Annotated in this window: 54 protein-coding genes (1 of these 54 running past the window's edge); 26 read left to right on the top strand and 28 right to left on the bottom strand. The window is 67.2% G+C overall.

What is annotated here, in order from left to right; translation table 11 throughout:
* Positions 1 to 394: 394 nt before the first annotated feature.
* Entirely contained in the window at positions 395 to 772 is a 378-nt protein-coding gene (locus FSV73_RS10045; RefSeq protein WP_145007278.1) for a hypothetical protein, read from the bottom strand.
* Positions 773 to 1,038: 266 nt separating this feature from the next.
* Here FSV73_RS10045 and FSV73_RS10040 point away from each other — a divergent pair, with 266 nt between their 5' ends.
* From FSV73_RS10040 to copD, 8 genes are all read left to right on the top strand, one after another.
* Positions 1,039 to 1,836, top strand: coding sequence for a DUF5020 family protein (locus FSV73_RS10040; RefSeq protein WP_145007277.1), 798 nt, complete (start codon positions 1,039 to 1,041; stop codon positions 1,834 to 1,836).
* Positions 1,837 to 1,906: 70 nt separating this feature from the next.
* Positions 1,907 to 3,283 (top strand): nucleobase:cation symporter-2 family protein, encoded by a 1,377-nt coding sequence (locus FSV73_RS10035; RefSeq protein WP_145007275.1) that lies wholly within the window; start codon positions 1,907 to 1,909, stop codon positions 3,281 to 3,283.
* 70 nt (positions 3,284 to 3,353) lie between these two features.
* A complete protein-coding gene (locus FSV73_RS10030; protein ID WP_145007274.1) occupies positions 3,354 to 4,010 on the top strand; it encodes a TetR/AcrR family transcriptional regulator in 657 nt (218 codons plus the stop codon).
* Positions 4,007 to 4,591 carry an IMPACT family protein gene (locus FSV73_RS10025; protein ID WP_145007273.1) on the top strand — a complete coding sequence of 195 codons (585 nt, stop codon included), beginning with the start codon at positions 4,007 to 4,009 and terminating at the stop codon, positions 4,589 to 4,591. Before FSV73_RS10030 ends, FSV73_RS10025 begins: the two co-directional genes overlap by 4 nt.
* A gap of 197 nt (positions 4,592 to 4,788) precedes the next feature.
* Positions 4,789 to 6,000 carry an ammonium transporter gene (locus FSV73_RS10020; RefSeq protein WP_145007272.1) on the top strand — a complete coding sequence of 404 codons (1,212 nt, stop codon included), beginning with the start codon at positions 4,789 to 4,791 and terminating at the stop codon, positions 5,998 to 6,000.
* 208 nt (positions 6,001 to 6,208) lie between these two features.
* The gene (locus tag FSV73_RS10015; protein ID WP_145007270.1) at positions 6,209 to 7,993 is read left to right on the top strand and encodes a SulP family inorganic anion transporter; all 1,785 of its coding nucleotides are present in this window, start codon (positions 6,209 to 6,211) and stop codon (positions 7,991 to 7,993) included.
* A 33-nt stretch (positions 7,994 to 8,026) separates the two neighbouring features.
* Positions 8,027 to 8,401, top strand: coding sequence for a copper homeostasis periplasmic binding protein CopC (copC, locus tag FSV73_RS10010; RefSeq protein ID WP_145007269.1), 375 nt, complete (start codon positions 8,027 to 8,029; stop codon positions 8,399 to 8,401).
* 8 nt (positions 8,402 to 8,409) lie between these two features.
* On the top strand, positions 8,410 to 9,309 hold the full coding sequence (gene copD, locus FSV73_RS10005) for a copper homeostasis membrane protein CopD (protein ID WP_260856056.1): 900 nt from the start codon (positions 8,410 to 8,412) through the stop codon (positions 9,307 to 9,309).
* A gap of 33 nt (positions 9,310 to 9,342) precedes the next feature.
* Here the strand turns inward: copD and FSV73_RS10000 are convergent, their stop codons facing one another.
* The 4 genes from FSV73_RS10000 to FSV73_RS09985 form a co-directional block, all read right to left on the bottom strand.
* Positions 9,343 to 9,948 carry an outer membrane beta-barrel protein gene (locus FSV73_RS10000; protein WP_145007267.1) on the bottom strand — a complete coding sequence of 202 codons (606 nt, stop codon included), beginning with the start codon at positions 9,946 to 9,948 and terminating at the stop codon, positions 9,343 to 9,345.
* A gap of 158 nt (positions 9,949 to 10,106) precedes the next feature.
* Positions 10,107 to 11,117: a class 1 fructose-bisphosphatase gene (locus tag FSV73_RS09995; RefSeq protein WP_145007265.1), complete on the bottom strand. Its 1,011-nt coding sequence runs from the start codon at positions 11,115 to 11,117 to the stop codon at positions 10,107 to 10,109.
* A 163-nt stretch (positions 11,118 to 11,280) separates the two neighbouring features.
* A complete protein-coding gene (gene glgX, locus FSV73_RS09990; protein WP_145007264.1) occupies positions 11,281 to 13,377 on the bottom strand; it encodes a glycogen debranching protein GlgX in 2,097 nt (698 codons plus the stop codon).
* 327 nt (positions 13,378 to 13,704) lie between these two features.
* Positions 13,705 to 16,146 carry a glycogen/starch/alpha-glucan phosphorylase gene (locus FSV73_RS09985; protein ID WP_145007263.1) on the bottom strand — a complete coding sequence of 814 codons (2,442 nt, stop codon included), beginning with the start codon at positions 16,144 to 16,146 and terminating at the stop codon, positions 13,705 to 13,707.
* 170 nt (positions 16,147 to 16,316) lie between these two features.
* Here FSV73_RS09985 and FSV73_RS09980 point away from each other — a divergent pair, with 170 nt between their 5' ends.
* Positions 16,317 to 17,063 (top strand): SDR family oxidoreductase, encoded by a 747-nt coding sequence (locus tag FSV73_RS09980; RefSeq protein WP_145007262.1) that lies wholly within the window; start codon positions 16,317 to 16,319, stop codon positions 17,061 to 17,063.
* Positions 17,064 to 17,066: 3 nt separating this feature from the next.
* Here FSV73_RS09980 and FSV73_RS09975 read toward each other — a convergent pair whose 3' ends face one another.
* The 4 genes from FSV73_RS09975 to ptsP form a co-directional block, all read right to left on the bottom strand.
* Complete coding sequence (locus FSV73_RS09975) at positions 17,067 to 18,422, bottom strand: chloride channel protein (protein ID WP_145007260.1); 1,356 nt, start codon at positions 18,420 to 18,422, stop codon at positions 17,067 to 17,069.
* A gap of 73 nt (positions 18,423 to 18,495) precedes the next feature.
* Positions 18,496 to 20,253 (bottom strand): PTS fructose-like transporter subunit IIB, encoded by a 1,758-nt coding sequence (locus FSV73_RS09970; RefSeq protein WP_145007259.1) that lies wholly within the window; start codon positions 20,251 to 20,253, stop codon positions 18,496 to 18,498.
* The gene (gene pfkB / locus FSV73_RS09965) at positions 20,250 to 21,218 is read right to left on the bottom strand and encodes a 1-phosphofructokinase (protein ID WP_145007258.1); all 969 of its coding nucleotides are present in this window, start codon (positions 21,216 to 21,218) and stop codon (positions 20,250 to 20,252) included. The genes FSV73_RS09970 and pfkB overlap by 4 nt, the downstream gene beginning before the upstream one ends.
* Positions 21,215 to 24,097 (bottom strand): phosphoenolpyruvate--protein phosphotransferase, encoded by a 2,883-nt coding sequence (gene ptsP / locus FSV73_RS09960; RefSeq protein ID WP_145007257.1) that lies wholly within the window; start codon positions 24,095 to 24,097, stop codon positions 21,215 to 21,217. The genes pfkB and ptsP overlap by 4 nt, the downstream gene beginning before the upstream one ends.
* Before the next feature lie 281 nt (positions 24,098 to 24,378).
* Between ptsP and cra the strand changes: the two genes are divergently transcribed.
* Both cra and FSV73_RS09950 read left to right on the top strand, forming a co-directional pair.
* Positions 24,379 to 25,371, top strand: a complete 993-nt coding sequence (cra, locus tag FSV73_RS09955; RefSeq protein ID WP_145007255.1) for a catabolite repressor/activator — start codon at positions 24,379 to 24,381, stop codon at positions 25,369 to 25,371.
* Positions 25,368 to 26,165 (top strand): TatD family hydrolase, encoded by a 798-nt coding sequence (locus FSV73_RS09950; protein WP_145007254.1) that lies wholly within the window; start codon positions 25,368 to 25,370, stop codon positions 26,163 to 26,165. The genes cra and FSV73_RS09950 overlap by 4 nt, the downstream gene beginning before the upstream one ends.
* Here the strand turns inward: FSV73_RS09950 and ampD are convergent.
* Positions 26,162 to 26,713 carry a 1,6-anhydro-N-acetylmuramyl-L-alanine amidase AmpD gene (ampD, locus tag FSV73_RS09945; RefSeq protein ID WP_145007253.1) on the bottom strand — a complete coding sequence of 184 codons (552 nt, stop codon included), beginning with the start codon at positions 26,711 to 26,713 and terminating at the stop codon, positions 26,162 to 26,164. The two genes, FSV73_RS09950 and ampD, sit on opposite strands and share 4 nt — an antisense overlap.
* Positions 26,713 to 27,189, bottom strand: a complete 477-nt coding sequence (locus tag FSV73_RS09940; RefSeq protein ID WP_186309202.1) for an FAD/FMN-containing dehydrogenase — start codon at positions 27,187 to 27,189, stop codon at positions 26,713 to 26,715. Before FSV73_RS09940 ends, ampD begins: the two co-directional genes overlap by 1 nt.
* Positions 27,190 to 27,272: 83 nt before the next feature.
* Here FSV73_RS09940 and FSV73_RS09935 point away from each other — a divergent pair, with 83 nt between their 5' ends.
* The gene (locus tag FSV73_RS09935; RefSeq protein WP_145007252.1) at positions 27,273 to 27,752 is read left to right on the top strand and encodes an MOSC domain-containing protein; all 480 of its coding nucleotides are present in this window, start codon (positions 27,273 to 27,275) and stop codon (positions 27,750 to 27,752) included.
* Positions 27,753 to 28,009: 257 nt separating this feature from the next.
* On the top strand, positions 28,010 to 29,302 hold the full coding sequence (locus FSV73_RS09930; RefSeq protein ID WP_145007251.1) for an NAD(P)/FAD-dependent oxidoreductase: 1,293 nt from the start codon (positions 28,010 to 28,012) through the stop codon (positions 29,300 to 29,302).
* Between the two features lie 64 nt (positions 29,303 to 29,366).
* Here the strand turns inward: FSV73_RS09930 and FSV73_RS09925 are convergent, their stop codons facing one another.
* A complete protein-coding gene (locus FSV73_RS09925; RefSeq protein ID WP_145007250.1) occupies positions 29,367 to 31,547 on the bottom strand; it encodes a DUF1631 domain-containing protein in 2,181 nt (726 codons plus the stop codon).
* Positions 31,548 to 31,833: 286 nt separating this feature from the next.
* Here FSV73_RS09925 and nadC point away from each other — a divergent pair, with 286 nt between their 5' ends.
* Together nadC and FSV73_RS09915 are read left to right on the top strand one after the other, a co-directional pair.
* The gene (nadC, locus tag FSV73_RS09920; protein WP_145007248.1) at positions 31,834 to 32,682 is read left to right on the top strand and encodes a carboxylating nicotinate-nucleotide diphosphorylase; all 849 of its coding nucleotides are present in this window, start codon (positions 31,834 to 31,836) and stop codon (positions 32,680 to 32,682) included.
* A gap of 119 nt (positions 32,683 to 32,801) precedes the next feature.
* Positions 32,802 to 33,023 (top strand): hypothetical protein, encoded by a 222-nt coding sequence (locus tag FSV73_RS09915; RefSeq protein ID WP_145007247.1) that lies wholly within the window; start codon positions 32,802 to 32,804, stop codon positions 33,021 to 33,023.
* On the opposite strand, the gene FSV73_RS09910 is transcribed toward FSV73_RS09915, so the two are convergent.
* Together FSV73_RS09910 and purU are read right to left on the bottom strand one after the other, a co-directional pair.
* Positions 33,011 to 33,247, bottom strand: a complete 237-nt coding sequence (locus FSV73_RS09910) for a hypothetical protein (protein WP_145007246.1) — start codon at positions 33,245 to 33,247, stop codon at positions 33,011 to 33,013. The genes FSV73_RS09915 and FSV73_RS09910 overlap by 13 nt on opposite strands.
* On the bottom strand, positions 33,219 to 34,070 hold the full coding sequence (gene purU / locus FSV73_RS09905; protein WP_145007245.1) for a formyltetrahydrofolate deformylase: 852 nt from the start codon (positions 34,068 to 34,070) through the stop codon (positions 33,219 to 33,221). Before purU ends, FSV73_RS09910 begins: the two co-directional genes overlap by 29 nt.
* Positions 34,071 to 34,365: 295 nt before the next feature.
* Between purU and mvaT the strand changes: the two genes are divergently transcribed.
* Complete coding sequence (gene mvaT, locus FSV73_RS09900) at positions 34,366 to 34,749, top strand: histone-like nucleoid-structuring protein MvaT (protein ID WP_145007244.1); 384 nt, start codon at positions 34,366 to 34,368, stop codon at positions 34,747 to 34,749.
* Positions 34,750 to 35,029: 280 nt separating this feature from the next.
* On the opposite strand, the gene sbcB is transcribed toward mvaT, so the two are convergent.
* Complete coding sequence (gene sbcB / locus FSV73_RS09895; RefSeq protein WP_145007242.1) at positions 35,030 to 36,490, bottom strand: exodeoxyribonuclease I; 1,461 nt, start codon at positions 36,488 to 36,490, stop codon at positions 35,030 to 35,032.
* A gap of 109 nt (positions 36,491 to 36,599) precedes the next feature.
* Between sbcB and FSV73_RS09890 the strand changes: the two genes are divergently transcribed.
* The 3 genes from FSV73_RS09890 to FSV73_RS09880 are packed head-to-tail and all read left to right on the top strand — an operon-like array spanning position 36,600 to position 39,623.
* The gene (locus FSV73_RS09890) at positions 36,600 to 37,820 is read left to right on the top strand and encodes a DUF4350 domain-containing protein (RefSeq protein ID WP_145007241.1); all 1,221 of its coding nucleotides are present in this window, start codon (positions 36,600 to 36,602) and stop codon (positions 37,818 to 37,820) included.
* Complete coding sequence (locus FSV73_RS09885; protein ID WP_145007240.1) at positions 37,798 to 38,793, top strand: AAA family ATPase; 996 nt, start codon at positions 37,798 to 37,800, stop codon at positions 38,791 to 38,793. Before FSV73_RS09890 ends, FSV73_RS09885 begins: the two co-directional genes overlap by 23 nt.
* Positions 38,790 to 39,623 carry a hypothetical protein gene (locus FSV73_RS09880; protein ID WP_260856055.1) on the top strand — a complete coding sequence of 278 codons (834 nt, stop codon included), beginning with the start codon at positions 38,790 to 38,792 and terminating at the stop codon, positions 39,621 to 39,623. Before FSV73_RS09885 ends, FSV73_RS09880 begins: the two co-directional genes overlap by 4 nt.
* On the opposite strand, the gene FSV73_RS09875 is transcribed toward FSV73_RS09880, so the two are convergent.
* Both FSV73_RS09875 and FSV73_RS09870 read right to left on the bottom strand, forming a co-directional pair.
* Positions 39,584 to 39,946, bottom strand: coding sequence for a PilZ domain-containing protein (locus FSV73_RS09875; protein WP_145007238.1), 363 nt, complete (start codon positions 39,944 to 39,946; stop codon positions 39,584 to 39,586). The two genes, FSV73_RS09880 and FSV73_RS09875, sit on opposite strands and share 40 nt — an antisense overlap.
* 56 nt (positions 39,947 to 40,002) lie before the next feature.
* On the bottom strand, positions 40,003 to 40,389 hold the full coding sequence (locus FSV73_RS09870) for a tetratricopeptide repeat protein (protein ID WP_145007236.1): 387 nt from the start codon (positions 40,387 to 40,389) through the stop codon (positions 40,003 to 40,005).
* 196 nt (positions 40,390 to 40,585) lie between these two features.
* Between FSV73_RS09870 and pyk the strand changes: the two genes are divergently transcribed.
* Complete coding sequence (pyk, locus tag FSV73_RS09865) at positions 40,586 to 42,037, top strand: pyruvate kinase (protein WP_145007235.1); 1,452 nt, start codon at positions 40,586 to 40,588, stop codon at positions 42,035 to 42,037.
* A 109-nt stretch (positions 42,038 to 42,146) separates the two neighbouring features.
* Here the strand turns inward: pyk and FSV73_RS25565 are convergent, their stop codons facing one another.
* A complete protein-coding gene (locus tag FSV73_RS25565) occupies positions 42,147 to 42,317 on the bottom strand; it encodes a hypothetical protein (RefSeq protein WP_186309201.1) in 171 nt (56 codons plus the stop codon).
* Between the two features lie 123 nt (positions 42,318 to 42,440).
* Here FSV73_RS25565 and FSV73_RS09860 point away from each other — a divergent pair, with 123 nt between their 5' ends.
* Positions 42,441 to 45,056: a DEAD/DEAH box helicase gene (locus tag FSV73_RS09860; RefSeq protein ID WP_145007233.1), complete on the top strand. Its 2,616-nt coding sequence runs from the start codon at positions 42,441 to 42,443 to the stop codon at positions 45,054 to 45,056.
* Positions 45,057 to 45,227: 171 nt separating this feature from the next.
* Here the strand turns inward: FSV73_RS09860 and FSV73_RS09855 are convergent, their stop codons facing one another.
* Positions 45,228 to 45,701, bottom strand: coding sequence for a phosphate-starvation-inducible protein PsiE (locus FSV73_RS09855; RefSeq protein WP_145007231.1), 474 nt, complete (start codon positions 45,699 to 45,701; stop codon positions 45,228 to 45,230).
* Positions 45,698 to 45,820 carry a hypothetical protein gene (locus FSV73_RS25780; RefSeq protein ID WP_260856054.1) on the bottom strand — a complete coding sequence of 41 codons (123 nt, stop codon included), beginning with the start codon at positions 45,818 to 45,820 and terminating at the stop codon, positions 45,698 to 45,700. The genes FSV73_RS09855 and FSV73_RS25780 overlap by 4 nt, the downstream gene beginning before the upstream one ends.
* Before the next feature lie 162 nt (positions 45,821 to 45,982).
* On the opposite strand from FSV73_RS25780, the gene FSV73_RS09850 reads away from it, so the two are divergent.
* Positions 45,983 to 46,789, top strand: coding sequence for a SirB1 family protein (locus FSV73_RS09850; RefSeq protein ID WP_145007229.1), 807 nt, complete (start codon positions 45,983 to 45,985; stop codon positions 46,787 to 46,789).
* On the opposite strand, the gene FSV73_RS09845 is transcribed toward FSV73_RS09850, so the two are convergent.
* The 3 genes from FSV73_RS09845 to FSV73_RS09835 form a co-directional block, all read right to left on the bottom strand.
* Positions 46,786 to 47,475, bottom strand: a complete 690-nt coding sequence (locus tag FSV73_RS09845; RefSeq protein WP_145007227.1) for an LrgB family protein — start codon at positions 47,473 to 47,475, stop codon at positions 46,786 to 46,788. The genes FSV73_RS09850 and FSV73_RS09845 overlap by 4 nt on opposite strands.
* Complete coding sequence (locus FSV73_RS09840) at positions 47,468 to 47,851, bottom strand: CidA/LrgA family protein (protein ID WP_186309200.1); 384 nt, start codon at positions 47,849 to 47,851, stop codon at positions 47,468 to 47,470. The genes FSV73_RS09845 and FSV73_RS09840 overlap by 8 nt, the downstream gene beginning before the upstream one ends.
* Positions 47,852 to 47,962: 111 nt before the next feature.
* Positions 47,963 to 48,412 (bottom strand): flavodoxin, encoded by a 450-nt coding sequence (locus tag FSV73_RS09835; RefSeq protein WP_145007223.1) that lies wholly within the window; start codon positions 48,410 to 48,412, stop codon positions 47,963 to 47,965.
* Positions 48,413 to 48,623: 211 nt separating this feature from the next.
* On the opposite strand from FSV73_RS09835, the gene FSV73_RS09830 reads away from it, so the two are divergent.
* The 4 genes from FSV73_RS09830 to FSV73_RS09815 all read left to right on the top strand — a co-directional run bounded on the left by FSV73_RS09830 (position 48,624) and on the right by FSV73_RS09815 (position 50,786).
* A complete protein-coding gene (locus FSV73_RS09830) occupies positions 48,624 to 49,184 on the top strand; it encodes an antibiotic biosynthesis monooxygenase (RefSeq protein WP_145007221.1) in 561 nt (186 codons plus the stop codon).
* Positions 49,185 to 49,280: 96 nt separating this feature from the next.
* Entirely contained in the window at positions 49,281 to 49,979 is a 699-nt protein-coding gene (gene folM / locus FSV73_RS09825) for a dihydromonapterin reductase (protein ID WP_145007219.1), read from the top strand.
* Between the two features lie 178 nt (positions 49,980 to 50,157).
* On the top strand, positions 50,158 to 50,451 hold the full coding sequence (locus FSV73_RS09820) for a DUF1244 domain-containing protein (RefSeq protein WP_145007217.1): 294 nt from the start codon (positions 50,158 to 50,160) through the stop codon (positions 50,449 to 50,451).
* Positions 50,448 to 50,786 carry a HopJ type III effector protein gene (locus tag FSV73_RS09815; RefSeq protein ID WP_145007215.1) on the top strand — a complete coding sequence of 113 codons (339 nt, stop codon included), beginning with the start codon at positions 50,448 to 50,450 and terminating at the stop codon, positions 50,784 to 50,786. The genes FSV73_RS09820 and FSV73_RS09815 overlap by 4 nt, the downstream gene beginning before the upstream one ends.
* A gap of 58 nt (positions 50,787 to 50,844) precedes the next feature.
* On the opposite strand, the gene lpxC is transcribed toward FSV73_RS09815, so the two are convergent.
* The 5 genes from lpxC to murC form a co-directional block, all read right to left on the bottom strand.
* Entirely contained in the window at positions 50,845 to 51,759 is a 915-nt protein-coding gene (gene lpxC / locus FSV73_RS09810; RefSeq protein WP_145007213.1) for a UDP-3-O-acyl-N-acetylglucosamine deacetylase, read from the bottom strand.
* A 109-nt stretch (positions 51,760 to 51,868) separates the two neighbouring features.
* Positions 51,869 to 53,050: a cell division protein FtsZ gene (gene ftsZ, locus FSV73_RS09805; RefSeq protein ID WP_145007211.1), complete on the bottom strand. Its 1,182-nt coding sequence runs from the start codon at positions 53,048 to 53,050 to the stop codon at positions 51,869 to 51,871.
* 53 nt (positions 53,051 to 53,103) lie between these two features.
* Positions 53,104 to 54,348: a cell division protein FtsA gene (ftsA, locus tag FSV73_RS09800; RefSeq protein ID WP_145007209.1), complete on the bottom strand. Its 1,245-nt coding sequence runs from the start codon at positions 54,346 to 54,348 to the stop codon at positions 53,104 to 53,106.
* A 16-nt stretch (positions 54,349 to 54,364) separates the two neighbouring features.
* Positions 54,365 to 55,219 carry a cell division protein FtsQ/DivIB gene (locus FSV73_RS09795; protein WP_145007207.1) on the bottom strand — a complete coding sequence of 285 codons (855 nt, stop codon included), beginning with the start codon at positions 55,217 to 55,219 and terminating at the stop codon, positions 54,365 to 54,367.
* A 65-nt stretch (positions 55,220 to 55,284) separates the two neighbouring features.
* Positions 55,285 to 55,337, bottom strand: partial view of a UDP-N-acetylmuramate--L-alanine ligase gene (gene murC / locus FSV73_RS09790; RefSeq protein WP_222119447.1) — the 3' end only. It continues 1,363 nt past the right edge of the window; only the last 53 of its 1,416 coding nucleotides appear in the window; its start codon lies beyond the right edge, outside the window; it ends in the stop codon at positions 55,285 to 55,287.

The raw sequence follows: 55,337 nt of genomic DNA, 5'->3' as shown, positions 1-55,337 counted from the left end.
ACAAGCACCCACACGAATTGCTTGATTCAACTTGTTAAAGAGCAGTTGGTTGCGACCGTGTCGCTAACCGAGGCGCGCATTCTACGCCGTCCTCACATCCTGTCAAGCGTTGATTTGAACTTTTTCGTTTCAACTCAACCACTTGCACTTGCCTGACCGGTTGAACCGATCGCGGCAGCGGGAGGCGAATCCTACAGCATCCTGGGACGCTGTCAACCCCTCCGCTTCATTTCGCTGCCACCCGGAGGTGAGAGCCAACTGGCGAGGAATCCGTGGACCCCTCGCCCGGCTCAGATCTAAGTGCTTGATTTTCAAGCCCTTCAGCGTCTGCGCCGGAAGTGGGGCGCATTATAGGGGAGTTTCATAGGGCGTCAACAGGTTATTTCAAGATTCTTCAATAAAGGGGTGTCGGGGCCAAGCGATAGCCCGCTTCCGTCCCTATGATCCGGTACTGCTTGATCTCGCCGGGCGCCAGCAGGATGGACTGGGACACGCTGCTGGCCATGGGGGCGGCGCAGGCACCGGGGCCGGACGAGGTGAGGCTGACGGCGACTTCGCCCGGGGGCAGATTGAAGGAAGCGCTCTGCCCGGCCATCAGGGTGCCGGCGAGGCGCCCCTGGATTACCAGGCCGATATCGCACCCCGATCCGGAGTAGGCGTCGCCGCGAGTGATCATGAGGATGCCCGGCTGACCCGTCCCACCCTGGGGCACCTGGGCCAAGACGGAAGAGCTACCGAGCAGCCCCAGCAGAAAACCGATAAGCAACTTCATGGCTGTGTCCTCCAGATCGTAAGCACCTTAGCACTGCCCGGCCGTGCGCGCTCCGTTTCGAAGCACGGCCCCGTGGCAGGCCTCCCTGACGCCCAAAAACTGAGCGAGTGGTCAGGTTCTGCGCCGGACAAAAATCCGGAAAAGCGCTGAAGCCTTATACAAACCATTGAAAAATAACTATTTTTCTCACCCACCCGTGGTTGGCGCCAATTTTGCTGAGCACCGCGGGGATCTGACCATAACGAGAAAGCACCTTAGGAGCCGACATGCGTAAAACCTTCACCACCGCGCTGCTGACGAGCAGTCTGCTGGCCACCGGCGCGGCCCAGGCCGCAGAAAGCCCCTTGCTGTGGCACGGCGAAAGCCTCACCTATCTATATGGCAAGGATTTCCGGGTCGATCCGCGTATCCAGCAGACCGTCACCTTCGAACATGCCAGTTCCTGGACCTGGGGTGATCTGTTCCTGTTCGTCGACAGCATCTGGTTCAACGGCGCGACCAATGCCAGCGATGGCCATCAGGGCTTCTATGGCGAGGTCAGTCCGCGACTGTCGTTCGGCAAGCTGTCGGGCAAGGACCTGTCCTTCGGACCGGTCAGCGATGTGCTGCTGGCGACGACCCTGGAATACGACCAGAACGATGGCCGTGGCGCCGGTCGTGACCAGCGCAACTACCTGGTCGGCCCCGGCTTCGATCTCAAGGTGCCGGGCTTCGACTACTTCCAGCTCAACCTCTATTACCGCAAGCCGGATGGCGGCAGCGCGCCCTCGGGTGCCTGGCAGCTGACGCCGGTATGGGCCTATACCCTGCCCCTGGGCAATTCGGACCTGCTCATCGACGGCTACATGGATTGGGTAATGAACAACAAGGGCAGCTACCACGCCAACCTGCACTTAAATCCGCAGGTCAAGTACGACCTGGGCAAGGCGATGGGCTACGAGGCCAAGCATCTTTATGTGGGTACCGAGTACGACTACTGGTCGGACAAGTACGGCATCAAGGACAGCGAAGGCTTCCGTACCGACCAGAGCGTCTTCAGCTTCCTGGTGAAGTATCAGTTCTAAAGCGCCCAGGATCCCCTGCGGTCCTGCACCTGCCGTCCATACCGGCAGAGCCGATGTGAGGTAACCATCCATGACCACCCCCCTCCGGGACGATCTTCTCTATGGCCTGGAAGAGCGCCCAGCGCCCCTCGCCGCCTTCTGTGCCGCACTGCAGCATGTGCTGGCGAGCTTCGTGGGGATCATCACGCCACCGCTGATCATCGCCGGCGCGCTGGGCTTGCAGGAGCACCTGCCCTATCTGATCAGCATGGGACTGATGGTGTCGGGTGTCGGTACCTTCCTGCAGGCCCGGGGTGCGGGCGGCCTGGGGGCGGGCATGATCTGCCTGCAGGGCACCAGCTTCGCCTTCCTGTCGGCGGTGCTGGCGGCGGGGATGCTGGTCAAGCAGCGCGGGGGCTCGCCGGAGGACATTCTGGCGATGATCTTTGGCGTGTGCTTCTTTGGTGCCTTCGTGCAGATCGGCCTGAGTCGCTGCCTGGGATTGTTGCGCCGGGTGATCACGCCCCTGGTGACCGGCATCGTGATCACCCTGATCGGCATCAGCCTGATCCGGGTAGGCATCACCGACCTGGGGGGCGGTGCCAAGGCGGCCAATTTCGGCGCACCGGCCAACCTGGCGCTGGGTAGCCTGGTGCTGATCATCATCATTGCCCTGAATCTGTCGCGACGCCCCTGGCTCCGGCTGTCGGCGGTGGTGATCGGCCTGCTGGTGGGCTCACTGGCGGCCTGGGCCTGCGGACTGCTGAAACCGCAGCCGCTGCCGTCCCTGCCCTTGGTCAGCGTGCCCCTCCCCTTCCATTTCGGCTTCCATTTCGATTGGTCGGCCTTTCTGCCGGTCGCGCTGATCTATGTGATCAGCACCATAGAGACCACCGGCGACCTGACCGCCAACTGCCTGATCTCGCGGCAACCCATCGAAGGGCCGGCCTATATAAGGCGGCTCCGCGGCGGGGTCCTGGGCGATGGGGTCGCCTGCCTGCTGGCGGCCACCTTCAATACCTTTCCCAGCACCACCTTCGCGCAGAACAACGGGGTGATCCAGCTGACCGGCGTGGCCAGCCGCTACGTCGGCTACTGGATCGGCGGCATCCTGCTGTTGCTGGGGCTGTTCCCGGTGCTGGGCGCCATCCTGCAGCAGATCCCCAAGCCGGTGCTGGGCGGCGCGACCCTGGTGCTGTTCGGCAGCGTCGCCGCGGCCGGGATCCGTCTGCTGGCGCACTGCAGCCTGGATCGCCGCAGCCTGCTGATCATCGCCACCTCGCTGGGCGTGGGCCTGGGCATCGCCAGCCAGCCGACGCTGCTGGATCAGTTGCCGCCCCTGGTGAAGAATCTCTTCGATACGGCGATCACCAGCGGCGGTCTCACCGCCATCCTGCTCAACCTGCTGCTGCCCGAGGAGCGCGCCGTGCCGGCGGCCGAAAGCCCTTCGCCAGCCTCCCACCCTTGAAAGAGGTCTTGTGTCCGAGGCCGGGGGTGCGTTATTGATGCCTGCCGCGCCTTCGGATCCTGCAGTCGACATGACCCTTCTCGTACCCGCCCATTACGCCGGCCAGGACAAGCCGGCCGGTCGCATCCGGCAGCAGAACGAGGAGTCGATCCTGAAGGCGGCGGAGGAGGAATTCGCCCGCCACGGCTTCAAGGGCACCAGCATGAACACCATCGCGCAACGCGTCGGGCTGCCCAAGGCCAATCTCCACTATTACTTCAATAACAAGCTCGGTCTCTACATGGCCGTGCTGGGCAATATCCTCGACCTGTGGGACAGCACCTTCAACCACCTGACCGTGGATGACGATCCCGCCGAGGCCCTCGGCCGTTATATCCGTGCCAAGCTGGAATTCTCGCGGCGCCAGCCGCTGGCCTCGCGGATCTTCGCCATGGAGATCATCGGCGGCGGCAACTGCCTGTACGAGTATTTCAACCAGGACTACCAGACCTGGTTCCGCAGCCGGGCCGCGGTCTTCGAAGCCTGGATCGCCGCCGGCAAGATGGATCCGGTGGATCCGGTCCATCTAATCTTCCTGCTGTGGAGCAGCACCCAGCACTACGCCGACTTCGCCAGCCAGATCTGCCAGGTGACGGGACGCAAGCGCCTGACCCGGCAGGATTTCGAGGAAGCGTCCCAGACCCTCACCCACATCGTCCTCAAGGGATTGGGTCTGCAGGTACCATGACGTTCACCCTGATCCAGGAGGCCTCCTGGGAAGAAGAGGTGCGCAAGAGTCGTTTTCTCGCACTGGCCGCGCCGGTGGCCAGCGTGGAGGCCGCCCAGGCCTTCATCGAGCGGGTGAGCGTGCCCACCGCGACCCACAACTGCTGGGCCTGGAGACTCGGCAACCAGTACCGCTTCAATGATGACGGCGAACCCGGGGGCACGGCCGGCCGGCCCATCCTGGCCGCCATCGAAGGGCAGGACTGCGACCAGGTGGTGGTGGTGGTGATCCGCTGGTACGGCGGCATCAAGCTGGGCACCGGTGGCCTGGTCCGCGCCTATGGCGGTTGCGCCGCCCGCTGCCTGCAGCAGGCGGACAGGCAGCCGCTGGTGCTGCGCCAGGACTACGGCTTCGCCTGCACCTATGCCGAATGGCCGCTGATCAAGGCACGGCTGGCGGCCCTGGCGGTGGTGGTGCTCGAGGAGGACTATCAAGCCCTGGAAATCGCCCTGCGCATCGCGCTGGAGCCGCAGCGGCGCGACGAGGTCGCCACGCTGCTGACGAACCTGAGCAGCGGCCGGATCGTCCTGCACGAGTACTAGCGGCACGACCTTTGCTTTTTGGCGGTGCACGCCCGCACGACCTGCACCGCCTTGGCGCACTTTAGCGTCCTTGACGAGCTGCACGTTCGGCTGGCGACCCGACTGGACCTGCCGAAGAGCTGCTGATCGCCCTAAAAGCGAGCAACAAGCAGCCGCATGGCATGTTTTTGGTGCAACCCTTTCAGACGACTGCCTTGATGAACGAACTGCCCTCCGCCGTGGCCACCCTGGTCCACAGTGCCAATACCCTGTTCCTGCTGCTGGGCGCCGTGATGGTGCTGGCCATGCATGCCGGCTTCGCCTTTCTCGAGGCCGGCACGGTCAGGCACAAGAACCAGGTGAATGCCCTTTCCAAGATCCTCGCCGATTTTGCCATCTCCACCCTGGTGTATTTCTTCGTCGGTTACTGGATCGCCTATGGCGTGACCTTCCTCGCGCCCGCCCAGGTGCTGATTGCCGACAGCGGCTATGCCCTGGTGAAGTTCTTCTTCCTGGCGACCTTCGCCGCGGCCATTCCAGCGATCATCTCCGGGGGGATCGCCGAGCGTGCCCGCTTCGTCCCGCAGCTGTGCGCCACCGCCCTGATCGTGGCCTTCGTCTATCCCTGCTTCGAAGGCTTGATGTGGAACAACAACCTCGGCCTGCAGGACGGCTTCGAAGGCCTGTTCGGGGCGCGCTTCCATGACTTCGCCGGCTCCGTGGTGGTGCACGCGGTAGGCGGCTGGCTGGCGCTGGCCGCGGTGCTGCTCCTGGGTCCGCGCCAGGGACGGTATCGCGACGGCCGGCTGGTGGCCTTTCCGCCGTCGAACATTCCCTTCCTGGCGCTGGGCTCCTGGATCCTGATCGTCGGCTGGTTCGGCTTCAACGTGATGAGCGCCCAGAGCCTGGTGGGTGTCAGCGGCCTGGTGGCGCTGAATTCCCTGATGGCCATGGTCGGCGGGACGCTCGCGGCCCTGCTGCTGGGGCGCAACGACCCGGGCTTCCTGCACAACGGCCCGCTGGCCGGGCTGGTGGCCATCTGCGCCGGCTCCGACCTCATGCACCCTATCGCCGCGCTGCTCACCGGGCTGGTGGCGGGCGCCCTGTTCGTGCGGGCCTTCACCGCGGTACAGACGCGCTGGAAGCTGGACGACGTCCTGGGCGTCTGGCCCTTGCACGGACTGTGCGGAGCCTGGGGCGGCATCGCCTGCGGGCTGTTCGGCCAGACCGCCCTGGGTGGGCTGGGGGGCGTGAGCCTGCTGGCGCAGCTCGCCGGCACGGCGCTGGGCATTGCCATCGCGCTGCTCGGCGGGTTAGCGGTCTATGGTCTGCTCAAGACGCTGCTGGGGCTGCGCCTGAGCCAGGAAGAGGAATACCAGGGCGCCGACCTGGCGATCCATCGCATCGCCGCCAACAGCCACGACGGCTAGCGCCAGGTTACCCACAGCGGCCGTGCACAGTGGTGTGGATAACCCGTGCATGAAGTCACCAGAGCGCCACGGGGACCGGGCTGGCAGCGACTGGTGAAGAAATGAGCATACGCCGACGTCGCGACGGAGACCGTGAACGCCGGGCCCCCGGTAGCCGGCCGGCGCGCGGAATGGGTAGAGTGGGCGACCTTTCCTGCTGGAGCGCCCCATGCCCGCCCTTGCCACCCTGCTGCCCTGGCTCCGCGAGGTGGACCGTACCACCCTGAAGGCGGACCTGGGTGCGGGCCTGCTGGGGGCGGTACTGGCGCTGCCCCAGGGCGTGGCCTTCGCCACCCTGGCCGGCTTGCCGCCGCAGTATGGGGTGTATGGCGCCGTGGTGCCCTGCATCGTCGCCGCCCTGGCCGGCTCCAGTCGCCATGTGGTGACCGGGCCGACCAATGCCAACTCCCTGGCCCTGCTGGCGGCGCTATCGCCGCTGGCGCTGGCGGGCTCCGGTCCCTACATCGATCTGGCGCTGGCGGTGACCCTGCTGGTCGGCCTGCTGCAACTGACGGTGGGCGCCCTGCGCCTCGGCGCGGTGGCCAACTTCATCTCGCCCTCGGTGCTGCTCGGCTTCATGAGCGGCGCTGCCGTGCTCATCGGCCTCTATTCGCTCAAGGACTTGCTCGGCCTGTCGCCACCCCTGGGTACCTCGGCCTTCGGTGTGCTGGGCTATGGGCTCGCCCACCCCCTGGCGATCCACTGGCCGTCGCTGGTCATCGGCCTGGTGACCCTGGTCGCCACCCTGCTGCTGCGCCGCCTGCGACCGCGCTGGCCGACCATGCTGCTGGGTCTGTTGGCCGGTTGCCTCTGCGCCTGGGTACTGGAGCGCAGCCTGCCGGGTGCGGCCCAGGGTATCGCCACGGTCGGCCGCATCCCTTCGGCCCTGCCGCCCTTCCACCTGCCGGACGTCACCCTGCAGGACCTGGGCAATCTCTCGGGGATCGCCGTGGCCCTCACCCTGGTGGCCCTCGGGCAGTCGCTGTCGATCGCCAAGGCGGTGGCCCAGCGCTCCGGGCAACGGCTGGACGTCAATCGTGAATTCCGCGGTCAAGGGCTGGCCAACCTGGTCGGTGGCTGCTTTTCGGCCTATGTGTCCTGCGGTTCGCTGAACCGCTCCATGCCCAATTTCGAAGCCGGTGCCCGGACCCCGCTGGCGGCGGTGTTCGCCGCCCTGCTGGTGGTGGCCCTGGTCGCCTTCGGCGGCGGGGTGATCGCGACCATCCCGCTGGCGGCCATCGCCGCGACCCTGCTGCTGGTGGCGCGCGGCCTGCTGGACCTGGGCCGCTGGCGCGAGGTGCTGCGGGTCAGCCGCACCGAGGCGCTGGTGGCCGGGGTGACCTTCCTGGCGACCCTGACCATTCCGCTGGACCGGGCCGTGCTGCTGGGCACCCTGGTGTCCCTGGTGGCCTACCTCTATCGCACCTCCCACCCGGCGATTCGCCCGCTGGTGCCGGATCCGAGCACCCCCGAGCGTCGCTTCACCCCGCTGGACGAACTGGGCCAGCCGGCGCAGGAGTGTCCGCAGCTCAAGCTGGTGCGGGTGGAGGGGTCGGTGTTCTTCGGCGCGGTGCCCCATGTCGGCGATCAACTGGACGGCTTTCGGGGCGCCCAGCCGGGCCAGAAGCATGCGCTGTTCATGACCAAGAGCATGAATTTCATCGACCTGGCGGGCAACGACCTCTGGCGCCGGGAAGGGCGCGAGCGACGCGCACTGGGCGGCGATCTCTATTTCCACCGGCCGCGTACCCCGGTGCTGCAGCTGTTCGCCAAGACCGGCTTCCTCCAGGAGCTGGGCGAAGGCCATGTGTTCTCGTCCAAGGACCAGGCCTTGCGCAGCATCTATCCGCGCCTGGACCCGGACGTCTGCCGCACCTGCACCGCGCGCACCTTCGTGGAGTGCGCGGCGCGGGCGGCGGAGCCGGCCAAGGACGAGTCCCGCAGGGACTGCTAAGCTGGCGGTTTTACCCTGCCGCTGGAGAAGCTCATGCCTGCCGTCCTGTCTCGCGCCCGTTCGCTCGCCCTGGCCTGTCTGCTGTTGCCGGGCCTGGCGCTGGCCCATGGTCATCTGAAGAGCGCCGAGCCGGCGCCCGACAGCACCAGCAGTCAGGCACCCAAGCGGCTGAGCCTGACCTTTTCCGAGGGCATCGAGGCGTCGCTCAGCCAGGTGCAGTTGCAACGCCTGGAGGGTCAGGCGAGCACGGCGATCACCACCGGCAAGGTGATTTCCGGTAGCGACGCCAGCACCCTGGAGGTGCCGCTGGAGGCGCCGCTGCAACCCGGGCGCTACCAGGTAAAATGGCGCGTGCTGGCCAAGGACGGACACAAGACCCAGGGCGATTATCGCTTCAGCGTCCAGTAAGTCTTCCGGTGTTTGACGGCGGACTGGCGACGCCCGAGGCCTGGCGTCCGCTCACCCGCGCCCTGCTCCTGCTGCCGCTGCTGCTGACCTGGGGTTACCTGGCCCTGGCGCTCTGGCTCGCGCGCCCAGGGCTGCGCGGCTGGCTGCTGGAGCGGGCGAACGGAAGCGCGCGGGCGTTGGGCGCGCTACTGCTGCTCGGCGTGGTCGCGCAGCTGCCCGTGCAGGCTGCGCTGGTGGGCGATGGCTGGACGGATGCCTTCAACCTGGCCGTCTGGCGACTCTTCCTGTCCACCGACGCGGGACGGGCCTGGTGCTGGCAACTGCCACTGGGGTTGCTGGTGGCACTGTGGCTACTGGGCGGCCCGCTGAAAAAAGCTACGGCCGTGCTCTGGGGCCTGACTGGCGTGCTGCTGGCCAGCCTGGCGCAGGGCGGCCATGCGGCGGCAACGGGCGGCGCCCTGGGTATCGCGCACCAGTTGAATCAGGGACTGCACCTGTTGAGCAGCGGGCTGTGGCTGGGCAGCCTGCCCGGCGTGCTGCTCTGCCTGTATCGACCACCCGCGCCGCTGAAACTCGAGGTCCGCGACCTGCTGCGCGGGTATTCGCTGCCGGGTCAGGTAGGCGTGGCGCTCGCGTTGCTGAGTGGCTCGCTCAATAGCCTGTTGATCCTCGGGCCGGAGCGGCTCTTCCAGCTGACGCCCTACTCGGGGCTGCTGCTGGCCAAGGTGCTGGTGGTGGCAGGGATGGTCGGGCTGGCGCTGCTCAATCGCTATGGGCTGGTGCCGCGACTCGCTCATGGACCCCGTGCCCTGCCGTGGCTACGGCGGGCCACCGTCGTGGAGATCGCCCTGGGTATCGTCGCCGTGGCCCTGGTGGCGGTCTTTTCCGGTCTCGATCCCTACGTCTAGCAAGAGGGGCGGCATGCGCCGCCCCGGTACGTCTTAGAAATAGACGTTCATGCCCAGGTAGATTTCCTTGGTGCTGTCGAGCTGCGTCGAGCCGAGCTTGGTGCCGTCTTCGTCGATATCGGGCTTGGCGTTGCTGCGCAGGTAGCGATAGCCGGCTTCCAGCGAGGTGCGGTCGTTGACCTGCTGCAGGATGCCCGCCTGGACGCCGGCCAGGTAGCCGGTATCGCCGTTGTGGCTGTAGTCGGAGCCATCCTGGGTAACCCGCGTCAGGCCCAGGGTGCCGCCGCCGAACAGCTTGGTGCTGTTGCTCAGCGGATAGAAGGCGTCGTAGCTGCCGGTGAGATCCTGCTGCCGGAGTTTGATGCCATCGCTGCTGCCGCTGACCTGGTCGAGGGTCGCATAGTAGCGCCCGGCGTCGTTCTGCTGACCGAGACGCAGGCCCCAGGTGGTGTTGCCGTCGATGGCACCGTCGGTATCGGGGCTGTTCAGGTTGCCATTGAGCGCGTGACTGTTGTCGAAGTTGTCGTAGCTCTTGCCGTAGGTGAGGCCGGCGAAGTTCTGGGGGTCGGCGGCGAAGACCGAGTGGCTGGCCAGGGCCAGCAGGCCGAAGAGGACGACACGGGATTTCAGGGCGTTCATGGTGGAAGATCCTCACGCGATTCGAATACAGCCCGACCGGCTGCCTGGCCATCTTCCGGGGCGGCAGGTTAGCAGGGGATTAAGGGGACTGAATCGAAGCTGAACGGAGCGAGAGGCAGCACCGGACCGCCCGTTGCAGGCGGCCCGGCAGGCAGGAATCAACGCTGACGGTGGTACTCGGTCACGCGCAGCACTTCCTCCTTGGAACCCAGGAATACCGCTACCCGCTGGTGCAGGCCGTCGGGCTGGACGTCGAGGATGCGCTGGTGGCCGTTGGTGGCCGCGCCCCCGGCCTGCTCGACCAGCATGGCCATGGGGTTGGCCTCGTACATCAGGCGCAGCTTGCCGGGCTTCTCCGGCTCGCGGGCATCGCGGGGGTACATGAACAGGCCGCCACGGGTGAGGATGCGATGGACGTCGGCCACCATGGAGGCGATCCAACGCATGTTGTAGTTCTTGCCCAGGGGGCCTTCCTTGCCCGCCAGCAGCTCGTCCACGTAGCGCTTGACCGGGGCTTCCCAGTGACGCTGGTTGGACATGTTGATGGCGAATTCGGCAGTGCTCTCGGGGATGGTGATGTCTTCGTGGGTCAGTACGAAGCTGCCCAGCTCGCGATCCAGGGTGAAGCCCTTGACGCCGTCGCCCAGGGTCAGCACCAGCATGGTCTGGGGACCGTAGATGGCGTAGCCGGCGGCGACCTGCTCGGTGCCCTTCTGCATGAAGGCTTCTTCGGTCACGTCACCGGTGGTGCTGCTGACGAAGTCCTTACGCAGGATGGAGAAGATGGTACCGACGGAGACGTTGACGTCGATGTTGGACGAGCCGTCCAGGGGATCGAACATCAGCAGGTAGGCGCCCTTGGGGTAGTGACCGGGAATCTGGTGGACCTGGTCCATCTCCTCGGAGGCCATGCCGGCCAGGGTGCCGCCCCATTCGTTGGCTTCCAGCAGGATCTCGTTGGACAGTACGTCCAGCTTCTTCTGCACCTCGCCCTGGACGTTCTCGGTGCCCATGCTGCCGAGCACGCCACCCAGCGCCCCCTTGGACACCTCGTAGCTGATGCGCTTGCATGCCCGTGCCACGACTTCGATGAGGAAGCGCAGGTCGGCCGGGGTCTTGTGGCTGCGGGTCTGCTCGATGAGGTAACGACTGAGGGATATCCGGGACATCGCGGTGCTCCTTGTAATGATGGGCGCGAGTGTAGCGCCAAAGCTCAAGCTCCGTCTCAAGCAGAGCGGACCGTCAGGCCGGGACTGCCAGCCAGTGCCGATTCCAGGCTTCGTCCAGACAGCGACGAGAGGCTGAGACCGGCGGCCGACAGGGAACGGACGCCTAGGGCGCGTTCGGGGTCTCCACGGCGAGCAGTACGCCTCGGCCCACACGGAGATTATCGGCGCTGGGGTAGACTGCCGAGTCCGGTTCCAGTTCAGGCTGGCGGCTGTCCAGCTGTATCACCCAGTGATGTCCGTCACGTGACGGCGGCAGGCGCAGCTCGATTTCCTCCCGGCGCGGCTGGAAGGCCAGCCAGAGGCGCGGGCCCTGGGCCCGGTCATCTTCGTCGAGAGCTTCGAGGGTGAGACTCAGCGGCAGGCTGCCCGGTGCCTGCCAGCGCCCGTCGTCCATCGGCGCGCCATCGGCGTCGAGCCAGTCGATCCTGACCCAGCCATCGGCCGCGGGCCGGCCCAGCAGCCGCCGTGCCTGCAAGGCCGGAAGCGCTCGACGCAGCGCCATGAGCCGGCCGACGAAGGCGCTCTGGCGTTGCCCGGCGGGGCTGACAGCCTGCTGCCAGTCGAGCCAGGAGAGTTCGTTGTCCTGCACATAGGCATTGTTGTTGCCCTGTTGCGTACGACCGAATTCGTCCCCCGCGGTGAGCATGGGCTCGCCACCGGCGAGGATCAGGGTGGCCAGCAGGGCGCGCTGGTCGGCGGCGCGGGCTGCCTGCACCGCGGGGTCGTCACTCGGGCCTTCCACGCCGTTGTTCCAGCTCTTGTTGTCGGTGGTGCCGTCGCGATTCTCCTCGCCGTTGGCCTCGTTGTGCTTCTCGGCGTAGCTGACCAGGTCGGCCAGGGTGAAGCCATCGTGGGCGGTGATGAAGTTGACGCTGGTGCGCAGCAGGCGATCACCCGCGCCGAACAGGTCGGCGCTACCGGCCAGGCGCGTGGCCAGGGCACCACGCAAGCCTTCGTCGCCGCGCCAGAAGCGGCGGACGTCGTCGCGGAAGGCATCGTTCCACTCCTGCCAGGGCGCGCGGAAGGCGCCGACCTGGTGACCGCCGGGGCCGATGTCCCAGGGTTCCGCCACCAGCCGCACCTGGCGCAGCACCGGGTCCTGGGCCAGGGCCTGGAGCAGCGGTGCATCGCGGTCGAAGCCGCTCTCCAGGCGGCCCAAGGCCGGCGCCAGGTCGAAGCGGAAGCCGTCGACGCCGGCCGCGGTGACCCAGTGGCGCAGGCTGTCCAGGGTCAGGCGCAGCGCCGGCGGACTGTAGAGCGCCAGGCAGTTGCCGCAGCCCATGTCGTTGATGTAGCGCGCCGGATCGTCCGGCTGCAGCCGGTAATAGCCGGCGTTATCCAGGCCGCGCAGGTTAAAGGTGGGACCGAGTTCGTCGCCTTCGCCGGTGTGATTGAAGACCACATCGAGCAAGACCTCGAAACCGGCCCCCTGCAGGGTGGCGACCGTCTCGCGCAACTCGCCCAGGGCATCGGCCCCCGCCAGGCGCGGATCGACGGCAGCCATGAGCACCGGGTTGTAGCCCCAGTAGTTGGCCAGCCCGAGGGCCGGCAGGTGGCGGTCGTCGGCCCAGGCGGCGATGGGCAGGAGTTCCAGGGTGGTGACGCCGAGGCGCTGCCAGTGCTCGATCAATGACGGATGCCGCAGGGCGGCCAGGGTCCCGCGTTGGCGGGCCGGGACCTCGGGGTGCAACTTGCTCTGGCCACGCACATGCAGTTCATAGATCAGCCCGGCGTCGCGACGCTTGGGGCTTGGCGCGAGACTGTCCAGCGGTGGCAGGACGATGGCCTTGGGCACCTGGGCGCCGCTGTCACGCTCATCGGGACGATTGGGGTCGTCGGGATGGAAGCCGTAGGTGCTGGGGTGCAATTGGAAGGGCCGGTCCACCGCCAGGGCCCAGGGGTCCACCAGCAATTTGTGGGCGTTGAATCTCAGGCCGTCCTGGGGCCGATAGGCGCCCTGGGCGCGTAGGCCATACCTCAGGCCCGGCTTGGCGCCGGGGAGGAAGCCATGCCAGACGCCACCTTCATGCTCGCGAAAGGCCAGCCGCTGGGTCTCGGCTGCGCCCTTGGCATCGTAGAGGCAGAGGTCGACCGCTTCGGCGGCGGGCGACCAGATGGCGAAGTTGATCCCGTCGTCGACGACGGTGGCACCGTAGTGAACAGGACTGCCCGCTTCGAGGCGGGTGAAGGTACGGGGCATGGGGGCTCCAGATCAGGGCTTGTAGGGCGGATGCTGCAAGGATGTAGACGGCGTGGAAGGCGTGGGTTCTCAATCGCGGGGTAGTTGATCGCGGCAATGGCCGGCGTAGGTTGGGTTGAGCGTAGCGAAGCCCAACATCACCTTGGGACTGGCAATGTTGGGCTTCGACGATAGAGCCGTCTCAACCCAACCTACCGGCAACCGCAGGTTGGCTGAGTACAGCGCAGCCCACCATCGCTTCGGGGCCGGCAATGTTGGGCTGCGACGATGGAGCCGTCTCAACCCAACCCGGGGTCTATCGCCGCAATGGCCGCACAGCGCATTCAACTACAACGCCTTCCAGATCTCCGTGGCGTATTCGCGGATGGTGCGGTCAGAGGAGAACCAGCCCATGCTGGCGGTGTTGATCACCGCCGATTGCCACCATTTGTCCGGCTGCTGCCAGCGGGTCTCGACCTGGCGCTGAGCGTCCCAGTAGGCGTCGAAGTCGGCGCAGACCAGGAAGCGGTCGTGCCAGGTCAGCACGTCCAGCAGGCTGTTGTAGCGCGCCGGATCCTCGGGCGAGAACTGCCCTCCCCGCAGCCCGGCCAGCACCTGGGACAGCCGCGGCGAATTCTCGATGATGTCCGAGGAGATGCCGCCGCTGCGCTGGCGCTCTTCCACCTCGGCCGCCTTGAGGCCGAAGATGAACATGTGCTCGGCACCGATCAGCTCGCACATCTCCACGTTGGCACCATCCAGGGTACCAATGGTGAGGGCGCCATTGAGGCCGAACTTCATGTTGCTGGTGCCCGACGCTTCCATACCGGCGGTGGAGATCTGCTCGGACAGGTCCGCCGCCGGGATCATCACCTCGGCCAGGCTGACGTTGTAGTTGGGCAGGAAGACCACCTTGAGCAGGTCACGGGTCAGGGGGTCGCTGTTGACCACCTTGGCCACGTCGTTGGCCAGCTTGATGATCAGCTTGGCCTGGTAGTAGCTGGCCGCGGCCTTGCCGGCGAAGATCTTGACCCGCGGCGTCCAGTCGCCATTGGGGTTGTCGCGGATGGCTTGGTACAGCGCGATGGTCTGCAGCAGGTTCATCAGTTGCCGCTTGTACTCGTGGATCCGCTTGATCTGGACGTCGAACAGCGCACTGGGGTCGAGGTCGATCTCCATCCGCTGTTTCACCAAGCTGGTGAAGGTGTCCTTGTTGCGCTGGCGCTGCAGGGCGAAGCGCTCGCGGAAGGTGCTGTCGTTGGCATAGGGCTTGAGCTGCGGCAGGGTGCGCTCGGGATCGTCCAGCACGCCCTGGCCGAGGGTATCCACCAGCAGGTCGGTGAGCGCCGGGTTGGCCTGGTGCAGCCAGCGGCGGAAGGTGATGCCATTGGTCTTGTTGTTGATCCGCTCCGGGTAGAGCCGGTGCAGCGAGCGGAAGACCGTCTTGCGCATCAGGTCGGTGTGCAGCCCGGACACCCCGTTGATGCTGTGGGAGCCGAGGAAGGCCAGGTTGCCCATGCGTACCCGGCGGCCCTGGCTTTCGTCGATCAGGGAGACGTAGGAAATCATTCCGCCGTCGGTCTCGCCGCGGGCGCGCAGGGAGTCGAGGAACTGGGCATTGATCAGGTAGATGATCTGCATGTGCCGCGGCAGCAGGCGCTCCATCAACTGCACCGGCCAGGTCTCCAGGGCCTCCGGCAACAGGGTGTGGTTGGTGTAGCTGAGGGTACCGACGGTGGTGTTCCAGGCGGCGTCCCAGGGAATGCCGTGGACGTCCACCAGCAGGCGCATCAGCTCGGCCACGGCGATGGCCGGGTGGGTATCGTTGAGCTGGATGGCGACGTGCTCGGGCAGGCTGAGCAGGTCGCTGTGCTGCTTGAGGTGGCGACGGGTCAGGTCGGCCAGGGAGGCGGCGACGAAGAAGTACTCCTGGCGCAGGCGCAATTCCTGGCCGGCCTCGCTGCTGTCGGCCGGATAGAGCACCCGCGAGATGCTCTCGGCGCGCGCCTCGTTGGCCACGGCGCCGACGTGGTCGCCGGCGTTGAAGGTTTCCAGGTGGAGGATCTCCAGCGGTCGGGCACGCCAGAGTCTCAGGGTGTTGGCGCCCTCCCCGCCCCAGCCGATCACCGGGGTGTCGTAGGCCACCGCGCGGATGCGCTCGCCCGGGGTCCAGGTCTGTCGCCGGGGGTCGCCCTCGCCATAGGGCGCCACGTGACCACCGAAGCCGATCTCGTACACCACCTCGGCGCGTTCGAATTCCCAGGGGTTGCCGAAGTCCAGCCAGTTCTCCGGCTGCTCCAGCTGGAAGCCATCGGCGATCACCTGGCGGAACAGGCCGTGTTCGTAGCGGATGCCATAGCCATGGCTGGCGATGCCCAGGGTGGCCATGCTTTCCATGAAGCAGGCGGCCAGGCGGCCGAGCCCGCCGTTGCCCAGGGCGGCGTCCGGCTCCAGGCCGCGGATGCGTTCCAGGTCGACGCCGAGATCGGCCAGGGCGCGGCGGGTCTCCTCGAGGATGCCCAGGTTGGACAGGCTGTCGATCAGCAGGCGGCCGATGAGGAATTCCAGGGAGAGGTAGTAGACCCGCTTCTGCCCGGTGCGATAGGCCTCGCGGGTACGACTCATCCAGCGATCGACGATGTAGTCCCGGGCGGCCAGCGCGGTGGCCTGAAACCAGTCGTGGTCGAGGGCGTTGTCGGGATCCTTGCCGACGGCGTAGGTGAGCTTGGAGAGAATGTTGGTGCGGAGCGCGGAAACTTCGTTGGGCGAGATGAAGCGGGGTCTCGTCATCAGGATTGACCTCTGCAAGCGCTTAGGAATCAGATCGCGAAGTGGCCGCGGAAAATGCGCTGCGTGCCGTTGCCTTACTTTTAGGCGAAACGGCCGGGACGTCCAAGCTTTTTTCGATACATCAGACGGTTAGCCGTTACCCCTACCCTCTCTAGTGCGAGGTTTCCGACATGCGCAAGACCCTGCTCATCACCGGCGCGAGCCGCGGCATCGGCCGCGCCACGGCGCTCGGCGCCGCCCGCCGTGGCTGGAACGTCGCCTTCAACTACCGCCAGGACGAGGCCGCGGCCCAGGCCACCCTGGCCGAGCTCGAGGGCCTGGGTGCACAAGGCCTGGCCATGCGCGGCGACGTGGCCGACGAGGCTCAGGTCAAGGCGCTGTTCGCGCGTACCGTGGAGCGTTTCGGTGGGCTGGACGGCTTCGTCAACAATTCCGGGATCGTCGATCACGCGCAGCCGCTGGTGGCGATGAGCGCCGAGCGGCTGCGGCGGATGTTCGAGGTCAACGTCTATGGCGCCTTCCTCTGCGCCCGCGAGGCCGCCCGCCACCTGTCCCGCGAGCAGGGCGGCCGGGGTGGCGCCATCGTCAATGTCTCCTCCATCGCCGCGCGGCTGGGCTCGCCCAACGAATACGTCGACTACGCCGCGAGCAAGGCGGCGCTGGACACCCTGACCCTCGGCCTGGCCAAGGAACTGGGTCCGCACGGGGTGCGGGTCAATGCGGTGCGACCGGGCGTGACCCTCACCGACATCCATGCCAGCGGCGGCCAGCCGGGTCGCGCCGAGCGCCTGGGCGTGACCACGCCACTGGGTCGCGCGGGCGACGCCGAGGAGATCGCCGCCGGCATCCTCTGGCTGCTGTCGGACGAGGCCTCCTACACCACCGGTGCGCTCCTGGATATCGGCGGCGGCCGCTAGGTTTCAGTCGCGCCGGGGCGTCAGGGCATCGAGCACCTGCTTGGACAGCGCGTGATAGAGCGGTACCGGCATCAGCCAGCCGGACACGGCAGCGGCCAGCAGGCAGACCGCCAGCACCGGCAGGGCCATGTCCGGGCTGTGGGCCAGCTCCAGGGTGATCACGGTAGCGGTCAGCGGCGTGCGGGTGACCCCGGCGAGATAGGCGGCCAGCCCCAGCAGGGCGCACTGCGGCAGGCTGAGGGCGGGTAGCCAGTCGACCAGCCAGGGGCCCAGGGCGGCGCCCACCGCCAGCGAGGGGGAGAACAGGCCGCCCGGCACCCCGGCCAGGTAGGAGACGACGTTGGCGAGGAACTTCCACAGCAGGAAGTCGCCGCCGGTCAGGGGCTCGCCGGCCAGAATGGCATGGGTCTCGGCGTAGCCGGTACCGAACACGTGCTGGCCGGAGAACAGTCCCAGCGCGGCTAGCAGCAGTCCACAACCCGCGGCGAAGGCCACCGGCCGCTGCCGGCGCAGGGCGTTGAGGCGGCCCAGCCAACCCTGGTCGGTGGGCAGCACCAGGCGCCCATAGCAGCCGCCCAGCAGTCCGCCGACCACACCGATCACCGCGACCCCGAGCCAGCCGAGGCCCCAGGTGAGGTGCAGGTCCAGGGCGCCGAGGTAGCTGTAGGGTCCAACGATCCCCAGGGTGACGATGCCGCCGAGCAGCACCGCGGTCAGCACCAGGCCGCTGAAGCGCTGCTCGAAGGTGTGGGTCAGTTCCTCGATGGCGAAGACTACCCCGCCCAGAGGGGTGTTGAAGGCCGCGGCGATACCCGCGGCGCCGCCGGCGAGGATGAGTCCGGACAGGGTGCGGCGGCCATGCAGGCCGAGGCGCTTACCGAAGCCATAGAGCAGCGCCGCGCCGACGTGCACGGTCGGTCCTTCCCGCCCCACCGAGCCCCCTACCAGCAGGGCGCCGGCGGTGAGCAGCAGCTTGGTCAGGGCGATGGGCGGCGCCAGCAGCCGGGCGCGCAGGTCCGCTTCGGGGCGTTCGAGGGTGGCGATGACCTGGGGAATGCCGCTGCCGCGGGCATCGCGCAACACGCCTTGCGTCAGCCAGACCAGTCCGGCGAAGCCCAGGGGCGTGACCAGCCAGGGCCAGAGGGCACTGTGCTGCAGCAGCTGCTGAAAGAGGCCGAAGGAGGCATCGGCGAGCCAGGCGAAGGTCAGGCCGGCCAGGCCCACCAGTACCGCCCCGACCCAGAAGGCGATCCGCTGGCGCCATTCGCGCAGTCGTCGACGGCGACGATGCCGCAGCAGGTGCAGGCGGCGCCGGGCGGCGACCTCGGGATCGGTATCGGGAAAGACGGGATCGGACATGGTGGCGAGGGCACCGGGAGGTGGGAGCCTCCCAGTGTAACCTCTTGTTACAGCAGTGTTGCCAGCGTCTGGATCAGGCCGCCGGGACCAGCTCGGTGGCGGCTTCGTTGCGCTTGAGCACCGCGTAGATGACCCCGGTCACCAGGCTGCCGGCCGCGATGGCCGCCAGGTACAGCCAGGCATGGCTGATGGCGTTGGGGATCAGCAGCACGAAGAGGCCGCCGTGAGGCGCCATCAGCTTGCAGTTGAACAGCATGACCAGGGCGCCGGTCAGGGCGCCGCCGATGACGCTGGCCGGGATCACCCGCAGCGGGTCCTTGGCGGCGAAGGGAATGGCGCCCTCGGAGATGAAGCACAGGCCCAGTACCGAGGCCGCCTTGCCCGCCTCGCGCTCGCTCTGGGCGAACTTGCCCCGCGCCAGCAGGGTGGCGATGCCCATGCCGATCGGTGGCACCATGCCGGCGGCCATGGTCGCGGCCATGGGCCCGTAGGTCTTGGACGCCAGCAGGCCGACGGTGAAGGCATAGGCGGCCTTGTTGATCGGGCCGCCGAAATCGATGCACATCATGGCGCCGAGGATCAGGCCGAGCAGCACGGCGTTGCTGGTGCCCAGGTTATTGAGGAAGTCGGTGAGCCGACTCAGGGCGCCGGCGACCGGGGTGCCGACCAGGTAGATCATCACCAGGCCGACGATGAGGCTGGCGAACAGCGGGATGATCAGGATCGGCTTGAGCGCCTCGACGCTGGCCGGCAACTTCACGTGCTGGGCGATGGCCTTGGCCACGTAGCCGGCCAGGAAACCGGCGATGATGCCGCCGATGAAGCCGCTGCCCAGGCTGGCCGCCAGCCAGCCACCGATCATGCCGGGCGCCAGGCCCGGGCGGTCGGCGATGGAATAGGCGATGTACCCGGCCAGCACCGGGACCATCAGCTTGAAGGCCGATTCGCCGCCGATCTGCATCAGCGCCGCGGCCAGGGTGCCGGGTTCCTTGAACGCCTCGATGCCGAAGACGAAGGACAGCGCGATCAGCAGACCGCCCGCCACCACCATCGGCAGCATGTAGGACACCCCGGTGAGCAGGTGCTTGTAGACGCCCGCGCCTTCCTTCTTGGCGGGCTTGGCGCCCTCCCCGGCGGCCGGCACGGCGCTGCCGGCCAGGGTCTCGCCCTCGGCCAGGGCTTTCTGGATCGTCGCCTCGGGTTGCTTGAGGGCGACCCCGGTGCCACAGCGATAGACGCGCTTGCCGGCGAAACGCTCGACGTTGACCTCGATGTCGGTGGCCAGGAGCACCACGTCGGCCTCGCGGATGGCCTCGGCCGGCAGCGGATTCCGGGCACCCACCGAGCCCTGGGTTTCCAGGTGCAGGCGATAACCGAGCTTCTTGGCGGCGTTCTGCAAGGCTTCGGCCGCCATGAAGGTATGGGCGACGCCGGTCGGGCAGGCGGTGATGGCCACCAGTCGCGGGGTTTCGCTGGCACTGGCCGGGGCGCTCGGCGCGGCGCCACTGGCCGTGGGAGCCTGCTCCAGCACCTTGGCCTCGCTGGCGGCGCGCTGCAGGAAGGCATCGACATCGCGCAGGGCTTCGGCCGGGGCGGCGCGGTAGACGCGCTTGCCGACGAAGCGCGCCAGGTCGACGGCGCCAGTGTGGACCACCACCACCAGATCGGCGCGCGCCACCTGGTCGTCGGTCAGCAGGGTGGCCTCGGGGCCGTCGTGGATCTCGACGCTGGTGGTCCAGCCGCGGCGCTGGGCGGCGGCATCGAGCAGGCGCGCGCTGAGCACGCTGGTGACCATGCCGGTCGGGCAGGTCGTGACAATGGCGATGTTCATGGGGTTACCCCTGATTCTTGTTCTAGCGGAAAGTCGGGAAGGATGCGCACCCGCACCTGCTCTTCGAAGGTGGCGAGTCGCGCGGGATCGTTGATGCCGAAGCCGATCTGGGTGACCGCCAGGGCGGCGATGGCGGTGGCCGTGGCCAGGGTGCGCTCCGGCGTCTGGCCGGTGAGCAGGCCATGCAGCATGCCGGCGAGCAGGGAATCCCCGGCGCCGACGGTGCTGGCCACGGTCACCTTGGGCGGCTGCGCCTCCAGGGTCTGGGCGCCATACCAGCGCACGCCCTCGGCGCCCTGGGAGATCACCAGGTGCTCGATGCCCAGGGCCCGCAGCTGCTCGACCAGTAAGGCCTGCTCGGTGGCGGTCTCGGCGGGGGCACCACAGGCCTCGGCCAGTTCCTCGGTATTGGGCTTGATCAGCCAGGGACCGGCGGCCAGGGCGGCGCGCAGCGCGGCACCACTGGTGTCCAGCGCCACCGGCAGGCCGAGCGACTTGAGTCGGCCGATCAGCGCGGCCAACCATTCGGGCGTTACCCCGCGCGGCAGGCTGCCAGCCACCACCACGGCATCATGGCCGGCGGCGATGCGGTCGAGGGTCTCGAGCAATTCCTGCTGGGCGGCGGCCGACACCTCCGGGCCCGGCCCGTTGATGTCGGTGATGCGGCCAGCGGCCTCGGCCAGCTTGAGGTTGCTGCGGGTCTCGCCCTCGACCCGCACGAAGGCATCGGTGAAACCGCGCCGGGCGAACAGGGAGTCGAAGGCGGCCGCATTGTCGGCACCGAGGAAGCCACTCACCGTCAGCTCATGGCCGAGGTCCGCCAGCACCTGGGCGACGTTGAGGCCCTTGCCGGCGGCATGGACGATCACCGCCTCGCTGCGATTCACCGCGCCGGGCTTGAGTTCGGGCAGCTGGACGGTGAGGTCCAGCGCCGGGTTGAGGGTCAGGGTGAGGATCCGGCTCATGGCAGGACCTCCACGCTCTGCCGGACTTCGGCGGCGGTGGCCAGCTCCAGGGCCCGCGCGGCGCAGGACTGCACCAGGCGCAGATCCAGCTCGCGCACCCGCGCCTTGACCAGCGGCACGCTGCGCGCCGAGACCGACAACTCGTCCACCCCCAGGCCGACCAGTACCGGCACCGCCAGGGGATCGGCCGCCAGCTCGCCGCAGACGCCGACCCACTTGCCGTGGGCATGGGCGGCGCGCACCGTCATGTCGATCAGGCGCAGCACGCTGGGGTGCAGGCCATCGGCCTCGCCCGACAGCAGCGGATGGCCGCGGTCGATGGCCAGGGTGTACTGGGTGAGGTCGTTGGTGCCGACGCTGAAGAAGTCCACTTCCGGAGCCAGCACCGGCGCCAGCAGCGCCGCCGAGGGCACCTCGATCATGATGCCGACCTGCAGGTCGGTGGTGGGGATCTCCTGGCGCAGGCGGTCGAGGATGTCACGCGCCTGGCGCCATTCCTCGACCCGGCCGATCATGGGGAACATGATCCGCAGCGGCCGGCCATCGGCAGCCTTGAGCAGGGCGCGCAGCTGGGTTTCCAGCAGCTCGGGACGGCGCAGGGTCAGGCGGATGCCACGGACACCGAGGAAGGGATTCTCTTCCGGCGGCAGCGGCAGGTAGGGCAGCGGCTTGTCGCCACCGACGTCCAGGGTGCGCACCACCAGCGGCTTGCCGGCCAGGCCATCGAGGGCGCGGCGGTATTCCTGCTCCTGGGCCGCCTCGTCGGGCGCCGCATCGTGGCTCATGAACACCAGCTCGGTGCGCAGCAGGCCGACGGCTTCGGCGCCCTGCTCCACCGCCGCCGCGGCCTGGGCGGTATCGCCCAGGTTCACGGCGATCTCGACCTGATGGCCATCACGGGTGGTGGCGCTTTCAAAGCGCCGGGCCTCGGCGGCGCGGCGACGCTCGGCCTGGACCTCCCGCTCGCGCTGCACGGCGTCGATCCGCGCGGCATCCGGGGCGATTTCCAGGGTGCCCTTGTCGCCGTCCAGCAGCAGTACGCTGCGCGGCGCCAGCTCCAGCACCCGCCGGCCGGCGCCGACGATGGCCGGGATGCCCAGGGCGCGGGCGACGATGGCGCTATGGGAACTGGCACCGCCGCGGGCGGTGAGGATGCCGCAGACGCGCTCGCGGTCGAGGCGGGCCACGTCGCCGGGGCCAACCTCGTCCATCACCAGCACATAGGGTTCTTCGGGCTCGCGGACCGCTTCGACGCCACAGAGCTGGGCCAGCACCCGGCGCCCGACGTCGCGCAGATCGGCGGCACGCTCGGCGAGCAGGCGGTCGTGCAGGGCTTCCTGCTGGCTGGCCGCCTCCTCGATCTGGGCATCCCAGGCGGCTGCGGCACTGGCATTGGCCTTGAGCCGGGCGGCGATGCCCTGCTGCATGTCGGGATCTTCCAGCATCTCCAGGTGGGTCTGGAAGATCTCGCGCAGGGCGCTGGACTCGCTACGGGCGATCAATGCCTCGATGTCGGCGCGCACGGCGGCCAGGGCGACGTCCAGGCGCTGGCGCTCGGCCGCGGCACCTTCACCGGTGGCGGGATAGTCGAATTGCTGGGGCGCCACCACGTGGGCCGGGCCCACGGCCAAGCCCGGCGCGGCGGCCACCGCCTGGGCTTGGTCACCCGGCGCCAGCGGCAGTTGCTCGGCAGGGTCCACCAGGCTGATGGCGGTGACCCGGGCGGCGCCGGCCGGGGCCGGGGCGCTGGCGGTGACCGGCTCGACCTCTTCGCCGAGTCCGGCCTGCACCGCGCCGATCAGATCGCTCAGGGCCGCCTCGGCTGGAGTGCCGGGCTCGACCAGGAATTCCAGGGTCTGGCCACGACGGGCGCCCAGCGCCAGCAGGCGCGACAGGCTCTTGGCCGAGACCGGAGCGCCACCGTCGACGCGTACGCGGATTTCGCCGTCGTAGGCCTTGGCCAGCCGCGCCAGCTCCTTGGCCGGGCGAGCGTGCAGGCCGTGGGCGTTGGCCAGCACCACCTGGGCGCTGGGCCAGTCGGGCGCCACTTCGCCACCCAGGGCTTCGAGCACGGCGCGGCGCGAGGTGGCCTGGGCCAGTTCCTGGCCACGGCCGGCGACCAGCAGGTCGCAGAGGCGTTCGAGCAGGGCGCGGTGGCCCTCGCCCAGGCTGGCCAGACAGAACAGGCCACGTACCGGCTGGTCCTGGTGATGCAGGATCTGCAGCGGGGTGACAAAGGCCAGGCCTGGGCGCTTCACCGAATTCTCGCTGTTCAACCACCAGAGGCCGTCGCCCAGGGGTAGCGGCTGGCTGGCCTGCAGGGCACCGGCGAAACCGGCGCCGACGCATTCCATGTGCTTGAGCATGCGCGCGCCTTGCCAGGCCAGGTCTTCCAGGTCTTCGGCGTCGATGGCCAGTTGGACCAGCTCTTCGTCCAGCGCCAGGGCCTGGGGCGCGCCCTGCAGCAGGTCGAGGATCTGCTGGGGTTCGCGGGCCTCGCGCAGCGCCTGCTGCAGGTCGCTCTCGCCCAGGGCACGGGTCAGCAGCTGCAGGATGCGCAGGTGCTCGTCGGACTTGGCGGCGATGGCGATGGCCAGGTAGGTCAGTTGCCCGTCCCCCCAGTCCACGCCTTCGGGGAATTGCATCATCCGTACGCCGGTGACGAACACTTGGTCGCGGGTCTGGGGCGTACCGTGGGGAATGGCGATACCCTGGCCGAGGTAGGTGGAGCCCTGGGCCTCGCGGGCCTTGAGCCCCTCGAGATAACCCGGGGCGACCAGGCCATCGGCGACCAGGGATTCGGCGAGCATGGCCAGGGCGGTCGCCTTGTCGGGCGCCTGCTGGGCCATGCGGATATGCTGGGCGTTGAGTTCGAACATGGGAAGGATACCTCCGGCGCCGCGCGCCCGATCCTGGCGCCGTGCCTTTCTTGTAATAGATGCTTGCCGGCTCGCTCGACCCTGCAAACACGCCCGAACAGGCGTGGCAGGGCGTCGGGTAGAGGCGTGACAGCCCTCGGACAACAGAAAGCTGAAACGTTTCACCCAATGGGACTGGAACGTTACTCGATAATCGCCGATCCTTGAAGCACAACACACAATAAAGACCGTCGCGTGTCTGCCGCATCCCGCAGGCGCTTCAGGTCCGATGAGGAACAGGCGTGAAACTCAGCGACATCGCCCAATTGGCTGGCGTATCCCTCACCACCGCGAGCTATGTCATCAACGGCAAGGCCGCGCAGCGACGCATCAGCGCGGCCACCGTGGCGCGGGTCATGGCGGTGGTCGACGCCCATGGCTACCAGCCCGACCAGCGCGCCGCCGGCCTGCGCCGCGGGGCCACCCATACCCTGGGATTCCTGCTACCCGATCTGGAAAACCCCAGCTACGCCCGGCTGGCCAAGCAACTGGAGCGGCGGGCGCGGGCGCGCGGCTACCAGTTGCTGATCGCCTGCACCGACGACAATCCCGACAGCGAGCGCCAGCTCATCGCGCTGTTCCGGGCGCGCCGGTGCGACGGCCTGTTCACCGCCAGCAGCCTGGCCGAGGACGACGCCCCCTACCGGCAGCTGCAGGAACACAGCATCCCGATCATCGCCATCGATCGCCAGCTCGATCCCACCCAGTTCTGCTCGGTGGTCAGCGATGACCATGCCGCCGGCCGGCAGCTGGCGGCCACCCTGCTCACCCCCGACACCCGCAGCATCGCCCTGATCGGCGCCCGCCCCGACCTGGTCATCAGCCGCGAACGCGCGGCCGGCTTCGCCGCCGCCCTCGTCGACCACCCGGCGCGCCACTGGGAGCGCCATGCGCCCCACTACAGCCGTGATGGCGGGCGGGCCCAGGCCCAGGCGATGATCGAGGAACTCGGCCACTGGCCCGAAGCCCTGCTGACCACGTCCTACGTGCTGCTGCAGGGGGTGCTGGACGTCCTCCGCGACCACCCCCTGGCCGAGGGCGACGGGCTGCGCCTGGCCACCTTCGGCGATACCCAGTTGCTGGACTACCTGCCGTTCAAGGTCAATGCCATCTCCCAGCAGCACGAGGTCATCACCGAGCGGGCCCTGGAGCTGATGCTGGATGCCCTGGAAAACGACCACTACCTGCCCGGGGTCCAAGCCATTCCGAGGGTGCTCAAACACCGCCTGCCATGAGCCTGCTGATCGACACCCACAACCACCTGGACTATCCAGGCTTCGACGCCGAGCGCGCGGCGCTGCTGGCGGAGTGCGCGCGACTCGGCGTGGTGCGCCAGGTGCTGATCGGCGTCGAGCGCAGCCAGTGGCCGCAACTCTGGCGGGTGGCTCTGGAAAATCCGGGCCTGTATGCAGCGCCTGGCCTGCATCCGCTGTACCTGCAGCGGCATCAGGAAGCCGATCTCGAAGCGCTGCAGGCCTTTTGCCTGGATCATCGAGCGGATCAACGGCTGTGCGCCCTCGGCGAGATCGGCCTGGACTACTTCATCGAGGCGCCGGACAAGCCGCGCCAGGCCTGGTTCTTCGAGCAGCAGGTGCGCCTGGCCATGGAGCTGGAACTGCCGGTGCTGCTGCACGTGCGGCGTGCCCATGCTGACGTGGTGAAGATCCTCAAGCGTCTCAAGCCACCCCGGGCCGGCATCGCCCATGCCTTTTCCGGCAGCTACGAGGAGGCGCGGGAGTACCTGCGCCTGGGCTTCAAGATCGGCCTGGGCGGCGCGCCGACCTGGCCCCAGGCGAAACGCCTGCAGCGTGTGCTGCCGCGACTGCCGCTGGAGGCCATCGTCCTGGAGACCGATGCCCCGGACATGCCGCCGGCGATGCACCCCGAGGTGCGCAACAGCCCCACCCACCTGCCGGCCATCTGTGCGGCCCTCGCGCCGCTGTGGAACGTCTCGGCCGAGACCCTGGCCGCGACTACCACCCGCAACGCCTGCGCGGTATTCGGCTGGGACCCCGGCCAGCTGGCCTAGTCCTGCAGCTCCTCGTGCAAACGCCGCCAGTCGAACGCGGGCCCCGGATCGGTCTTGCGCCCCGGCGCTATGTCGCTGTGCCCCTGGATCCGCGCGGCGGTGATCGCGGGATAGGTACGCTGCAGCGCCCGGGTCAGGCGCCCTAGGGCCCGGTACTGGGCGTCGCTGTAGGCGAGGTCATCGGTGCCTTCCAATTCTATCCCGACGGAGAAGTCGTTGCAGTTCTCGCGCCCCGCGAAACAGGAGACCCCGGCGTGCCAGGCTCTCTGGTCGCAGGAGACGAACTGGGTCACCGCGCCCTCGCGCTCGATGAGAAAGTGGGCGGCCACCCGGAGGTCGACGATCTCCTGGAAGAAGGGATGGGCCGCGTGGTCCAGCCGATTCTGGAAGAACGCCTGGACACAACCGGTGCCGAACTGCCCGGGCGGCAGGCTGATGTTGTGGATCACCAGCAGCGACACCTCGGTGTCGGCCGGCCGCTCGTTATGGTTGGGCGACGGACACAGCCGCGCCTCGCGGTACCAGCCCTCGACGAACACCCCGTCCATCAGCGCGCCTTGGCCTTGAGCGCATCGCGCAGGGCGATGGCGTCGCTGAATTCACGCTGGCCGACGAAGCGCCCATGATCGAGCATCACCCAGAGCACCCTGTCCGCCTCCCCGGGGAAACGGGGCGCGACCCGCGATGCGCGGTCGAGCAGCACGGGATAGCCGTACTTGCGCAGGGCCGGCACGGCGAACAGGCGGGTGATGGCGGCGGGCATGCCACTGATGTCGGCGATGTAGATCACCCGGGTACCGTCGATGAAGCTCGCGGGCTGGTCGCGCAGGGCTTCCTTCACCAGCCCGGATCCGGTCATGCTGCGGGCGACCAGCAGCACCTGCGCGCGATCATCGAAGGTATAGGGCTGGTCGCGCTGGTCGAGCAGAGTAAAGGGCGCGATGCGCTCACCCGGCTCGAGCGCCAGGGCGGTCAGCGGCAGCAGCAGACACGACAGTAACAACGCCAAGGCTCTCCCGCGCATGGCATCCTCTCCCGGGTGATCCATCGAGGCCGTTATCCTGCCCTACCGGCCGGCCAGGCACCACCTTAGCGTCGAGGAGCTGCATGATCCCACTCAAAGAATTGCTCGCCCAGGTTCCCCAGTCCGGCGCAGTCCGCTGGATCGGCGTGCGGCCCGTGGCCCGGGCGCCCATGGTCGAGATCGAGGCGGTGGAAGCCCGGCGGGATGCCGGCCTGACCGGCGACCACGCCCGGCCCACGCCACGCAACCAGCGCCAGGTGACCCTCATCCAGTGGGAACACCTGCCGGTGGTCGCCGCCCTGATCGGCAGGCCGGTCGCTCCCGGCGACCTCAGGCGCAACCTGGCCATCGTCGGGATCAATCTCTTCAGCCTGAAGAATCGCCGCTTCCGCATCGGCCAGGCGGTACTGGAAACCACCGGCTGGTGCCAACCCTGCGCACGCCTGGAAGAACGCCTCGGTCCGGGCACCTTCCAGGCCATGCGCGGCCACGGCGGCCTCACCGCCCGGGTACTGGAAAGCGGCATCATCCGCCTCGGTGACCAGGTACAGGTGCTGGATTGACCCCAGTATCCCTAGGGTCGAATGGCTGCCCCAACCCGGTTAAACTAGGCCTACCTCTCGTCGTGGCGAACGTCTTCAGGTAGGCGAATGCATGCCGTTGCCCTTGAAACCCCTGGCTTTTCGCCCATCTTCCAAGTGGGTTGCGGCGCCTTTCAGCCGCCTCGACGCCCCCCAGATTCCGTCCGGCCCGGGACTGCGCCCGCTTGCGGCGACGCGCCCGGACCTGCCAGCGCTTTCCTTCCCTATGAGTACCTTCCATGACCCATCGCATCGTTATCGTCGGCGGCGGCGCCGGCGGCCTGGAACTGGCCACCCGCCTGGGCCGTAAGCTGGGCAAGCGCGGCCAGGCCAAGATCGTGCTGATCGACGCCAACGCGACCCATATCTGGAAACCCCTGCTGCACGAGGTCGCCGCCGGCTCGCTCAACTCCACCGAGGACGAACTGAGCTACGTCGCCCAGGCCAAGTGGAACCACTTCGACTTCCAGCTCGGCCGCATGACCGGCCTGGATCGCGATCGGCGCAAGGTCCAGCTGGCGGCCATCGAGGACGACGGTGCCATCCTGGTGCCCGAGCGGGAGATCTGCTACGACTCCCTGGTCCTGGCCATCGGCAGCACCACCAACGACTTCGGTACCCCGGGCGCGGCGGAGAACTGCATCTTCCTCGACACCCGCGCCCAGGCCGAGCGCTTCCACCGCAAGCTGCTGACCCATTACCTGCGCGCCCACATCAGCGAGCAGCCGGGTGAATTCATCGAGGTCGCCATCGTCGGCGCCGGTGCCACCGGCGTGGAGCTGGCCGCCGAGCTGCGCAACGCCGCCGAGGAACTGCAGGCCTACGGGCTCGACCGCATCCGCCCCGAAGACCTGCGCATCACCGTGGTCGAGGCCGGTCCGCGCATCCTGCCGGCCCTGCCGGAGCGCATCGCCGGGCAGGCCCATCGCACCCTGGAAAAGCTCGGGGTACGGGTGCTGACCGGTTCGGCGGTCAAGGAAGTCCGCGCTGACGGCCTACAGACCGCCGGCGAATTCGTCCCCGCCAGCCTCAAGGTCTGGGCGGCCGGCATCCGCGCCCCGGCCTTTCTCAAGGAGCTGGCCGGCCTGGAGACCAATCGCATCAACCAGCTGGTGGTGCACTCGACCCTGCAGACCAGCCGCGATCCCAACGTCTTCGCCCTCGGCGACTGCGCGGCCTGCCCCCTGACCCCAGGCGACACCCGCACCGTGCCGCCCCGCGCCCAGTCCGCCCACCAGCAGGCCTCCCTGCTGGTCAAGAGCTTCAAGGCGTTGCTGGACGGCCGGCCGCTGCCCGAGTACCACTACAAGGACTACGGCTCCTTGATCTCGCTGTCGCGCTTCAGCGCCGTCGGCAACCTCATGGGCGGCGCCCTGGGCAGCCTGACCCTAGAAGGCTGGCTGGCACGGACCTTCTACGTCTCCCTCTACCGGATGCACCAGGTCGCCCTCTACGGCCCGCTGCGCGCCCTGGCGCTGTTCGCCGGTGATCACCTGAGACGCAAGACCGAGCCACGCCTGAAGCTGCACTGAGCCACAGGCGCGCGGATACGAAAAAGCCGTCCCCAGGGACGGCTTTTTTATGGATACCGCCGCCTCAGGACGACGACTGGCCGCGCAGGTTGCCGATCACCGAGGTCATGGCCCGGTCGAACAGCAGCGCATCGTCCAGCAGCCGTACCCGGCCTTCCTGGTAGTCCAGCGCCAGCTCTTCCCGCGTCCGGTCCAGCACCTTCATGCCGGTCCGATTGACGAAGACCAGGCGCCCCATGGGCCGGATGATCGCGGCCAGCTTGCAGCGCAGCTTCTGCTCCACATCGAGGATCTCCAACCAGGCACCCACCGACAGCGCGTCCACCCAGTCGAGGGATTCACTGGTCAGCCCGGCGATCCGATCGACGCCGCGCGGCAGTTCGAACGGCTCTTCGACAGGCGCCGGTGCGGGCACCGCGGCCGCGACCTCGGCGTCGACCGCTTCGGCGCGGGTCTGCTGGAAGGTCTGCACGTGCAGCGATTCGAGCTCGGTGAAGAATTCGGAGGTGGAGAAGGGATCGAAGGCGGCACTTGCCAGGCCTTCACGCAGCGCCTTGAGCAAGCCCGGCACCATTTCCAGCAGCCGCTGGCGCGAGGCCACGTCGTAGTGCGGCTGGATGCTCCAGATCAGGTCGTCCATGGCCTGCAGCGCCGCGCGCCATTCGCTGGAATCGTAGCCCTGCTTCAGGCAGGTCAACAGCAGGACCTGGCTCCAGGCCTCGCGCAGGACGCGCTGCACGGCGGCCGGCAGCGGGTGCTCCTGCAGGCGCTGGCTGAGCACGTGCTCGACCTGCAGCCGGGCGATCTCGGCCCGGGCGCGTCCTTCTTCGGCGTCACGGGTGCGCTGTTCGAGCAATTCGCTGCGGCGCTGCTCGTCACTGACGTAGGCCATGAAGTCGGCCAGCAGCTCGGCGAAGATCTCCGGATCGTCGACGAAATCGCTCAGCAGCCGCTGCACGATCTGCTCGATCTTCTGGTAGAGGCCGTCGCGCTGCAGATCGCTCTGCTCGCCCCAGCCGAGGGAGGCAGCGGCGATCTCGTTGAGCAACCGCCGCGCCGGATGGCTGCCACGACTGAAGAAGGTCTTGTCGAGCACCGCGACCTTGAGCATGGGGATCTGCAGCCGGGCGATCAGCGCCTTCAGCGAATCCGGCAGGGTGAGGTCGTCGAGGATGAATTCGAAGAGCATCGCCACCAGGTTGATGACGTCCTCGTCGACCTGCCCCACCACCCGCTTTCGCCCGGAGCGCTCGCTGATCCGGCCCAGCGCCACGCCCAGTTGCGCCCTGAGGTCGTAACCGTCCAGGGACTGGCTGGAAATCTGCTGCTGCAGGTGGGACAGCAGGCGCATGAGGTCGTAGCTGGTGATGACCTGGCCATCGCCGGCCGCCGCGCCGCTGTCACCGGACGGCGCGCCACCCAGGCTGCCGCCGCTCGGTGCGCGCAACTGGGCGAGCAGGCCTTGCAGGGTACCGAAGAGTTCCTGGCCATCGTCCTCGCTGTTGACGTGCGCCGGCGTACGCCCGCTGTAGCCCTTGGCGGAGCGCCCCGGCACCTGCTGGGGAATCGCCTTGAGCTGCGGCAGCACGCCGGCATCGACCAGTTGCCGATTGGATTCCGCGTACAGCTGGCCGAGGCCGTTGAGCACGAAGCGCTCGAACAGCTTGTAGATGATCAGCTTGACCTTGATGTCGGTGTCGAGATCGCGACAGGCCTCGACGAAGGCCTCGCACAGCCGGCGCGGCCCGAGGGGATGGGTCGCGTCGTCCAGCTTGCTCGACAGCTGGGTATTGAATCTGATGGTCAGGTGACTGATGGCCATGGCGTTGTTGCTCAGCGCCTTGGCCACCATGGTATCGACCGCCACGCTCTCTTCCAGCACATCGTTCTGCACCAGGCTCAGGTCTTCGTAGGAGACGCTGTCGAGGCGCATTTCCGGCTTGCTGCCGACCAGGTTGTTCAGCGCCGCGAAGCGCTCGAAGTACTGCTGGAGAAAACTGCGCTCGATACTCTTGCGCCGCAGGCGCAGGTCGCGCATGGCTTCGAAGTAGAGGCTCTGCTCCTGGTTGCTGCCGGCCCGGTCGGCCATCTCGAACAGGGCATCGTCGGCATTGTCGAACAGCTGCTGCAAAGAGGCATTGAGTCGCTGAGCGGCGCGATCTCGAACCGGTAAAAGTACTGCGGGCAATCGGGAAGAGGACTCCCCGAGCGCCTTGAAATGAACTACGTTTACGTCGTTCTGCACCACCGCCTCCCACAACCGTCCTTGCGTTCGGCTGAATCGCGTTCCACTACAGGAGCATTGAACAACGTTGGCCGCCCTGGCCGCGAGGTGAAACGTTGTCGAAGTGCCATTATTTGCTTTGGTACGGCATCGACCAATCGGCATCTGCACAGTACATGACAGGGTTCACAAGGCACCTGTCCGACAGCGCCTGCCCTTAGAATAACTCAACGTTGTCTATCTCAGATCGTCAACCTCCCCTAAAGTTGCCCGCGCGTCCGCCGCTATCCCCTACCGGAGTCCGTTCATGTCCAGCGCCACCCTGCCCGAGCTTGCCCAGGTCATCTCCGACAACGTCGCCGCCGCGCTGCGCGAAGACGTCGGCAGTGGCGACCTCACGGCGGGCCTGATTCCCGCCCACCAGCACGCCCGGGCGCGGATCATCACCCGCGAAGCGGCGGTCGTGGCGGGCACGGCCTGGGTCGACGAGGTGTTCCGGGTCCTGGATCCGCAGGTAGCGGTCACCTGGCACGTAGCCGATGGCGAGCGGGTGGCGCCGGATCAGCCGCTGTTCGAACTCCAGGGACCGGCGCGGGCGCTGCTCACCGGCGAACGCAGCGCCCTCAACTTCCTGCAGTTGCTGTCCGGCACCGCTACCCGCTGCCGCCACTACGCCGACCAGGTGCGGGACACCCAGGTACGCCTGCTCGACACCCGCAAGACGCTGCCCGGCCTGCGCCGCGCCCAGAAGTACGCGGTCACCTGCGGCGGCTGCCACAACCACCGCATCGGCCTGTTCGACGCCTTCCTGATCAAGGAAAACCACATCGCCGCCTGTGGCGGCATCGCCCAGGCCGTGGCCACCGCTCGCCACTTGGCGCCAGGTCGGCCGGTGGAAGTGGAGGTGGAAAACCTCGGCGAACTGGAACAGGCCCTGGCCGCGGGGGCGGACATCGTCATGCTCGACGAGCTGAGCCTCGCCGACATGCGCACGGCGGTCGCCCTGACGGCGGGAAGGGCCAGGCTGGAAGCCTCGGGTGGGGTCAACGAAGACACCCTGCTGGGCATCGCCCAGACCGGGGTCGACTACATCTCCATCGGCACCCTGACCAAGGACGTCAAGGCCATCGACCTGTCGATGCGGATCCTGGACTGAGCGGGATAGGCAAAGGGCCGCGCGGCGGCTAGACTCCGCAGCCGCGCCCCCGGGCGCACCGGCTTCGAGCGGTCCTGGCGACCGCTCGCCCCTCGCGACACTCGAACAAGATCGAACCCGTGACCAAAGACCAACTTCGCGCTGAACTGGAACGCCAGGCCCAGCGCTACCAGGATGTATACGGTGGCGAAATCGTCACCTACGCCGCCCAGCCCAAACCCGATCGCAAACCCTGGAAGAAACGTCCTACCGTGCAGGACGAGGTGTTCGCGTCGGAAGTCCGCAAGATCGCCGACCTCAAGGCCAAGACCAGCGCCGAGTCCGTCGCTCAGGACGACTGAGGGGCAGCCGCCGCGTCGCCCTCCGGCGCAGCGGCGGGCTCAGCTGCCGCCTGCAGCCGACGCCACAGCTCCGCGGCCGCGCCGAAATCGGCGCCGCTCTCTTCGGCAAGGTCCTGCAGGTCATAGCGGGCCAGGCAGCCCTCGCCCAGGCGCGCTGGCGCCTCGGCGGTACCGGGTACCGCCGGGGAGTCGCGATCAGTCGAAGATGACGGTCTTGTTGCCATGGACCATGACCCGCTCTTGCAAGTGGTATCTCAGACCACGCGACAGCACCATCTTCTCCACGTCCTTGCCGAGGCGGACCATGTCCTCGACGTTGTCCCGGTGGCTGACGCGTTCCACGTCCTGCTCGATGATGGGGCCGGCATCTAGCTCCTCGGTCACGTAGTGGCAGGTGGCACCGATCAGCTTCACACCCCGTTGCGCCGCCTGGTGATAGGGCTTGGCGCCGACGAAGGACGGCAGGAAGCTGTGGTGGATGTTGATCACCTGATGGGCGTAGCGGGCGCAGAGATCGGGTGGCAGGATCTGCATGTAGCGCGCCAACACCACGGTGTCCGCCTGGTGCAGGTCGATCAGCCGCGACACCTCGTCGAAGGCCGGCTGCTTGTCGGCGGGATCGACCGGTACATGGAAGAAGGGAATGCCGTGCCACTCGACCATGCTGCGCAGGGTGTCGTGGTTGGAGATGACGCAGGGGATCTCGCAATCCAGCTCGCCGCTGTGCCAGCGGTGCAGCAGATCGGCCAGGCAATGGGATTCGCGACTGGCCATGAGTACCACGCGCTTGCGCTGGGCCGAATCGGTGATCCGCCACTGCATGGAAAACTCCCGCGCAATGGGCGCGAAGGCCTGGCGGAAGCCCGCGAGGTCGAACGGCAGGGAATCGGCGCGGATCTCATGGCGCATGAAGAACCAGCCACTCTCCGTATCCGAATGGTGGCTCGCTTCGGTAATCCAGCCGTTATAGGTCGCCAGGAAGTTGCTGACCTTGGCCACGATACCTACCCCGTCCGGACAGGCGATCACCAGACGAAACGTTTGCATAGCACAACCTCGCGCGAAAAGGGGCTGCATTCTAGGCGCAGTCGCAGGCAGCGTCGAGCGGTGCCCAGGCAGGGTGGCTGGACGATCCGGTCACGGAAGCAGAGCGGTCAAACAATTGCCCGCGGCGAAGTTCCGCCAATGCCGTAACGAAAGTTGCTGGCTGCTGGCAAAGCCCGTTGAAAAAACAGCGGCCCCGTTAATTATTCACCGGTGTCTGCCTAGTTTACTTATCCCGATAGCCAACCTATGATACAGGCACTTTCATCTCTGCATCAGCACCAGACAAAGGCCAGCCATGTCGCTCATCAATGAATATCGCCAGACCGAAGAAGCCATTAAGGAACTGCAGGAGCGCCTGAAGTCGCTGCAGCAGGACGACAAACTGCAACGCGAACTGGAGTTCGAAAAGAAACTCCGTTCCCTGATGGGTGAGTACCAGAAGTCCCTGCGTGACATCATCGGCATCCTCGATGGCGAAGCCAAACCCGCACGCCAGGCTCGTACCAACAAGGCCAGTACTGCCAGCACCCCCAAGCGGGCGCGCAAGGTCAAGCAGTACAAGAATCCGCACAATGGCGAAGTGATCGAAACCAAGGGTGGCAATCACAAGACCCTGAAAGAGTGGAAAGCCAAGTGGGGCTCGGACGACGTAGAGTCCTGGGCGACCCTGCTGGATTGATCTGAAAACGCCGGTTCGCCGGCGTTTTTTTTGCCTCCCTGGCCGGCAAGCGCGGCGCGGCAAGGTGCTTACCGCCCTGTAACGGCCGAGTACCTGGCTACCGGGATCGATTCTTCTTGATCCTGGGTGTTCGCTGGCAGATGCCTTTGCCTGGTTCACCGCAAGACGCACTCTTTTGCGAAGGCGCACCTAAGTGCTGGCTGCCGTTCTTAAGAAAACTTGCTATCCCTGGCAATGTTTTTAGGCAAAAACCTAGTAGACAACTACCGTTGTCGCGACGTTAAGTCGCACTGCCGGCCGAACTCTCCAACCGTCGCATCAAGACGCGGACATGGGCGGACCAGGCATCGAGAATCGGCAATAGATCACTGGATACTTCACCCCGCAGCTGTTCGGCCAGGGTAAAGAATTGACCGCAGGTCAGTTGGCCATGTCCTTCTTCCTGCAAGAGTCGCAGCCGACAGAATTCCCGCCAACGGGCGCCCTCTTCCGCCGTCAGTAACTCGGGAAAGTTACGCGCACGGTAGCGAAAGAACATGTCGGGATGACGTTCGTCACGAAAGGCCCAAGTTTGGCTGCCCAATTGTTCGGCCGGACATTGGCGAACTCGCTCGCAGAGGCTTCGCTCTGCGGCATCGATGAAGCCGTCATAGAGTTGCAATTCCGCATCCTGCTCCTTTAGCTGTCCCGCGAGTGCAGCGGGCTCGGTGTAGAGCGCCTGGAGCTTGGGTTGCCAGTTCGACCGCTGGTCGAGCAGGCGGCGGACGGTGCGCCACACCGCGGCCAGGTCGAAGCCCAGGCGCTCCGTGTCTGCAGGACGCAACACACTGAAAGGCGCCAGGACCGGGCATTTATTGATCTGCACCAGCTTGAGCGGCACGGGCAGCTCGCCCTCCGCCAGATCCTCGCGACGGGTGTAGAGGCGCTGGCGCAAGGTGTCGGCATCGAGCTCCAACAGGGGCTCGGGTGCGGCGTCGAGGTCGCAGACGATCAGGGCGTTGCGATTGACCGGATGCCAGGCCAGCGGCAGGACCGGCGCAAGGAAGTGCCGCTCGGCACTGAAGCGGCCGGAAACGTGCAGCAGGGGTTCGAGCAGGCGGATGCGCGCCTGGACCGCCTTCTTCTGCCGCTGCGCCCAGAGATAGTCGTAGAGCCGCGGCTGGCGCTGCCTGACCAGCCGCGCCAGGGCCAGGGTGGCCCGGACATCCGCCAGGGCATCATGGGCCTGGCCATGCTCGATGCCATTGGCCAGGGTGAGACGATCCAGCCGCAGGGAGACGCGCTGATTCTCCTCCGGCCAGGTGAGGCTCTCCGGGCGGAAGGCATAGAGGGCCCGGATCAGGCCGAGCACGTCCCAGCGACTGTTACCCTGCTGCCACTCGCGGGCGTACGGATCGTGGAAGTTGCGATACAGGCTGTGCCGCACCATCTCATCATCGAAGCGCAGGTTGTTGTAGCCGACCGTACAGGTATTGGGCCGCGCGAGTTCATCGTGCAGGCGCTGCAGGAACTCCCGCTCGCGCAATCCCTGGCGCTGCAGGGTATCCGGCAGGATGCCGGTGACCAGGCAGGCGCGCGGATGCGGCAGGACATCGTCGCTCAACCGGCAATGCAGATTGAGCGGCGCGGCGATTTCGTTAAGGTCCAGATCGGTACGCACCCCGGCGACCTGCAGCGGACGATCCCGCCGTGGATCTATCCCCGTGGTCTCGAAGTCGTACCAGAAGATACTTTGCGTCACACCGCCCTCCCCTAGAATTGGCGCAGTCTAGCATCGTCAAGCGCCTTGCTCCCGGGCCCCCGTACCCGCTAGGCTCTGGAGCCTGTCCACCCGCGTATCCGCTCCCCGCATGCGTTCAGTCGATCGGCTCTCCTTTCGCGTCAGGTGCCGACTGGTCGGCGCACGCCTGGTCGCCGCCGGCTTGGCCCTGACGCTGTCCCTGGCCTGCCACGCCGCGCCGGAGCCCCTGTCCTGCCCGCTACCGCCCCAGTCCGACAGTGGCCCGGCGAGCCTACGGCTGACCCATCAGGGGCTCGACAGCCGCGCCGCCCGCCAACTCGCCACTGAGCTCGCCGCCTCGACCGCAAACAGCCAAGATCCCCAGGCGCTCGCCGCGGCCTACCTGCGCCGGCTCGGCAGCCCGGTGCAGCGCAGCAGTCCCGAGCACCTCGACGCACTGCCGCCAACAGGGGGCGTACGCTTCTGGCTGGCCGGCAATCCACGCCTCACCGAACAGGACGCCCAGCGCCTGCTGGACTGGGTCGAGTCGGGCGGCCGGCTGGTGGCGGTCGCCGACGACAGTACCCTGGCTCTCAGCGCGACCCTGGGCGTGAGGCCAATGCCCACCCGCGAGCTGGGCGGCACGCCGCAACCCATCATGGCCCTGCCGCTCTGGCCCAACCTGACACAGCTGTACCTGGCCGACGACGACGCCCCCGCCTACCTCGGCTTCGACGACAGTCGCCACCTGTTCGATGTCGGCGACCAGGCCGAGGCCTGGGCGAGCAGCGCCAGCGCCACCCATCTGCTGCTGCTCCCCTGGGGCGCGGGCAGCGTCACCCTGCTGTCGGACACCGACCTCTGGAGCAATGGCCGCCTGGCCCAGTACGACAACGCCTGGCTGCTCTGGTACCTGACCCAGGGCGCAGCGGTCGTCATCGTTGCGCCAACGCCCCCCGCTCCGCTGTGGATCGAATTCCTGCAGCGCTTCGGCGTGGCTACCCTGTTGCTGGCGCTAGCGTTGACCCTCTGCTGGTGGCGGCGGCCAGCGGGCGGCAGCCGCGCAGCCCAGCGCTGGCCAGAGCTGGTCGCCGCGCTGCAGCGTGACCTCCAGCGCGACCTGCACCGCCGCCGTCCCGAACTCGCCGACCAGGGCGTGGCGGAGCGCTGGCACTATCTGGCGCGCCTGAGCGGCCTGAGCATCCGCGCGGTGGGCGAGGCGCTGCGCCCTGGGCCGGCGCGCCTGTCCGGCAAGGACTTCACCCGCCGTATCGTCCAACTGCGCCAGTTACGCCTGGCCCTGCGTACCCTTAGCCCGAGGAATTCCGATGACCGACACCGCCCCAGCTGATGCCAACCCGGCGGATACCGGCGAGGCGAGCGTGAAGGCGCGCGCCCTGGCCCGTCTGCAGGCCTTGCGCCAGGCGCTGCTCAGGGCATTGCCCGCGCAGGAGACCGCCGTGGATGGCCTGCTCGCGACGCTCCTCGCGGGCGGTCACCTGCTACTGGAAGGTCCCACCGGATCCGGCAAGACGCTGCTGGCCCGCGCCCTGGCCGCCAGCCTGGAAGCCGGCTTCGCCCGCCTGCACTGCCATCCCGCGCAAACCCTGGCCGAGGTCGCCGGGGAGATCGTCCTGGACAGCGGTCAGGACAGCGCCCGTCTCCGGCGCGGCCCGCTGTTCAACCCGCTGGTCATGATCGAGGATCTCCAGCGCGCCCCGGCGGTGGTCCTCAACCTCCTGGACGATGCGCTGCAGAGTCGCCAGGTGCTGCTGGAGGGCCGCCAGGTGCCGCTGCCAGCGCCCTTCCTGGTGATCGCCACCCGGGCGCCGGGCCACGATCTGCCCGTGGCGCTGCGGGATCGTTTCCTCACCCAGCTGCGCCTGGACTGGCCCGCGGAAAGCCAGGAGCTGGCCGCCTTGCGCCAGGCCGCCCAACAGGGCCACGGCGACCCCCTGGAAGCAGCGGCCCTGCGCCCCCTGCTGCACGCACGGGATCTACCCGCCCTGCAGCGCCTGGTGGCGAGCCTGCCGGTCCCGGAGTCTCTGCTGGACTACGCCGTGCGCCTGATCCGCCTCACCCGGGAATGGCCGGCCTTCGACCAGGGCGCCGGTCCGCGGGCGGGCCAGGCGCTGCTGCGTCTCGCCCAGGCGCAGGCCTTCCTGCGCGGCGGCGCCACGGTCGCGGTCGAGGACGTCCGCCACGCGCTGCCAGGCGTGCTGCGCCCGCGCCTGCGGCTGACCCCGGAACGGGAATTCGAGGGTGACAGCCTGGATGGCCAGATCCTCAAGCTGCTGGGGCAGTGTCCGGCACCACGCCCATGACCCCGAGCCGCCGTCTACCGCTCATCCTGGCCGCCCTGGCCCTGGTCAGCTTGCTGCTAGGGGTCGCGGCACCACCGCGCTGGCAAGGACTACCCGCAGCGGGTGCCGCGCTGGTGCTGGCGCTGGCGCTCCTGGAGCGGCAGCGGCCGCGCTGGCGCCAGATCGGATTCTGGCAGCATCCGCCTGCCGCGCCGCGCTTATCGCGGACTCCGCGGTACGCCGCTCCCTGGCACCTGTTGCTCGACCACCAGGCGCCCGATGGGCTCGATACCTGGCGACGGGACCGGGACCAGGTGCTGGAGCTGTGGCGGAACCTGGCGATCAGTGGCAATGACGTGCGCCTCTATGACCTGGCGCCCGAGCTGCGCCTGCTGGCGGCGGCCGCGCCCGGGCGCCCGCTGGTGCGGCCCGATCCGCCTGCGCCCAGGCCGACTACCACCGGCGACCTCAAATCCGCGCTGGCACGGCTATGCCGCCAGGCCGCGCCTGGAAGTGTCATCCTGGTGGTGGCGCCGCTGGAGGAAGCGGCCCTGGACTGGCTCGCCCGCCTGGACCTGACCGGGCGCGGACTGCGGCTCTGGGTGGTCGGCACCTCGCTGCGACTGGTCAGGGAACCCGACGAGATCCGCGACTGGCGCAGCGCCAGGCGCTATGCCGACGCCTGGCAGAGCGACATCCGCCGCGAGCGGCTGGCCAGGCGCCTGGAGCGTCTGGGTATCGGCTGGCTGGCGGCGAGCGCTACGGCGGATCTGCCGACCCGCCTGCTAAAGCAGTGGGAAGAGCGAGGCGCTCAGATCGCCGACTGTGACAGGCGACCGAAGGTGAAATAGTGCTGCAGCACGTCGATCAGCTCGGCGAACTCGGGCGGTGGCTCGGCGACGCTGAAGCCGGAATCGTAGTTGCCCGGCGTCACGTCTTCATGGCTCCACTGGCAGCGGGCATCGAAGTCGACGAAATGCAGCTGGCCGTCCTGGCCGGGAATCTTCAGGCGGAGTTCGAAACGCGCGTTCACCAGCATGGGCAGCTGGCTGATCATCAGCAGTCCCTCGCGGGAGATGTTGCCGATGTAGCCCATGGGCTTGTCGGTGAAGCGGTTGAACACCTTCAGGTAGTAGGGCAGCTGGTGGCGCTCGATACGACGATTCTGAGTCATGGTGCGATTCATCCTGCACACGGTAAAGCCACTTTACCGACAACGTCCTGGAAAGCTCAGCGCTGCGGTAGGTTTCGCACCGGTTGGGGCGTCGCAACGGCCGTTCCGCCATCTAGCCCCATTTGGCGCAGGGTGTCCAGTCGGGCCTGGGCCCGATAGGCATATTCACTGGCCGGATAGCGGGCCTGGATGAAACGATAGGTCTGGGCGGCGTCGCCGTACAGCTGCTGCTGCTCCAGGCACTGGCCACGCAGCATGGAGAATTCCGGTTGCAGCCAGGGCCGCGCCCGGCCCTTGCGCTCGGCCTGGGAGATCTGCAGCAGGGCATTGGCACAGTCGCCTTCCGCATAGGATTTGTAGGCGGCATTGAGATAGGAATTCATCGAGACACTGGTACAGCCCGTCAGGCCGAGCAGCAGGAACAGGCAGAGATAAGGGCGCATGGAAAGTCCTCCTGTTCGCTAGATCGGCGCCGGGGCCAGCTTCTTGAGGACGAACGACCATCGGTGTGACGAAGCTGCGAAAAGCCGTCATGTGCTGGCCACGCGGGAGCGCTACAATGAGCTGCGCTTCGTGTTCTACGTCGACTCGGCGCTCGGGCGCCGACTCATGGTTGCAATCCGCTAAAGGAAAGACTGCATGATTTATCGCCGTACCAAGATCGTCGCCACCCTAGGCCCGGCCAGCAATTCTCCGGAAGTCCTCGAGCAGCTCATCATCGCCGGCATCGACGTCGCCCGCCTGAACTTCTCGCATGGAACGCCCGATGAGCACCGGGCCCGTGGTCAGCTGGTACGGGATCTCGCCGCCAAGCACGGCCGCCACGTCGCCCTGCTCGGCGACCTCCAGGGTCCGAAGATCCGCATCGCCAAGTTCGTCAACAAGCGCATCGAACTCAAGGTCGGCGATCCCTTCCGCCTGTCCATCGCCCATCCGCGCACCGAAGGCAGCGAGGAAGTGGTCGGCATCGACTACCCGGGCCTGGTCGCCGACTGCCGCGTGGGTGACGAGCTGCTGCTGGACGACGGCCGCGTCGTGCTGCGCGTGGAAGGCGTCACCGCCACCGAATTGCATTGCACCACCCTGATCGGCGGCCCGCTGTCCGACCACAAGGGCATCAACCGCCGTGGCGGTGGCCTCACCGCGCCGGCGCTGACCGACAAGGACCGCGAAGACATCAAGCTGGCGGCCTCCATGGAGGTCGACTACCTGGCGGTGTCCTTCCCGCGTGACGCCGAGGACATGAACGAAGCCCGGCGCCTGATGGAAGCCGCGGGCGGCAAGTCCTGGCTGGTGGCCAAGATCGAGCGCGCCGAAGCCGTGGCCAACGACGAGGCGCTGGATGGCCTGATCCAGGCCAGCGATGCCGTCATGGTGGCCCGTGGCGACCTGGGCGTGGAAATCGGCGACGCCGAACTGGTGGGCATCCAGAAGCGCATCATTTCCCACGCGCGCCGACTGAACAAGGCGGTGATCACCGCGACCCAGATGATGGAGTCGATGATCAGCAGCCCCATGCCGACCCGTGCGGAAGTCTCCGACGTGGCCAACGCCGTGCTCGACAACACCGACGCCGTGATGCTCTCCGCCGAGAGCGCCGCCGGCCAGTACCCGGTGGAAGCGGTCAAGGCCATGGCGCGCGTCTGCGTCGGCGCCGAGAAGCAGCCTACCAGCAAGCTGTCCAGCCACCGCCTGGGCCAGACCTTCACCCGTTGGGACGAGAGCATCGCCCTGGCCTCCATCTACGTGGCCAACCACTTCCCCGGCGTGAAGGCCATCATCAGCCTGACCGACACCGGCTACACCCCGCTGATCATGTCGCGCCTGCGCTCCTCGGTGCCGATCTTCTCCTTCGCCTCCAGCCGCGCCACCCAGGCCCGCACCGCGCTGTTCCGCAACGTGCACACCATTCCCTTCGACCCGACCACCATGCCGGCGAACAAGGTGAGCCAGGCCGCGGTGGACGAGTTGCTCAAGCGCGGCATCGTCGAGCACGGTGACTGGGTGATCCTGACCAAGGGCGACAGCTACACCAAGCGCGACGGCACCAACACCATGAAGATGTACCGCGTCGGCGACCTGCTGGTCTGAGCCACAACGCCAGGCCTGGCCCGCCCAGGCGGGTAAGGCTTCGAAAAGCCCCGATCAGGCGACTGGTCGGGGCTTTTTCGTGCGCCCTCGGCAGCGGCTCGCCATCGTGCTAGAGGCTGGCGCCGGCCAGGTAGGCCAGATGCAAGGCCGCCGCGGCCATGACGCCCAGGCTGCAGACGATGAGGATGTAGCGCTGCAAGGAGCGCAGGCGGCCTTCCCGCCTGGCCTGCGCATTCAGAGTGTCCATAAGGGCCAGGCTGGCTAACGGTTGTTCGCGCATCGTCTCGCTCCTACATTCCTAAATGCACTATATTCTCATTCTCACGAAGTGCAAGGGAGTCCAACGGGCGCCTGGCGGACTGTGGCAGAATAGCCGGTTTGGTACGAACAGCCTGGGTGAACGATGGCGTTACGTTTCGAACGGCTCAAGTGGCAGGACTGGAAGGGCGCCTTCACGGAGCGCAACTACGAGCGCGGCCGGCGCCTGGCCCTCGATGGGCTGGTACAGCTTCGCTCGGCCACCAAGGGGCAGGTCTACGCCGAGTGCAGCAGCCCGGCCGGTCCGGCCTATCGCCAGGCGATCACCCTGCGCCCGGGCGAATCCGCCTGGCGGGTCGAGGCCCGGTGCACCTGTCCGGTCGGTCGCAACTGCAAGCATGCCGCCGCGGCCCTCATCGAACTCGAACGCCTGCAGCGCAGCGAGGCAGACCTGCCGAGCGTGCCGGTGGCCAACCCGGACCTGCCGCAGCCGATCCTGAGCCTCGGCAGCCACACCCAGATCGACTACGATCGCCACATCGGCAAGATGCGGCCCACCGTAAGGCACCGCGCGGCCCTGGCCTTCCAGTACGGCCAGCGCCGGGTATTCGGCACGCCGCCGCGCAGCCCCGGCGCCGACTATCCCGCCCGCCAGCTGCCGGCCGAACAGCGCTGGCGCCAGACCTTGATCGATCATGGCCTGCGCCTGGCGACCCGACGCAGCGCCGCGCTGCCCGAGGAATGCGGCGAGATGTTCGAGCTGCCGGACGATCCCGCCTGGCTCAGGTTCGTGCAGCAGGTCATCCCGACCCTGCGCGAGCGTGGCTGGCAGATCGAGGCCCAGCCCGAATTCACCTTCGATCTCACGCCGGTGGAAGGCTGGTACGGGCACCTCGAAGAGGTGGAAGACCAGACCGCCGCCAGTGGTCTGTTCGACGTCGAGCTGGGCATTCGCCTGGGCCAGCGCCGCGTCAGCCTGATCCCGTTGCTGATCGACGCCATTCGCCGCGAACCCTCGCAATACGAACCGGGGATCCTGGCCAAGCGTCCCGACGACGAGCCTGTGCTGCTGCGCATCGAGCCGCCGCGAATGGCCGGCCAGCAGGGCCGGGTGCAGCGGGTCGCCGTTCCCCTGGGCCGGCTCAAGCCGATCCTGCAGATCCTCGGCGAGCTCTATGCCACCGAGCGCCTGCCCAACGACCGCGCCCTGCGCCTGCCCCGCCTCGATGCCGCGCGCCTCGCCGAGCTGGACGAGCGCCTGCCGCTGGAATGGGAAGGCGGCGAGCGCCTGCGCAGCTTCGCCGAGCGCCTGCGCAGCTACGCCGCCGAGCCGGTGCTGCTGCCGGCTACCCTGCAGGCCGAATTGCGGCCCTACCAGCGGGAAGGCGTGGCCTGGCTGCAGGCTCTGCGCGAACTGGAGGTGGGCGGCATCCTCGCCGACGACATGGGCCTGGGCAAGACGCTGCAGACCCTGGCGCACATCCTCGTCGAGCAGGCAGCCGGCCGCCTCACCGCACCGGCGCTGATCGTCATGCCGACCAGCCTGATCCCCAACTGGCAGGACGAGATCGCCCGCTTCGCGCCGGGCCTGCGCGTCCTCACCCTGCAGGGCAGCAACCGCAGCAGCCGCTTCGAACGCATTCCCGAGCACGATGTGGTGCTCACCACCTATGCCCTGCTCCCGCGCGATGCCGAGCGGCTAGCCGGCTACGATTTCCACCTGCAGGTGCTCGACGAGGCCCAGTCGATCAAGAACGCCGCCACCAAGGCCGCCCAGGCGGCCCGGCACCTGCGCGCTCGTCATCGCCTCTGCCTGACCGGTACGCCACTGGAAAACCACCTGGGCGAACTCTGGTCGCAATTCCACTTCCTCATGCCCGGCTGGCTGGGTGACGAGAAGACCTTCAAGCAGAGCTATCGCATCCCCGTCGAGCGCGAAGGCAACGCGCAGCGCCTGGCGGCGCTCAAGGCACGGGTGCGGCCCTTCATGCTGCGTCGGACCAAGCAGCGGGTCGCCAGCGAATTGCCGCCGAAGACCGAGATCGTCCAGCTGGTCGAGCTCAGCCCGGCGCAGCGCGAGCGCTACGAAGCCCTGCGCCTGCTGCTGGACGAACGGGTACGGGCCGAGATCGCCCGCCAGGGGATCGGCCGCAGCCAGCTGCTGATCCTCGATGCCCTGCTGCGCCTGCGCCAGGTCTGTTGCGATCTGCGCCTGGTGCCCCACGAGGACGATGCCGTGGCCAAGCCCTCGGCGAAACTGGCGGCGCTGAACGAGAGACTCGACGCCCTGCTGCCGGGAGGCAGCCGGGTCCTGGTGTTCTCGCAGTTCACCAGCATGCTCGACCTCATCGCGGCGGACCTCGACGAGCGCGGTATCGCGTACGTCACCCTGACCGGCGAGACCCGTGATCGCCGCACCCCGGTGCAACGCTTCCAGAACGGCGAGGTGCCGGTGTTCCTGCTCAGCCTCAAGGCCGGCGGCAGCGGGCTCAACCTGACCGCGGCGGACACCGTGATCCACTTCGATCCCTGGTGGAACCCGGCCGCCGAGCAGCAGGCCAGCGACCGCGCCTACCGCATCGGCCAGGATCGCCCGGTATTCGTCTACAAGCTGATCGCCCGCGGCACCCTGGAAGAACGCATCCAGCAGCTGCAGCAGGAAAAGGCCCGGCTGAGCGCGGGCATCCTCAGCGAGAACGCCGGCGACTGGCGCCTGACCGAAGCCGATCTAGCCCAGCTGCTGGCGCCCTTGGATCGCTAGCGCCCCAGCCCAGGCCGGGGCCTGGGCGGCGCCGTGCCGGTCGCAGCAAGGCCAGGCCGCAGGGACACCCACACCCGGGCGCTCCCCCGGCAAAACGGCCAACGGCAGGCGTCCATCCGGACGCGCTGCCGCGACCAGCGACTGGTTGCAGTACCCGCCGCGCGTCCCGTGCTATCGGTCTGCGGACCCCTCTCCCACCACATCGCCGGTCGCATCGAGCGCCTTGCTGGAAGGAAACTTGTTCGAGGCGACCCTAACCGCCAGCACCGAGAGCGACAGCAGGAAGATGCCGCCACAGAGATACAGCAGGCCAACGTCCGGCGGCCGGTGGTGCGAGACATCACCGATCAGGTAGCGCGTCAGCGCGGTGATGGCGATGTAGAGCAGAAACCGGATGGGCAGGTGATTGGTCTTGAAGTAGATGCCGACCATGGCACCCAGCTCCAGATAGATGAACAGCAGGAGGATGTCATCGATGCTCGCCTGGCCTTTGTCGAACATCTCCATGAAGGCCATCACCGAGGCCCAGGCCGTGGCTGCGCCTATGGCGAACAACCCACAGTAGTGGAAACCTTCCACCATCAGGTTGCCCAGTGAATTGGCGCCATCGTGCATGCGTTTGCGACTGCCATCTGCCCACTTCATACCCTAACGCTCCATCCAGCCAGATCACGATCACTGGCCAGGCGGGCCAGCGGTTTGCCCAGGCCGTCGGCCAGGGGGTACATACGAGGGCGCAGGCGTTCGCTCGAGGCTTCGTCCATGCTGAAAAGTCTCCTTCGTCAGGTTGCCCTGGCGCGGTGGCCAGAGGGGTTCTTATAGCGAGAACCCCCGTAGCCCGCCAGTGCGCGACTGTCGCAGACTGGACGGGCGGCCAGCGGCAGGCTAAAACCTCAGGAAACGCCCCCAAGGGCCTGGAGTCTACCGTGGAGTCGCGTCTCGCCTGTCTCGCCTGTCTGGACCGCCCCGATCCCCGGCTGCTGGAAGCCGCCCTGTGGATCGCCGCCGAGCATCGCCAGGACCTCGAGCCCCGCGCCCTGCTGCACTCGCTGGACGACCTGGCGCTGCAGCTGGTCGCCAGCCTGGATGGCGACGCCAGCCATTCGGAGCGTGCCCAGGAATTGTTACGGCAGCTGTGCGACGCCGGATTCCGCGCCGCCGAGTGGCCCCTGCGCCCTACCGCCGCCCTGCTCGACGAGGTGCTGGTGCGGCGCCGCGGCCAACCCCTGTCCATCGCCCTGGTGGCGCTGGAGCTGGCCCGGCGCCTGGACATCGATCTGCAAGGCATCGGCTTTCCGGGGCATTTCCTGCTGCGCGTGCCCGGCGCCGACCACCTGCTCGAACCCTTCGGCGGGCGCCGGCTGTACATGAACGATTGTCGCCAGCTGCTGGTGGATCAATTCGGCCCCACGGCGCGGCTGCAGGCGACCTACCTGGCACCGCTCTCCCCCCGGCAGATGATGCAGCGTCTCTCACGCAACCTGCGCGAGCTACATCGCCAGGGCGATCAGCCGCTGGCGGCGCTGAAGGACGCCCAGCGCGTCATCGAACTGGGCGCCGCGGGTGTCGCCGACCACCTGGCGCGCGCCGATCTGTATCGACAGCTCGACTGCACCCAGGCCGAGCGCTACGACCTGCAGCACGCGCTGCTGATCAGCGAGGACGAGGCGGAGCGGGAGCAGGTGCGGCGGCGCCTGGAGCAACTGGGCGCTGCCAAGACCACCCTGCACTAGCCGTGCAGCAGCCAGAGCACCAGTTGGGCGCCCAGCAGGTTGCTCAGGCCGGCCAGCACCATGACCAGCCCGGCCACGGTGCCCTCCTCCAGGCCAACCTCATAGGCCTTGCTGGTCCCGACGCCATGGGCGCCCATGCCGAACAGGGCGCCGCGGGCGAGGGCCGACTTGAGCGGCAACAGCTTGATCAGCAGGCTGCCGAGGATGGCGCCGCCCAGGCCGGTGATCATGACGAAGGCCGCCGTCAGCTCCGGCACGCCACCGACGGCGGCCGACATCGGCATGGCGAAGGGCGTGCTGATGGAGCGCGGCAGCATCGACAACAGCACCCGATCATCCAGCAGCAGCAGGCGGGCCAGCAGCCAGGAACTGCCGATGGCGACGCCACTGCCGACAACCAGCCCTGCCAGCAAGGCCTGCCAGTAGCGCGCCAAGAGCCGGCGCTGCTGCCAGATCGGCACGGCGAAGGCGACCGTCGCCGGCCCTAGCAGCATGATCAGCCAGCGACTGTAATGGGCGTACTGCGCATAGCTCACCTGCTGCCAGAGGGTGGTGGCATAAAGCAGCACGGTGACGAAGATGATGGGGCTGACCACATACCAGCGCAGGCGGGCATAGAGCAGGCGACTGACGATATAGCCGGCCACCGTCAGCAGCAGCCAGAAGAGTCCGGGCAGATCAAGCATCGCGGCGCCCCCGGCGGCGGAACATCCAGTCCACCGTGTAGGCGGTGGCGACCATGGTCAGCACCGTGCTGAGCAGGATGGCGAAGAGGATGCGCACCCCTTCCTGCCGCAGCAGCGGACCGTAGTCGAGCAGGCTCAGCAAGGCGGGGATGAAGAACAGCAGCATCTCACCAAGCAACAGGCGTACGCCGTTCTGCAACCACTCGGGCTCGACGATCCGCGCCGCCAGCAGCAGGAGCAGCATGGCCAGCCCTACCACACCGCCCGGTACCGGCAAGGCGAAGGCGGTCGCCAGCCAGCTGCCCAGTCCCCACAACGCACCCAATCCACACAGCTCCAGAGCCAGGCGCAGATATCTATTCACCCAGGGCTCCATCTCAAACAGTCATCAGCGCCCAAGGATACCCAGGCTGGCCGGACGAGGACAGCGACCCGGGCCCGGCGGCGGCGATCCGGCGGGTAAAGCTGTATTGTCCGCCAGGCAAGGTCACCCCAGGGCGGCGATCACCGCGGACGTCCAGCGCTCGGCGTCCTCGTCCGGTGTCACCGTCTCGCTGGCGTCGATGCGCAGCAGGGGCAGCAGCTCGCGCAGGCCCAACTCGGCGAACAACTCCTGCATCAGCTCGCCGCCGCCGCAATAGGTGTCGCCATAGCTCGAGTCCCCGAGGGCCAGCACCGCGCCGGGCCGGCCACGCCAGGGCGGCAGCCGGTCGCGCAGCTGGAAGTACAGCGGCTCCAGGTTGGCGGGCAACTCGCCCATGCCCGTGGTGGAGGTGATGGCCAGCAAGGCCTCGGGCGCGAAGGCCTCCAGGCTGGCGAGTTCGGCATGCGGTTGATGCCAGACCTCATGGCCCGCCGCGGCCAGGCGGGTCTTCACCTGCCGCGCGATATCTTCCGCGGTGCCGTATACGGAGCCATTCAACAGTGCGACTTTCATGCAGACCTCTAGCGGTGACGGCTGCCCAGTATGCCTCGAACGACCCCCGTTTGCCGTTTGCGACATCCCTGCAACGTCAGGCGCTGCCCCGGGGTCTCAAGGCTTGCTATGCTAGCGGCGCCTGCTACCCCAGGTATTTCTCCACCCTGCCCGCCTACCCGGCGGCTTGATGGCATCCGGCCTATCCGACCCGATCGCTTGGAGCTCCAACATGAGTCAGCCCGTTACCCTCATGGTCGCGCGCCGCGTAGCGGCCGGCCAATACGACGCCTTCCTGGTCTGGCTACGCGAAGGCGAAGCCCTGGCGACCCGTTACCCGGGCTATCTCGGTTCCGGGGTCCTGACCCCACCGCCGGGCGACAACCTGGTGCAGATCATCTTCCGCTTCGCCTGCCCCCAGAGCCTCGACCAGTGGGAACACTCGGAGACGCGACGCCTCTGGCTGGAACGCGGCCAGGGCCTGTTCGAAGCGCCCCAGGCACGCCGTGCCCAGGGCATGGACGATTGGTTCGGCGCCGGCGTGCAGGCCCCGCCGCGCTGGAAACAAAGCATCGCCGTCTGGCTGGCGTTCTTTCCCATCTCGCTACTGTTCAACGCCGCCTTCGGGGACTACCTGGCGCACCTGCCCTTGCTGCCGCGCATCCTGCTGAGCACCCTGATCCTCACGCCGGTCATGGTCTGCGTCTTCATCCCGCTGATCACCCGCGCGCTCAGGGGCTGGCTGCACAGCGCCTCGTCCCGGGCCGAGCCGCTCAGAGGCAGCGCTCGCTAGACCTGGCGGATCGCTCTGCTTCCCGACGAGTCGAATGCGTACAATACGCACGGCCAGCTTCCTGGCCGTTTCCGCTCTCAAGGATCGGGTACCCTCATGTCCGCAGCCCTTCCCCTTCTCGTCACCGGTGCCAATCGCCGCGTTGGCCTGGCTCTCACCCGTCGCCTTCTCGCGGAAGGCCAACCCGTCATCGCAGTCTACCGCGACGATCCGGGTCCGCTGCGTGAACTGGAGATCGAGGCCTACCAGATCGATCTGGTCGAGGAACAGCAGCGCGACCTGCTGATACAGCAACTGCATGAACGGCACCAGGCCCTGCGCGGCGTGGTGCACAATGCCTCGGTCTGGGCGGCGGATGGCCTCGACAACCTGCGCCTGCTCTATCGCCTGCACCTGGAGGCGCCCTACCACCTCAACCTGGGCCTGCAGGATCTGTTCTTGGCCGCACCGCGCGCCGACATCATCCACATCGGCGACGACAGCGCGACCCGTGGCAGCCGCAACCACATCGGCTACGCTGCCACCAAGGCCGCCCTGCACAACCTGACCCTGTCTTTCGCCGAGGCCCTGGCGCCCACCGTCAGGGTCAATACCATCGCGCCGGGCCTGCTGATCTTCAAGGAAGGCGCCGACGAGGCCTATCGCCAGGCGACCCTGGACAAGGCCCTGCTGGATTTCGAACCCGGCGCCGATCCCATCGTGGATACCGTGCTCTATCTGCTGTCGACCGCCTATGCGACCGGCAGCACCTTCACCGTCAACGGCGGGCGCCACCTGCGCCATGGCCGTCGCTAGTGTGGTGTTTCAAAAGTTATCTACACAATTTTGGCGGCGCTTTTTGCCCCCGGGCGGCGTTGCCACTCCTCGCCATAGCCCTGCTATGACTCGTCGCGGCGCCTGGCCCGGAGACAAAAATCACTCGTCAATTCTTGCGCGAACTTCTGAAACACCACACTAGCCAAAGGAGTCACCCATGACCGAACAAGACCGCCTGGAACTGGAGGCCGCCGCCTTCCGCACCCTGGTCCAGCACCTGCGCAAGCGCACCGATGTGCAGAACATCGACCTGATGAACCTGTCCGGCTTCTGCCGCAACTGCCTGTCCAAATGGTACAAGGCCGCCGCCGACGAGAAGGGCCTGGCGCTGAGCCTGGACGACGCCCGCGAGGTCGTCTACGGCATGCCCTACGCCGAGTGGAAGGCCCAGCACCAGACCGAAGCCTCCCCTGCCCAGGCGGCCGCCTTCCAGGAGAACCAGCCCAAATGAGCGAGCTGTCCCGCTTCCGCGCCAGCCTGGTCAGTGGCGAGCATGCCTTCGCCGATACCCTGGCGTTCGTGGCCGAGCACTATGACTACCAGCCAACCGCCTTCCACAACGGCGGGGTGGAGAACGCCGCCGGCCAGAACGAGGGTTCTTGCAAGACCTTGGGCCTGGCGAAGCTCGAAGGCCTGAGCGATCAGGAAGCCCTGCTGGCCTTCGGCGAACACTATCGCAGCGTGCTGCAGACCCCTGAAGGCAGCGATCACGCCAATATCCGTGCACTCATGGCCCAGGGCCTGGCCGGCGTAAGCTTCCAGGGCGAGCCCCTGAGCCGTCGCTAGGCATTCCGCGCCCATAAAAAAAGCCCTGCGGATGCAGGGCTTTTTCATGAAACCGGGCTTAGACGGCAGCCGCGGGTCTCATGTAGGAAATGGGTGCCAGACCGGAGTCTTCGAAGGTCACCACTTCCCAGGCATCGCGATCGGCCAGCAGCGCGCGCAGCAGGCGGTTGTTCATGGCGTGGCCGGACTTGTAGCCACGGAATTCGCCGATGAGGCTCTTGCCGAGCAGATAGAGATCGCCGATGGCGTCGAGGATCTTGTGCTTGACGAATTCGTCTTCGTAACGAAGACCGTCTTCGTTGATCACACCCTTCTCGTCCACCACGATGGCGTTGTCGACGCTGCCGCCCAGGGCCAGGTTGTGCGAGCGCAGGAATTCCAGGTCACGCATGAAACCGAAGGTACGGGCACGGCTGACTTCCTTGAGGAAGGAAGTGCTCGAGAAGTCAACCGAGGCCTTCTGGGTGCGGTTGTTGACCACCGGGTGATCGAAGTCGATCTCGAAGGTCACCTTGAAGCCGTCGAAGGGCACGAAGGTGGCGCGCTTGTCGCCGTCGACGACGGTCACTTCACGCTTGATGCGAATGAACTGCTTGGCCGCTTCCTGTTCCTGCAGACCCGCGGACTGGATCAGGAACACGAAGGGACCGGCGCTGCCGTCCATGATCGGGACTTCGACCGCGGACAGCTCGACGTAGGCGTTGTCGATACCCAGACCGGCCATGGCCGACAGCAGGTGCTCGACGGTGCCGACCTTGACGCCGCTGTCGCTGAACAGGTTGGTCGACATGGTGGTTTCACCCACGTTCTCCGCCCAGGCCGGGATTTCCACGACCGGATCGAGATCGGTGCGACGGAACACGATTCCCGTATCGACCGGAGCCGGCTTCAGGGTGAGGTATACCTTCTCCCCGGAATGCAGGCCGACGCCAGTGGCGCGAATGGTGTTCTTGAGGGTGCGTTGTCTAATCATGCCAGGGCCGCTCGGTCGCAGGGTGCGAATGGTGGTCAACGAAATCGCGATGATAGCAGAAGCGAAAATCGATGCCCACTAATCACACCCGCGCTTGTGATATACCCGATCAATCAGCCTGACGACGCAGGAAGGCCGGGATGTCCAGATAATCCAGGTCGTCGTTGGGATTGACCTTGGTCGCCGCCGCCGAGCCGCCATGGTTCTGGCTGCCACGACCCGAACGCATGGAGGTCGGGTACTTGAGGTCGTCGTAGTTGACCGGAGCGGATTCCTGACGGGCCGCGGCCAGGGTCTGGGCGGTGTTGTCGACCACCTTGACCGGCTTCTCGATGCGCGCACCCAGGCCGGTGGCGACCACGGTGACGTGCAGCTCGTCGCGCATTTCCGGATCGATGACCGCGCCAACCTTGACGGTGGCGTGCTCGGACGCGAAGTCCTCGATGATCTCGCCGACGGCGGCGTATTCACCCAGGGACAGATCCAGGCCGGCGGTGATGTTGACCAGGATGCCGCGGGCGCCGTGCAGGTTGACGTCTTCCAGCAGCGGGTTGCGGATGGCGGCTTCGGTGGCTTCGCGCGCACGGTTCGGGCCGCTGGCGTGGCCGGTACCCATCATGGCCATGCCCATCTCGCCCATCACGGTCTTGACGTCGGCGAAGTCGACGTTCATCAGGCCGGGACGCTGCATGATGTCGGAGATACCGCGAACGGCGCCGGCGAGGACGTCGTCGGCCTTGGCGAAGGCGGCCAGCAGGCTGGCGTCCTTGCCGAGGATGGTCAGCAGCTTCTCGTTGGGGATGGTGATCAGCGAGTCGACGCACTCGGACAGGGCACGGATACCCTCGTCGGCGACCTGCATGCGCTTGCGGCCTTCGAAGGGGAACGGACGGGTGACCACGGCAACGGTCAGGATGCCCATTTCCTTGGCGACCTCGGCGATGATCGGCGCGGCACCGGTACCGGTGCCACCGCCCATGCCGGTGGTGATGAAGACCATGTCGGCGCCTTCGAGGACTTCGGCGATGCGCTCACGGTCTTCCATGGCCGCCTGGCGGCCGATTTCCGGATTGGTGCCCGCACCGAGACCCTTGGTGACGCCCGGGCCGAGTTGCAGCACGGTGCGGGATGTGACGTTCTTCAGGGCCTGGGCGTCGGTATTTGCACAGATGAATTCGACGCCTTCAACACCGCTTTTGACCATGTGGTTGACGGCGTTACCACCGCCACCGCCTACGCCGATAACTTTGATCACGGCGCTTTGTGGAATGTTGTCTACGAGTTCGAACATGGTCCCCTCTCTTCCTTTCGGATCTTCGCCTACTGCCGCGGTTTAATTGTGAATTACAAGTTGCCCTGGACCCAACGCTTCATGCGTTCCAGGACTGTGGATTTGGTTTCGCTGCTATATCCGCCGGAAACGACCGGCAAGGGATCGGTCTGCTTTTGCAGGCCATAGAGCAACAGGCCGACGCCTGTGGAGTAGATCGGGTTGCTGATCACGTCGGTCAGCCCCTTCACCGTCTGGGGTACCCCCAGGCGTACCGGCATATGGAAAATCTCTTCCGCCAGCTCGACCGCGCCTTCCATCTTCGCGGTGCCACCGGTGAGTACGATCCCTGCCGGGATCAGATCCTCGTAACCACTGCGGCGCAGTTCCGCTTGCACCAGTGTGAATAGCTCATCGTAACGGGGCTCGACCACTTCCGCGAGGGCCTGACGCGACAATTCTCGCGGCGGACGATCACCTACGCTGGGCACCTTGATGGTTTCGCCCGGGCCAGCCAGCTTTGCCAAGGCACAAGCATACCGAATCTTGATTTCTTCCGCATATTGCGTAGGGGTTCTCAAGGCCATGGCGATGTCATTTGTGACTTGGTCGCCAGCAATGGGTATCACCGCGGTATGGCGAATGGCGCCTTCGGTAAAGATGGCGATATCGGTAGTGCCGCCACCAATATCCACCAGGCAGACACCCAGTTCCTTTTCATCGTCGGTCAGTACGGAATAAGCCGAGGCCAACTGTTCGAGAATGATGTCGTCGACTTCCAGGCCGCAACGACGAACACATTTCTCGATGTTCTGCGCGGCATTGACGGCACAGGTCACCACGTGGACCTTGGCTTCCAGGCGCACCCCGGACATGCCCAGGGGTTCGCGCACCCCTTCCTGGTTGTCGATCACATAGTCCTGGGCCAGGGTGTGCAGCACGCGCTGGTCGGCGGGGATGGCCACCGCCTGGGCGGCGTCGAGCACCCGCTCGATGTCGGCCGGGCTCACTTCGCGGTCGCGAATCGCCACGATGCCGTGGGAATTCAGGCTGCGGATGTGATTGCCGGCGATGCCGACGAAGGCCGAATGGATCCGGCAACCGGCCATCAACTGGGCTTCTTCGATGGCCCGCTGGATGGAAGCGACGGTGGACTCGATGTTGACCACCACGCCCTTCTTCAGCCCGCGCGACGGATGGGTGCCAATGCCGACGATCTCGATCTGACCCTCGGAAGACACCTCGCCGACCAGAGCCACGACCTTGGAAGTGCCGATGTCGAGGCCGACGATCATCTTGCCGCTTTGCACGCTTGCCATAGTAAGAAACTTCTCCTCAATGCTTGGCCGGTTCGGTCACGGGGGTGGCGGCGACGGCGGGATCGCGCCAGGCCACGGCCAGACCGTTCGGATAACGCAGATCGATCCGCGCGATATTGTCCATCTGTGCCTTGAGCACCTGATCGTACAGGCGCATGAAGCGCCGCATCTTTTCCACCAGCTGGTCGCGGCCGAACACCAGTTCCAGGCCCTGACCGGTGGTGAGGTACCAGCTGCCGCGCTCGTGCATTTCCAGGCGCGACACGGTGTAACCGAGCGGCCGGAGCATCTGGCTGAACATCTGGTACTGCTGCATCACTTGCTGCTGAGCCCGCTTGGGGCCGTACAGGCGCGGTAGATTGTCATAGTTGGCCAGATCCTGCGGGGCAAAAGCCTCACCCTGGTTATTCAGCAGGGCTTCATCGCCCCAGCGGGCGATGGGCATCTGCTCTTCCAGGCGGATGCTGATCTCGTCGGGCCAGACCCTACGCACCTCGGCATGGGCGATCCACGGCATGGTCTCCAGCTCGTGGCGCATGTCCGCCAGGTCGACCTGGAAGAAGGTGGTGCCCACGAAGGGCGCGATGCGCTGCTGCACGGCCCCCTGGCTGATGTAGGACAGGTCGCCCTTGACGCTGACCTTGGCGATCGGCCGGTCGGCGTAGGGCAGCAGCTTCTGCGCGCCTTCGTAGGTGCCGAAGCCCAGGCCCAGCAGCAGGAACGGCCAGAGGATGCGCTTGAGCAGCCCCAGGCTCGGCCGCGGCAGGCGCGTCGACAGCGGTTCTTCGGCGACCAGGCGACTGGCGCCGCGGGGTTCGACGTTGCGCGACCGGCCGAAGCCGGGCTGGTTGTGACGTAGGGTGGCGACCAAGGTTCAGCCCTCCACGTGCGCGCCGGCAACAGGGGTTGCCGGCAGAAAGTTGGACGGATGGCGGCTCATGCCGAACTCCCGGACGTCGCGGCGCTGGCGAACAGCGGGTGCTTGAGCA

Origin of the sequence: Pseudomonas oryzihabitans (genome assembly GCF_007665395.1) — a bacterium.
GTDB lineage: Bacteria > Pseudomonadota > Gammaproteobacteria > Pseudomonadales > Pseudomonadaceae > Chryseomonas > Chryseomonas psychrotolerans_C.
The sequence above is the reverse complement of the archived record's forward strand: the minus strand, read 5'-3'. Positions and strand labels throughout refer to the sequence as shown.

Coding starts and splice junctions, on each gene's coding strand:
- FSV73_RS10045 (WP_145007278.1), bottom strand. CDS start 772: ATGAAGTTGCTTATCGGTTTTCTGCTGGGGCTGCTCGGTAGCTCTTCC.
- FSV73_RS10040 (WP_145007277.1), top strand. CDS start 1,039: ATGCGTAAAACCTTCACCACCGCGCTGCTGACGAGCAGTCTGCTGGCC.
- FSV73_RS10035 (WP_145007275.1), top strand. CDS start 1,907: ATGACCACCCCCCTCCGGGACGATCTTCTCTATGGCCTGGAAGAGCGC.
- FSV73_RS10030 (WP_145007274.1), top strand. CDS start 3,354: ATGACCCTTCTCGTACCCGCCCATTACGCCGGCCAGGACAAGCCGGCC.
- FSV73_RS10025 (WP_145007273.1), top strand. CDS start 4,007: ATGACGTTCACCCTGATCCAGGAGGCCTCCTGGGAAGAAGAGGTGCGC.
- FSV73_RS10020 (WP_145007272.1), top strand. CDS start 4,789: ATGAACGAACTGCCCTCCGCCGTGGCCACCCTGGTCCACAGTGCCAAT.
- FSV73_RS10015 (WP_145007270.1), top strand. CDS start 6,209: ATGCCCGCCCTTGCCACCCTGCTGCCCTGGCTCCGCGAGGTGGACCGT.
- copC (WP_145007269.1), top strand. CDS start 8,027: ATGCCTGCCGTCCTGTCTCGCGCCCGTTCGCTCGCCCTGGCCTGTCTG.
- FSV73_RS10000 (WP_145007267.1), bottom strand. CDS start 9,948: ATGAACGCCCTGAAATCCCGTGTCGTCCTCTTCGGCCTGCTGGCCCTG.
- FSV73_RS09995 (WP_145007265.1), bottom strand. CDS start 11,117: ATGTCCCGGATATCCCTCAGTCGTTACCTCATCGAGCAGACCCGCAGC.
- glgX (WP_145007264.1), bottom strand. CDS start 13,377: ATGCCCCGTACCTTCACCCGCCTCGAAGCGGGCAGTCCTGTTCACTAC.
- FSV73_RS09985 (WP_145007263.1), bottom strand. CDS start 16,146: ATGACGAGACCCCGCTTCATCTCGCCCAACGAAGTTTCCGCGCTCCGC.
- FSV73_RS09980 (WP_145007262.1), top strand. CDS start 16,317: ATGCGCAAGACCCTGCTCATCACCGGCGCGAGCCGCGGCATCGGCCGC.
- FSV73_RS09975 (WP_145007260.1), bottom strand. CDS start 18,422: ATGTCCGATCCCGTCTTTCCCGATACCGATCCCGAGGTCGCCGCCCGG.
- FSV73_RS09970 (WP_145007259.1), bottom strand. CDS start 20,253: ATGAACATCGCCATTGTCACGACCTGCCCGACCGGCATGGTCACCAGC.
- pfkB (WP_145007258.1), bottom strand. CDS start 21,218: ATGAGCCGGATCCTCACCCTGACCCTCAACCCGGCGCTGGACCTCACC.
- ptsP (WP_145007257.1), bottom strand. CDS start 24,097: ATGTTCGAACTCAACGCCCAGCATATCCGCATGGCCCAGCAGGCGCCC.
- FSV73_RS09950 (WP_145007254.1), top strand. CDS start 25,368: ATGAGCCTGCTGATCGACACCCACAACCACCTGGACTATCCAGGCTTC.
- ampD (WP_145007253.1), bottom strand. CDS start 26,713: ATGGACGGGGTGTTCGTCGAGGGCTGGTACCGCGAGGCGCGGCTGTGT.
- FSV73_RS09940 (WP_186309202.1), bottom strand. CDS start 27,189: ATGCGCGGGAGAGCCTTGGCGTTGTTACTGTCGTGTCTGCTGCTGCCG.
- FSV73_RS09935 (WP_145007252.1), top strand. CDS start 27,273: ATGATCCCACTCAAAGAATTGCTCGCCCAGGTTCCCCAGTCCGGCGCA.
- FSV73_RS09930 (WP_145007251.1), top strand. CDS start 28,010: ATGACCCATCGCATCGTTATCGTCGGCGGCGGCGCCGGCGGCCTGGAA.
- nadC (WP_145007248.1), top strand. CDS start 31,834: ATGTCCAGCGCCACCCTGCCCGAGCTTGCCCAGGTCATCTCCGACAAC.
- FSV73_RS09910 (WP_145007246.1), bottom strand. CDS start 33,247: ATGGCAACAAGACCGTCATCTTCGACTGATCGCGACTCCCCGGCGGTA.
- purU (WP_145007245.1), bottom strand. CDS start 34,070: ATGCAAACGTTTCGTCTGGTGATCGCCTGTCCGGACGGGGTAGGTATC.
- mvaT (WP_145007244.1), top strand. CDS start 34,366: ATGTCGCTCATCAATGAATATCGCCAGACCGAAGAAGCCATTAAGGAA.
- FSV73_RS09890 (WP_145007241.1), top strand. CDS start 36,600: ATGCGTTCAGTCGATCGGCTCTCCTTTCGCGTCAGGTGCCGACTGGTC.
- FSV73_RS09885 (WP_145007240.1), top strand. CDS start 37,798: ATGACCGACACCGCCCCAGCTGATGCCAACCCGGCGGATACCGGCGAG.
- FSV73_RS09880 (WP_260856055.1), top strand. CDS start 38,790: ATGACCCCGAGCCGCCGTCTACCGCTCATCCTGGCCGCCCTGGCCCTG.
- FSV73_RS09875 (WP_145007238.1), bottom strand. CDS start 39,946: ATGACTCAGAATCGTCGTATCGAGCGCCACCAGCTGCCCTACTACCTG.
- FSV73_RS09870 (WP_145007236.1), bottom strand. CDS start 40,389: ATGCGCCCTTATCTCTGCCTGTTCCTGCTGCTCGGCCTGACGGGCTGT.
- pyk (WP_145007235.1), top strand. CDS start 40,586: ATGATTTATCGCCGTACCAAGATCGTCGCCACCCTAGGCCCGGCCAGC.
- FSV73_RS25565 (WP_186309201.1), bottom strand. CDS start 42,317: ATGCGCGAACAACCGTTAGCCAGCCTGGCCCTTATGGACACTCTGAAT.
- FSV73_RS09860 (WP_145007233.1), top strand. CDS start 42,441: ATGGCGTTACGTTTCGAACGGCTCAAGTGGCAGGACTGGAAGGGCGCC.
- FSV73_RS09855 (WP_145007231.1), bottom strand. CDS start 45,701: ATGAAGTGGGCAGATGGCAGTCGCAAACGCATGCACGATGGCGCCAAT.
- FSV73_RS25780 (WP_260856054.1), bottom strand. CDS start 45,820: ATGGACGAAGCCTCGAGCGAACGCCTGCGCCCTCGTATGTACCCCCTG.
- FSV73_RS09845 (WP_145007227.1), bottom strand. CDS start 47,475: ATGCTTGATCTGCCCGGACTCTTCTGGCTGCTGCTGACGGTGGCCGGC.
- FSV73_RS09840 (WP_186309200.1), bottom strand. CDS start 47,851: ATGGAGCCCTGGGTGAATAGATATCTGCGCCTGGCTCTGGAGCTGTGT.
- FSV73_RS09835 (WP_145007223.1), bottom strand. CDS start 48,412: ATGAAAGTCGCACTGTTGAATGGCTCCGTATACGGCACCGCGGAAGAT.
- FSV73_RS09830 (WP_145007221.1), top strand. CDS start 48,624: ATGAGTCAGCCCGTTACCCTCATGGTCGCGCGCCGCGTAGCGGCCGGC.
- folM (WP_145007219.1), top strand. CDS start 49,281: ATGTCCGCAGCCCTTCCCCTTCTCGTCACCGGTGCCAATCGCCGCGTT.
- FSV73_RS09820 (WP_145007217.1), top strand. CDS start 50,158: ATGACCGAACAAGACCGCCTGGAACTGGAGGCCGCCGCCTTCCGCACC.
- FSV73_RS09815 (WP_145007215.1), top strand. CDS start 50,448: ATGAGCGAGCTGTCCCGCTTCCGCGCCAGCCTGGTCAGTGGCGAGCAT.
- lpxC (WP_145007213.1), bottom strand. CDS start 51,759: ATGATTAGACAACGCACCCTCAAGAACACCATTCGCGCCACTGGCGTC.
- ftsZ (WP_145007211.1), bottom strand. CDS start 53,050: ATGTTCGAACTCGTAGACAACATTCCACAAAGCGCCGTGATCAAAGTT.
- ftsA (WP_145007209.1), bottom strand. CDS start 54,348: ATGGCAAGCGTGCAAAGCGGCAAGATGATCGTCGGCCTCGACATCGGC.